This is a genomic window from Achromobacter sp. UMC71 (assembly GCF_014170305.1).
GTDB lineage: Bacteria > Pseudomonadota > Gammaproteobacteria > Burkholderiales > Burkholderiaceae_B > Achromobacter.
Map to the genome: position 1 here is coordinate 340,489 of NZ_LZZT01000018.1, position 55,810 is coordinate 396,298.

The 55,810-nt window shown below is 66.0% G+C and carries 53 protein-coding genes, 3 tRNA genes and 1 pseudogene (1 of these 57 cut by a window edge); 42 read left to right on the forward strand and 15 right to left on the reverse strand.

Features of this window, described 5'->3' with window-relative positions; translation table 11 throughout:
• Positions 1–419 carry the beginning of an L-histidine N(alpha)-methyltransferase gene (gene egtD / locus A9974_RS10835; RefSeq protein ID WP_183004085.1) on the reverse strand. It extends 559 nt beyond the left edge of the window, so the window shows 419 of its 978 coding nt (coding positions 1–419); the start codon lies at positions 417–419; the stop codon falls past the left edge of the window.
• A gap of 370 nt (positions 420–789) precedes the next feature.
• Between egtD and A9974_RS10840 the strand changes: the two genes are divergently transcribed.
• Both A9974_RS10840 and A9974_RS10845 read left to right on the forward strand, forming a co-directional pair.
• Positions 790–1,122, forward strand: coding sequence for a YqjD family protein (locus A9974_RS10840; RefSeq protein ID WP_183004086.1), 333 nt, complete (start codon positions 790–792; stop codon positions 1,120–1,122).
• Between the two features lie 111 nt (positions 1,123–1,233).
• Complete coding sequence (locus tag A9974_RS10845) at positions 1,234–2,595, forward strand: phospholipase D-like domain-containing protein (protein WP_183004147.1); 1,362 nt, start codon at positions 1,234–1,236, stop codon at positions 2,593–2,595.
• A 6-nt stretch (positions 2,596–2,601) separates the two neighbouring features.
• Here A9974_RS10845 and A9974_RS10850 read toward each other — a convergent pair whose 3' ends face one another.
• From A9974_RS10850 to A9974_RS10865, 4 genes are all read right to left on the reverse strand, one after another.
• Positions 2,602–4,272 (reverse strand): FMN-binding glutamate synthase family protein, encoded by a 1,671-nt coding sequence (locus A9974_RS10850; RefSeq protein ID WP_183004087.1) that lies wholly within the window; start codon positions 4,270–4,272, stop codon positions 2,602–2,604.
• A 91-nt stretch (positions 4,273–4,363) separates the two neighbouring features.
• On the reverse strand, positions 4,364–5,587 hold the full coding sequence (locus tag A9974_RS10855; protein ID WP_183004088.1) for a YeeE/YedE family protein: 1,224 nt from the start codon (positions 5,585–5,587) through the stop codon (positions 4,364–4,366).
• Between the two features lie 165 nt (positions 5,588–5,752).
• Complete coding sequence (locus tag A9974_RS10860) at positions 5,753–6,697, reverse strand: AEC family transporter (protein WP_183004089.1); 945 nt, start codon at positions 6,695–6,697, stop codon at positions 5,753–5,755.
• A gap of 31 nt (positions 6,698–6,728) precedes the next feature.
• Positions 6,729–7,637, reverse strand: coding sequence for a DMT family transporter (locus A9974_RS10865; protein ID WP_183004090.1), 909 nt, complete (start codon positions 7,635–7,637; stop codon positions 6,729–6,731).
• Between the two features lie 119 nt (positions 7,638–7,756).
• Here A9974_RS10865 and A9974_RS10870 point away from each other — a divergent pair, with 119 nt between their 5' ends.
• Positions 7,757–8,197 (forward strand): GNAT family N-acetyltransferase, encoded by a 441-nt coding sequence (locus A9974_RS10870; RefSeq protein ID WP_183004091.1) that lies wholly within the window; start codon positions 7,757–7,759, stop codon positions 8,195–8,197.
• A 209-nt stretch (positions 8,198–8,406) separates the two neighbouring features.
• Here the strand turns inward: A9974_RS10870 and A9974_RS10875 are convergent.
• Positions 8,407–8,491: transfer RNA gene (locus tag A9974_RS10875), tRNA-Leu, on the reverse strand.
• 190 nt (positions 8,492–8,681) lie between these two features.
• Between A9974_RS10875 and A9974_RS10880 the strand changes: the two genes are divergently transcribed.
• Complete coding sequence (locus A9974_RS10880; protein WP_183004092.1) at positions 8,682–9,293, forward strand: tRNA-uridine aminocarboxypropyltransferase; 612 nt, start codon at positions 8,682–8,684, stop codon at positions 9,291–9,293.
• Between the two features lie 143 nt (positions 9,294–9,436).
• Here the strand turns inward: A9974_RS10880 and A9974_RS10885 are convergent.
• Positions 9,437–9,521 (reverse strand) — tRNA-Leu (locus A9974_RS10885).
• A gap of 225 nt (positions 9,522–9,746) precedes the next feature.
• Between A9974_RS10885 and rnr the strand changes: the two genes are divergently transcribed.
• From rnr to A9974_RS29460, 7 genes are all read left to right on the forward strand, one after another.
• Complete coding sequence (gene rnr / locus A9974_RS10890) at positions 9,747–12,212, forward strand: ribonuclease R (RefSeq protein WP_183004093.1); 2,466 nt, start codon at positions 9,747–9,749, stop codon at positions 12,210–12,212.
• A gap of 150 nt (positions 12,213–12,362) precedes the next feature.
• Positions 12,363–13,100, forward strand: a complete 738-nt coding sequence (rlmB, locus tag A9974_RS10895; RefSeq protein ID WP_183004094.1) for a 23S rRNA (guanosine(2251)-2'-O)-methyltransferase RlmB — start codon at positions 12,363–12,365, stop codon at positions 13,098–13,100.
• Between the two features lie 51 nt (positions 13,101–13,151).
• On the forward strand, positions 13,152–14,396 hold the full coding sequence (locus A9974_RS10900) for a cystathionine gamma-synthase family protein (RefSeq protein ID WP_183004095.1): 1,245 nt from the start codon (positions 13,152–13,154) through the stop codon (positions 14,394–14,396).
• A 52-nt stretch (positions 14,397–14,448) separates the two neighbouring features.
• Complete coding sequence (locus A9974_RS10905; RefSeq protein ID WP_183004096.1) at positions 14,449–15,129, forward strand: Fe2+-dependent dioxygenase; 681 nt, start codon at positions 14,449–14,451, stop codon at positions 15,127–15,129.
• A gap of 357 nt (positions 15,130–15,486) precedes the next feature.
• Entirely contained in the window at positions 15,487–15,759 is a 273-nt protein-coding gene (locus A9974_RS10910) for an HU family DNA-binding protein (RefSeq protein WP_003812968.1), read from the forward strand.
• A 171-nt stretch (positions 15,760–15,930) separates the two neighbouring features.
• A tRNA-Val gene (locus tag A9974_RS10915) sits at positions 15,931–16,006 on the forward strand.
• Between the two features lie 268 nt (positions 16,007–16,274).
• Entirely contained in the window at positions 16,275–16,865 is a 591-nt protein-coding gene (locus A9974_RS29460) for a site-specific integrase (RefSeq protein WP_370539608.1), read from the forward strand.
• Here A9974_RS29460 and A9974_RS29650 read toward each other — a convergent pair.
• On the reverse strand, positions 16,786–17,094 hold the full coding sequence (locus A9974_RS29650; protein WP_183004097.1) for a helix-turn-helix domain-containing protein: 309 nt from the start codon (positions 17,092–17,094) through the stop codon (positions 16,786–16,788). The genes A9974_RS29460 and A9974_RS29650 overlap by 80 nt on opposite strands.
• A 103-nt stretch (positions 17,095–17,197) precedes the next feature.
• On the opposite strand from A9974_RS29650, the pseudogene A9974_RS10930 reads away from it, so the two are divergent.
• From A9974_RS10930 to A9974_RS10940, 3 genes and pseudogenes are all read left to right on the forward strand, one after another.
• Positions 17,198–17,688 (forward strand): annotated as a pseudogene (locus A9974_RS10930) (hypothetical protein).
• Complete coding sequence (locus A9974_RS10935; protein WP_183004098.1) at positions 17,685–18,086, forward strand: hypothetical protein; 402 nt, start codon at positions 17,685–17,687, stop codon at positions 18,084–18,086. The pseudogene A9974_RS10930 and the gene A9974_RS10935 overlap by 4 nt, the downstream one beginning before the upstream one ends.
• Before the next feature lie 145 nt (positions 18,087–18,231).
• Positions 18,232–18,924 carry a hypothetical protein gene (locus A9974_RS10940; RefSeq protein WP_183004099.1) on the forward strand — a complete coding sequence of 231 codons (693 nt, stop codon included), beginning with the start codon at positions 18,232–18,234 and terminating at the stop codon, positions 18,922–18,924.
• Between the two features lie 5 nt (positions 18,925–18,929).
• Here the strand turns inward: A9974_RS10940 and A9974_RS10945 are convergent, their stop codons facing one another.
• Positions 18,930–19,142: a hypothetical protein gene (locus A9974_RS10945; RefSeq protein ID WP_255468116.1), complete on the reverse strand. Its 213-nt coding sequence runs from the start codon at positions 19,140–19,142 to the stop codon at positions 18,930–18,932.
• Positions 19,143–19,335: 193 nt separating this feature from the next.
• Here A9974_RS10945 and A9974_RS10950 point away from each other — a divergent pair, with 193 nt between their 5' ends.
• The gene (locus A9974_RS10950; protein ID WP_183004101.1) at positions 19,336–19,530 is read left to right on the forward strand and encodes a hypothetical protein; all 195 of its coding nucleotides are present in this window, start codon (positions 19,336–19,338) and stop codon (positions 19,528–19,530) included.
• Here A9974_RS10950 and A9974_RS10955 read toward each other — a convergent pair.
• Complete coding sequence (locus A9974_RS10955; RefSeq protein ID WP_183004102.1) at positions 19,514–20,206, reverse strand: SOS response-associated peptidase; 693 nt, start codon at positions 20,204–20,206, stop codon at positions 19,514–19,516. The two genes, A9974_RS10950 and A9974_RS10955, sit on opposite strands and share 17 nt — an antisense overlap.
• Before the next feature lie 331 nt (positions 20,207–20,537).
• Between A9974_RS10955 and A9974_RS10960 the strand changes: the two genes are divergently transcribed.
• The 8 genes from A9974_RS10960 to A9974_RS10995 all read left to right on the forward strand — a co-directional run bounded on the left by A9974_RS10960 (position 20,538) and on the right by A9974_RS10995 (position 28,316).
• A complete protein-coding gene (locus A9974_RS10960; RefSeq protein ID WP_183004103.1) occupies positions 20,538–20,729 on the forward strand; it encodes a hypothetical protein in 192 nt (63 codons plus the stop codon).
• A 44-nt stretch (positions 20,730–20,773) separates the two neighbouring features.
• Positions 20,774–21,703, forward strand: a complete 930-nt coding sequence (locus A9974_RS10965) for a hypothetical protein (RefSeq protein ID WP_183004104.1) — start codon at positions 20,774–20,776, stop codon at positions 21,701–21,703.
• A 508-nt stretch (positions 21,704–22,211) separates the two neighbouring features.
• Entirely contained in the window at positions 22,212–23,006 is a 795-nt protein-coding gene (locus A9974_RS10970) for an energy transducer TonB (protein ID WP_183004105.1), read from the forward strand.
• Between the two features lies 1 nt (position 23,007).
• Positions 23,008–23,973: a MotA/TolQ/ExbB proton channel family protein gene (locus tag A9974_RS10975; RefSeq protein WP_183004106.1), complete on the forward strand. Its 966-nt coding sequence runs from the start codon at positions 23,008–23,010 to the stop codon at positions 23,971–23,973.
• On the forward strand, positions 23,973–24,452 hold the full coding sequence (locus A9974_RS10980) for a biopolymer transporter ExbD (protein WP_183004107.1): 480 nt from the start codon (positions 23,973–23,975) through the stop codon (positions 24,450–24,452). The genes A9974_RS10975 and A9974_RS10980 overlap by 1 nt, the downstream gene beginning before the upstream one ends.
• Positions 24,453–24,517: 65 nt before the next feature.
• A complete protein-coding gene (locus A9974_RS10985; RefSeq protein WP_057285123.1) occupies positions 24,518–25,189 on the forward strand; it encodes a response regulator transcription factor in 672 nt (223 codons plus the stop codon).
• An 86-nt stretch (positions 25,190–25,275) separates the two neighbouring features.
• A complete protein-coding gene (locus tag A9974_RS10990; RefSeq protein ID WP_255468117.1) occupies positions 25,276–26,391 on the forward strand; it encodes a HAMP domain-containing sensor histidine kinase in 1,116 nt (371 codons plus the stop codon).
• Positions 26,388–28,316, forward strand: coding sequence for a potassium transporter Kup (locus A9974_RS10995; protein WP_183004108.1), 1,929 nt, complete (start codon positions 26,388–26,390; stop codon positions 28,314–28,316). Before A9974_RS10990 ends, A9974_RS10995 begins: the two co-directional genes overlap by 4 nt.
• A 143-nt stretch (positions 28,317–28,459) precedes the next feature.
• On the opposite strand, the gene argG is transcribed toward A9974_RS10995, so the two are convergent.
• Positions 28,460–29,800 carry an argininosuccinate synthase gene (argG, locus tag A9974_RS11000; RefSeq protein ID WP_183004109.1) on the reverse strand — a complete coding sequence of 447 codons (1,341 nt, stop codon included), beginning with the start codon at positions 29,798–29,800 and terminating at the stop codon, positions 28,460–28,462.
• 257 nt (positions 29,801–30,057) lie between these two features.
• On the opposite strand from argG, the gene A9974_RS11005 reads away from it, so the two are divergent.
• The 5 genes from A9974_RS11005 to A9974_RS11025 are packed head-to-tail and all read left to right on the forward strand — an operon-like array spanning position 30,058 to position 38,034.
• On the forward strand, positions 30,058–31,593 hold the full coding sequence (locus A9974_RS11005) for an efflux transporter outer membrane subunit (protein WP_370539609.1): 1,536 nt from the start codon (positions 30,058–30,060) through the stop codon (positions 31,591–31,593).
• Between the two features lie 4 nt (positions 31,594–31,597).
• Positions 31,598–32,764 carry an efflux RND transporter periplasmic adaptor subunit gene (locus A9974_RS11010; RefSeq protein WP_183004110.1) on the forward strand — a complete coding sequence of 389 codons (1,167 nt, stop codon included), beginning with the start codon at positions 31,598–31,600 and terminating at the stop codon, positions 32,762–32,764.
• Entirely contained in the window at positions 32,761–35,928 is a 3,168-nt protein-coding gene (locus A9974_RS11015; protein WP_183004111.1) for an efflux RND transporter permease subunit, read from the forward strand. The genes A9974_RS11010 and A9974_RS11015 overlap by 4 nt, the downstream gene beginning before the upstream one ends.
• 37 nt (positions 35,929–35,965) lie before the next feature.
• Complete coding sequence (locus A9974_RS11020) at positions 35,966–36,652, forward strand: heavy metal response regulator transcription factor (RefSeq protein ID WP_183004112.1); 687 nt, start codon at positions 35,966–35,968, stop codon at positions 36,650–36,652.
• Complete coding sequence (locus tag A9974_RS11025; protein WP_183004113.1) at positions 36,649–38,034, forward strand: heavy metal sensor histidine kinase; 1,386 nt, start codon at positions 36,649–36,651, stop codon at positions 38,032–38,034. Before A9974_RS11020 ends, A9974_RS11025 begins: the two co-directional genes overlap by 4 nt.
• 38 nt (positions 38,035–38,072) lie before the next feature.
• Here the strand turns inward: A9974_RS11025 and A9974_RS11030 are convergent, their stop codons facing one another.
• On the reverse strand, positions 38,073–38,975 hold the full coding sequence (locus A9974_RS11030) for a LysR substrate-binding domain-containing protein (protein ID WP_183004114.1): 903 nt from the start codon (positions 38,973–38,975) through the stop codon (positions 38,073–38,075).
• Positions 38,976–39,086: 111 nt separating this feature from the next.
• Here A9974_RS11030 and A9974_RS11035 point away from each other — a divergent pair, with 111 nt between their 5' ends.
• Genes A9974_RS11035 through A9974_RS11055 form a run of 5 tightly spaced genes read left to right on the forward strand, consistent with a single transcriptional unit; the run spans position 39,087 to position 42,993 of the window.
• Complete coding sequence (locus A9974_RS11035; RefSeq protein ID WP_183004115.1) at positions 39,087–39,953, forward strand: amidohydrolase family protein; 867 nt, start codon at positions 39,087–39,089, stop codon at positions 39,951–39,953.
• A gap of 59 nt (positions 39,954–40,012) precedes the next feature.
• Positions 40,013–40,966, forward strand: a complete 954-nt coding sequence (locus tag A9974_RS11040) for a tripartite tricarboxylate transporter substrate binding protein (RefSeq protein WP_183004116.1) — start codon at positions 40,013–40,015, stop codon at positions 40,964–40,966.
• Positions 40,967–40,969: 3 nt separating this feature from the next.
• Positions 40,970–41,500, forward strand: coding sequence for a carboxymuconolactone decarboxylase family protein (locus A9974_RS11045; RefSeq protein WP_183004117.1), 531 nt, complete (start codon positions 40,970–40,972; stop codon positions 41,498–41,500).
• A 12-nt stretch (positions 41,501–41,512) separates the two neighbouring features.
• A complete protein-coding gene (locus A9974_RS11050) occupies positions 41,513–42,091 on the forward strand; it encodes a DUF4286 family protein (RefSeq protein ID WP_183004118.1) in 579 nt (192 codons plus the stop codon).
• Between the two features lie 23 nt (positions 42,092–42,114).
• A complete protein-coding gene (locus A9974_RS11055; protein ID WP_183004119.1) occupies positions 42,115–42,993 on the forward strand; it encodes an alpha/beta fold hydrolase in 879 nt (292 codons plus the stop codon).
• Positions 42,994–43,088: 95 nt separating this feature from the next.
• Here A9974_RS11055 and argF read toward each other — a convergent pair whose 3' ends face one another.
• Together argF and A9974_RS11065 are read right to left on the reverse strand one after the other, a co-directional pair.
• Complete coding sequence (argF, locus tag A9974_RS11060) at positions 43,089–44,030, reverse strand: ornithine carbamoyltransferase (protein WP_183004120.1); 942 nt, start codon at positions 44,028–44,030, stop codon at positions 43,089–43,091.
• A 56-nt stretch (positions 44,031–44,086) separates the two neighbouring features.
• The gene (locus A9974_RS11065) at positions 44,087–45,268 is read right to left on the reverse strand and encodes an aspartate aminotransferase family protein (RefSeq protein WP_183004121.1); all 1,182 of its coding nucleotides are present in this window, start codon (positions 45,266–45,268) and stop codon (positions 44,087–44,089) included.
• 137 nt (positions 45,269–45,405) lie between these two features.
• Here A9974_RS11065 and A9974_RS11070 point away from each other — a divergent pair, with 137 nt between their 5' ends.
• The gene (locus tag A9974_RS11070; protein WP_035360135.1) at positions 45,406–45,696 is read left to right on the forward strand and encodes a DUF3579 domain-containing protein; all 291 of its coding nucleotides are present in this window, start codon (positions 45,406–45,408) and stop codon (positions 45,694–45,696) included.
• 88 nt (positions 45,697–45,784) lie between these two features.
• On the opposite strand, the gene A9974_RS11075 is transcribed toward A9974_RS11070, so the two are convergent.
• Positions 45,785–46,504: a GntR family transcriptional regulator gene (locus A9974_RS11075; protein WP_183004122.1), complete on the reverse strand. Its 720-nt coding sequence runs from the start codon at positions 46,502–46,504 to the stop codon at positions 45,785–45,787.
• Positions 46,505–46,751: 247 nt separating this feature from the next.
• Here A9974_RS11075 and A9974_RS11080 point away from each other — a divergent pair, with 247 nt between their 5' ends.
• The 8 genes from A9974_RS11080 to A9974_RS11115 all read left to right on the forward strand — a co-directional run bounded on the left by A9974_RS11080 (position 46,752) and on the right by A9974_RS11115 (position 55,808).
• Positions 46,752–47,498 carry an aspartate/glutamate racemase family protein gene (locus A9974_RS11080; protein WP_183004123.1) on the forward strand — a complete coding sequence of 249 codons (747 nt, stop codon included), beginning with the start codon at positions 46,752–46,754 and terminating at the stop codon, positions 47,496–47,498.
• Between the two features lie 78 nt (positions 47,499–47,576).
• Positions 47,577–49,154: an ABC transporter substrate-binding protein gene (locus A9974_RS11085; protein ID WP_183004124.1), complete on the forward strand. Its 1,578-nt coding sequence runs from the start codon at positions 47,577–47,579 to the stop codon at positions 49,152–49,154.
• A 55-nt stretch (positions 49,155–49,209) separates the two neighbouring features.
• Entirely contained in the window at positions 49,210–50,202 is a 993-nt protein-coding gene (locus tag A9974_RS11090) for an ABC transporter permease (protein WP_183004125.1), read from the forward strand.
• Positions 50,192–51,133, forward strand: coding sequence for an ABC transporter permease (locus A9974_RS11095; RefSeq protein WP_183004126.1), 942 nt, complete (start codon positions 50,192–50,194; stop codon positions 51,131–51,133). Before A9974_RS11090 ends, A9974_RS11095 begins: the two co-directional genes overlap by 11 nt.
• A gap of 29 nt (positions 51,134–51,162) precedes the next feature.
• On the forward strand, positions 51,163–52,356 hold the full coding sequence (locus tag A9974_RS11100) for an amidohydrolase family protein (protein ID WP_183004127.1): 1,194 nt from the start codon (positions 51,163–51,165) through the stop codon (positions 52,354–52,356).
• Complete coding sequence (locus A9974_RS11105; RefSeq protein WP_183004128.1) at positions 52,356–53,843, forward strand: amidohydrolase family protein; 1,488 nt, start codon at positions 52,356–52,358, stop codon at positions 53,841–53,843. Before A9974_RS11100 ends, A9974_RS11105 begins: the two co-directional genes overlap by 1 nt.
• Positions 53,840–54,847, forward strand: a complete 1,008-nt coding sequence (locus tag A9974_RS11110) for an ABC transporter ATP-binding protein (protein WP_183004129.1) — start codon at positions 53,840–53,842, stop codon at positions 54,845–54,847. Before A9974_RS11105 ends, A9974_RS11110 begins: the two co-directional genes overlap by 4 nt.
• On the forward strand, positions 54,837–55,808 hold the full coding sequence (locus A9974_RS11115; RefSeq protein WP_183004130.1) for an ABC transporter ATP-binding protein: 972 nt from the start codon (positions 54,837–54,839) through the stop codon (positions 55,806–55,808). The genes A9974_RS11110 and A9974_RS11115 overlap by 11 nt, the downstream gene beginning before the upstream one ends.
• The last annotated feature ends 2 nt before the right edge of the window (positions 55,809–55,810 follow it).

Below are 55,810 nucleotides of genomic sequence, written 5' to 3' on the forward strand. Positions count from 1 at the left end.
ATGCGCAGTTCGGGGTAGGACAGGCGTAGCCTGCGCACGGCCGCCTGCAGATAGTCGGCGGAAATGTCGATGGGGACGTAGTGGCGGGGGCGCAGGCTGGAGAACAGCCGCTCCGCCTTGACGCAATCGCCGGCACCCAGGTCGATCAGCGATTGCACCGGGCCGATACGGCGGGCGATATCCGCCCCATGGCGCTCAAAGATTTCGGCTTCGCAGCGGGTCGGGTAATACTCGGGCAGCAAGGTAATGGCGGTGAATAGCGACGAGCCCAGCGCATCGTAGAGAAACTTGGGGTCGATATGGGCGGGGCGGTCCAGCAGCCCGTCGCACAGTTCGCGTTGTTCGGCGCTGGCGGGTTGCGGTTGGGGCGCCAGGAAGTGCGGGGCGGCGCCGGCGAGCAGTGCGGAAGGGGAGACCATGCGTTCAGTTCCTTTTTTGAGGCTGATGAAGCGCATTGCAAAGGCTTATTGTGGCGGCCAGAGGGGTTCTGGTGTCAAGTCTAAGCTCCTGAAATGCAATGGACTTTTACGAAATTGGGGCCGCCTGGCGGCATACTGCGCCCCGGTTCCCCAGGGGCGGTCGCCGTGGGGGGCTGGAAGCCCTCAGCAAGTTCCGCGCCACTGAAATATCAGTTAACGGCTGGTTGCCAAAGCTCGGGCGGGGCCGTCTTGGGCCGGTCACAATGAGCCCATGGCCTGGCGGGGTCCGTTTGCCCCGCGACGGGTTGCCGTTAGCCGATTGGGCGGCGGCCCGGGGCGGCCCAATCCGCATTACGCATTAGGAGCGACTATGAATCGAAAGAACCAGCGCGCTGAAATGGCCCTGCATCGTGACCGGGTGAGCGACAGCTTCCAGGAGCTGCTTGCCGGCACCGAAGACCTGTTGCGTTCGACGGCCTCGTATACCGGCTCCGAAATCGAAGCGGCCCGCTCGCGTCTGAAGCGTCAACTGGCCGAGGCGCGCGATTCCGCCGGCGACTGGGAAGACCAGGCGTTGGACCGGGCGCGCCGCGCCAAGGCCTATGCCGACGAATACGTCCACGAAAACGCCTGGAAGTCGGTCGGCGTGGCGACGCTGGTGGGCGTGTTGCTGGGTTGCTGCCTGCTGGCCAACCGGCGCTAAACCGACGCCATGAGGCCGTCACCGGTCCCTGCGCAGGCCGCCTTCGGCCTGCCGCCATGGCGGGCGGGGTGGCGGTGGATGCGCGCGGCGGCGCTGGGCTGTATCGCCGCCATGCTGGCCGCCTGCGCCAGCGTGCCTGATGCGCAGGAGCGCGCCGCCCGCAAGGCGCAAGCCGGCCTGTCGGCCGATGCGGCGCAGGATAGCTACCGCCGCGGCCGCGACTTGGCCGCGGACCCGCGCACCCCCAAAGACGATTTCCTGGCCCGCCACCTGGCGGTCGAAGAAGCCGTCAGCGGCGCGCCGCTGGTGGCGGGCAATCGCGTGCGCCTGCTGGCGGACGGCCCCAGCACGTACCAGGCCATGCTGCGTTCGATCGCGCAGGCCCGTCGCTATGTGCACATGGAAACCTATATTTTCGACGATGACGAAGAGGGCTCCCGCTTTGCCGAGGCCCTGATCGCGGCGCACAACCGGGGCGCGGACGTGGCGCTGATGGTGGACGCCGTGGGCACGATCAAGACGCCGGACGCGTTGTTCCAGCGTTTGCGCGACGCGGGCGTGCAGGTCGCCGTGTTCAACCCCGTGAGCCCGGTGAACGGCAGCCGCGCCGGCTGGTCGCCCAATCAGCGCAATCATCGCAAGATCCTGGTGGTCGACGGCAAGGTCGGCTACCTGGGCGGCATCAACGTCAGCGGCGTCTATGCCTCGTCGCCCTCTGGCGGCGGCAGCGGCTCGGGCGGCGTGGGCAGCGGCCCCGACGCCAAGAATACCGATGCCCGCGCCGCGCCGTGGCGCGACACGCACCTGCGCATCGAGGGGCCTGCCGTCGCCCAGTTGGACGCTGTGGTCCGCGCCGGCTGGGAAACCCAGGCCAAGGACCCGCTCAAGGGCGCAGGCGAGACGATCGCGCCGCCGCAGGGGCCGACACGGGTGCGGATCCTGGCCAACCAGCCCGACCGCAGCGACGGTTATACGGTGTACCTGACGCTGATGTCCGCGTTCGAGAGCGCGCAGAAATCCATCCACATCACCATGGCGTACTTCGTGCCCGACCCGGCTTTTATCGATGTGCTGGCCGACGCGGCCACGCGTGGCGTGGATGTCGTGCTGGTGCTGCCGGGCTTCAGCGATTCGTCATTGGTGTTCAACGCGGGCCGCTCGCACTACGGCAAGTTGCTGAAGGCTGGCGTGAAGATCTACGAACGGCGCGACGCGCTGCTGCACGCCAAGACGGCGGTGGTGGATGGCGTCTGGTCCACGGTGGGCTCCAGCAACATGGATTGGCGCAGCTTCGCCTTGAACTACGAGGTCAATGCCGTGGTGCTGGGGCCGGATTTCGCCGCCGACATGGAGGCCCTGTTCCAGCGCGACGTGGCCGACTCGGTACGCATCACGCCCGAGGCCTGGCGGGGCCGGGGCGTGGATGACCGGTTCATGGAGTTCTTTTCGCGGATGTTCGAGCGCTGGCTGTAGCGCCGTTTACGCCGGCGCGGCCTGGGGCGGATGCGCCAGCGCGTGTTCCTGCGCCAGCGCGGTGCTGATGTCGTGGGTCGGCTGGAACGAGTCGGCCTGCGCCATCGCCCAGCCTGCGCGGAACACCTGGTGGCGGAATTCGCCCCGCAGCAGTTCGCCCGGCGCCAGCTCGGGGAACAGTGCCGACAGCAGCCGGATTTCACTGGACGAGATGCGGCGCGCGATGTGATGCGGCCGCAATTGGCTGGGGTGCGTCAGGCCGGCGGCGGCCAGCAGCTCGGCCAGCGCGTGCAGGGTGTTTTTGTGGAAATTGGCTACGCGCTGGGCTTTGTCCGGCACAACCAGGGCGCGTTGGCGCAGCGGATCCTGGGTGGTGACGCCCGTGGGGCATTTGCCGGTGTGGCAAGCCTGGGCCTGGATGCAGCCGATGGCGAACATGAAGCCGCGCGCGGCGTTGCACCAGTCGGCGCCCATGGCCATGACGCGGGCCATGTCGAAGGCGGTGATGATCTTGCCTGAGGCGCCCAGCTTGATGCGGTCGCGCAGGTTCACGCCGATCAGGGTGTTGTGCACCAGGCGCAGCGCTTCGCGCAGCGGCGTGCCGACATGGTCGACGAATTCCACTGGCGCGGCGCCCGTGCCGCCCTCGGCGCCGTCCACCACGATGAAGTCGGGCGTGATGCCGGTTTCCAGCATGGCCTTGACGATGGCGAACCATTCCCAAGGATGGCCCACGCAGAACTTGAAACCCACCGGCTTGCCGCCGGACAGTTCGCGCAGCCGAGCTACGAATTTCATCAGGCCGATGGGGGTGTCGAAGGCCGAGTGGCTGGCGGGCGAATTGCAGTCCTGCCAGGCGACCACGCCGCGCGCTTCGGCGATTTCGGGCGTGACTTTTCCGGCGGGCAAAATGCCGCCGTGGCCAGGCTTGGCGCCTTGCGACAGCTTGATTTCGATCATCTTCACCTGCGGCGTACAGGCGTTCTTGATGAAGGCTTCTTCGGAGAACGCGCCTTGCTCGTCACGGCAGCCGAAGTAGCCCGAGCCGATATTCCACACCAGGCTGCCGCCCGGTTGGCGGTGGTAGCGGCTGATGCCGCCTTCGCCCGTGTCGTGGGCGAAGTTGCCTTGGCGCGCGCCTTCGTTCAGCGCCAGCACGGCGTTGGCGGACAGGGCGCCGAAGCTCATGGCCGACACGTTGAAGGCCGACATCGAATACGGCTGGGTACAGTCCGGGCCGCCGACGCTCACGCGGAAATCGGTATCGCCGATGTGGGTGGGCGACATGGAATGGTTGATCCATTCGTAGCGGTCGCCGTAGACATCTTCCTGCGTGCCGAAGGGGCGCTTGTCGATCTCGCGCTTGGCGCGCTGGTACACGATCGAGCGCTGCGCGCGCGAGAACGGCGAGGCCTGGGTGTCGTCTTCCAGGAAGTACTGGCGGATCTCGGGGCGGATGAATTCGAACAGGAAGCGCAGGTTGCCCAGGACTGGGTAATTGCGCCGGATGGCGTGGCGGGTCTGGATCAGGTCATAGACGCCCAGCATGCCCAGCATCGTCAGTGGCACCGCTGCCCATAGCCACCAGAGCGAGCCGGTGAACGCCAGCACCATGGTCACGGCGGCGCCCGCCAGGGTCAAGATAAAGGCCGTGAAGCGGCCGGCAATCCATTGCATGTCCATCTCCGTGTTTCGGAATGGAGCAACCTTACACCACGGCGGACGTAAAAATGCCCCCTTGCAGGGGGCATGGCTGGAACAGTGTTTTTCAGCAGCTGGACGCCGCGGGCGTTTTCTCGACCGCCAGGCCGAACAGGGGGCGCAGGCGCACGCCCAGGGCGCTGCCCGCGAACGCGGCCGGCAGCCACAGCCAGGCGTGCAGGCTGCCCGACAGGATGCCGCTGAAATAGGCGCCGATATTGCAGCCGAAGGCCAGGCGCGCGCCGTAGCCCAGCAGCAAGCCGCCGATGACCGCGCCGGCCAGCGAGCGGGCCGGCACCTTCCAGACAGGGGCGAACTTGCCGGCGGCGCTGGCCGCGGCCAGCGCGCCGAGCATCAGGCCGATGTCCATGACGGTCGTGACGTCCTGGCGCAGCGGCGCGCCCAGCGCGGCCTGCTTGCTCCAGTAGGCCCAAGCGGCCACGTCGCTGCCCATGGCATCCAGCGCCTTGGCGCCCCACAGGGCAAAGGCCGAGGTAATGCCCCAAGGCCGGCCGGCCAGCGCCAGCGTGGCGAAGTTCAGCACCACCAGCGCCACGCCGCCCCAGATCAGCGGCCAGGGGCCTTGCAGCAGGGAGGCGGGGCGCGCGGTGCGCGAGGCGAACGACACCACGTGGCCATGGCGGCGTTTTTCCAGCACGGTGGCGATCCAGGCGATCAGGGCGAACACCGCCAGGTTGGCGGCGATGGCGGGCGCCAGGCCCCAGGTCTTGATGAGCGAGGTGGGCGCCAGCGCGGGCAGCGTGGACCACCAGCCGAAATTGGCGGTGGCGATGACCGAACCGATGATGAAGAACAGCAACGTGACCAGCATGCGGGTGTTGCCGCCTCCCACGGCGAACAGCGTGCCCGAGGCGCAACCGCCGCCCAGCTGCATGCCGATGCCGAACAGGAACGCGCCGAGCAGCACCGAAACGCCCGGGGGCGAGACCAGGCCCGTCACGGGCTGGCCGAACAGCGAGCCCTGCGCGAGGAACGGGAAGAACAGCAGCACGCCCACGGCCAGCATGAACATCTGCGCGCGCAAGCCGGCGCCGCGCCGGTCCGACACGAATACGCGCCAGGCCTGGGTGAAGCCGAAGGACGCGTGATACAGCGCCACGCCCAGCAGAGCGCCCACGATCCACAAGGCCCCTTGGCGCCAGCTGACGGTCTGGTTCAGGTACAGGGCGCCGGCCAGCACCAGCAACAGCGCGATCCAGAGTGGCTTGCGGTTGATGTGGATGGGGGGCAGCGCCGAAGGCAGGGGCAGGGTGGAGGCGTTGGTGCTCATGGTCGAGTCCCGGGGGATCGGTAAGGTCAATGCAAACGGGCGCGTTGCCGCACCCGTCGTGATGGCTGAAAGTCTAAGGCCGGGGGAACATTTCTCAAAGCATCTATTCGTGCTTCTTTAATAACTAAAAGTTATATAAAGGCCCGCCGAAGGTATCAGGCCGGGCTAGGAAATCGGATTCGCGCTGATCCAGGCGACCAGCAGGCTGACGGTCAGCACCGACAGCACCGTCGATACCAGGATGGCGCGGGAGGTGACGCGGGCGTCGCGCCCGTACATCTGGGCCAGCATGAAGGGGCCGGTGCCGATCGGCAGGGCGCTCATCAGCACGGCGGTCCAGGCCCACAGCGGCGGCATGGAAAACACCTGGAATGCCAGTAGCGCGGTCACGGCCGGCTGCAGCAGCAGCTTGCTGGCAACCAGCCGCAGCACGCCGGGCCCTGGGCTGGCGGTTTCGGTCTGCGCCAGGAACAAGCCGATGGTCACCAGCGCGCAGGGGCTGGCGGAGGCGCCCAGCAAGGACACGTAGCGGTCCACGCCTTCAGGCAGCGCCAGGCCGGTGCCGGCCCAGGCCAGCCCCAGCACCGGCGCGGCCAGCAGCGGGTTGCGCATCAGCGCGCGGCCGACCTTGAGCAGCGTGGCCGCCAGGTTCGGCGCCTGCTGGCGGTCGAATTCGATCAGGGCGATGGCAAAGCCGAATAGGACGCTGGCCGTCAGCAGTGTCGTGAACGCCGCGGGCGCCAGGCTTTCGGCGCCGAACAGCGCCAGGCACAGCGGGATGCCCATGTAGCCGGCGTTGGCGTAGGCGGCGGCCAGGCCCTCGATACCGCGGTCGGTCAGTCCATGCGGGCCGCGTTTGCGCGGCAGGAACGACAGCAGGAAGGTCACCGCGATGCCGCCGGCGAACGCGCCGACAAAGCCCCAGTGCGCCATGTGCGCCAGGTCCACTTGCGTCATCGCTCGAAATAGCAGCGCGGGCAGGGACAGGTACACCACGTAGCGGTTCAGGGCGTCGGTGGCGCCGGGGCCCAGCACGCGCCAGCGCGCCGCCAGCCATCCGGTCAGGATCAGCGCGAAGACCGGCAGGGCGGCGGTGATGACGGCATTCATGGCGGCAAGAGGCGTGGGTGCGAAAAGGCGCTCATTCTACTGGCCGCGCGGCTTGCGGCGGCCGCGCCGAGCGCGTCACCAGCAGGATGCCCAGCGCGGCCAGCGCCATGCCGGGCCAGGCCAGCGGCGGAATGGGTTCGTGCAGGATGGCCAGCGCGATGACCGCCGTGGCCGGCGGCACCAGGAAGAACAGCGCGGATACGCGCGATGCTTCGCCATGGCGGATCATGGCCAGCAGCAGTGTGATGGCCACCAGCGAATTGCCGATCACCAGGTACGCCAGCGAGCCCAGCAACGGGCCGGTCCATTCGATGCGCATCGGTTCCAGCGAAAAGGCCAGCGGCGCCGTGACCAGCAGGCCCACCGCATATTGCACGGTGTTCGACGTGACCGGATGGGTCTGCACGCCGAAGCGTTTCTCGTACAGCGTGCCGCTGGTGATGCACAGCAGCGCGGCTACGGCGAACACCAGGCCCAGCGGCGAGGCCAGGTCGACCGAAGCCTTGGACACGATGACCAGCGCGGCGCCGCAAACGCCCAGCCCCAGGCCCGCCCAGCGGCGCGCGTCGACGCGCTCGTGCGCGATCGCCGGCGCCAGCAGCCCGATCAGGATGGGTTGCAGCGAGGTGATCAGCGCCACGCCGCCGGCCGACATGCCGTGCTTGAGCGACAGATAGGTAAAACAGAAGTAGCCCGCCTGCAGCAGCAGGCCCACCATGGCCAGGTGTCCCCACGCCCTGGCGCCGCGCGGCAACGGCGGACGCAACGCCAGCAACAGCGGCGTCAGCAGCGCCACCACACAGGCGTAGCGTAGCGCCAGGAACGTCAGCGGATCAGCGTAGGCCAGCCCGACCTTGAGCACCACGAAGCCGCTGGACCACAGCAGCAAGAAAAGCGCGGGGGCGAATTTCAACCAGGCGGGCGTCGCAGCTTGCGGCATGGCGGGCGGTGGGCGGAAAGTGGGCCAGCCGCGATCGTACGCCTGTTTCGCCGGCGCGCCATCCCTGCGAAAATGGCGGCAACGGATTCATCTATAGCGGCAGCGCGAAGGAAAAGAAAATGGCGAACGAAAAACCGGCGGTACGGATCTCCCTGGGAACCTGGGACCGCCTGCGCGACGATGCCTCATCGGTGCGCTATGAAGTCTTCGTGGTCGAGCAGAACGTGCCGCCCGAGGTCGAGATGGACGATGACGATGCGGTGTCGGTGCACGCGGTGGCCTATGCCCCCGACGGCACGCCGCTGGGCACGGGGCGCCTGCTGCCCGACGGCCACATCGGCCGCATGGCCGTGCACAAGCGGGCGCGCGGCCTGGGCGTGGGCGGATTGCTGCTCGACGCCTTGATCGGGCAGGGCCATGGCGATGGCCACCGCATGCTGGTGTTGCATGCGCAGACCCACGCCAAGGGCTTTTACGAGGCCCATGGCTTCAGCGTGGAAGGCGACGAATTCATGGAGGCAGGCATCGCGCATGTCGTCATGACGCGGGTGCTGGGCTGACGCGATGAACCGGCCCGCTTGCCGCGGGCCGCTATGTGAACCAGGTCGGCCTGGCGCGGGCCGCTGCGTTTTGCCGCAGCGGATTGTCGCGGCAGGGCGGTCTTGCAGGCAGGGTCCGGAACTTGGGCCGGAAAAGAAAAAACCCCGGTCGCTTTCGCGAACGGGGTTTTTCTTGGCGCATCACGACAGGTACCTCGTGATGTAATAATTGGTGCCCAGGAGAGGACTCGAACCTCCACACCTTGCGGCACACGGACCTGAACCGTGCGCGTCTACCAATTCCGCCACCTGGGCGCTGGTGCTTCACCTTCCGCGTCGCGCTTCCGTGTTGGCTTTTCAGCTAACCGCTTGCGTTTCGTTTCGTGTTCAGCAGCAGAGGAACGAGATTATGCATACTTTTTTTGAAGTGTGCAAGTCATGCGGCTTTTTTTTCACTTTTTTTTGGATTTTTTTGGGAAGGCCGCTTTCGCTATAGTGTCGCCCCATGTCACGTACCGTCTGCCTGCGCTGCAAGCGCCCTGAATCCCATTGCCTGTGCGCCTTGATTCCCGCGTTGGCGCCGCGGACCCGCGTGGTGGTCCTGCAGCATCCCAGCGAAGCGCGTCATGCCTTGAACACGGCGCGCTTGGCGGTGCTGGGCCTGGCGGGGGCGCGGCGGCTGGTGGGGGAATGCTTCCGGCATGAGCAGTGGGCCGAGCCTGGCTGGACGCCGCACGTGCTGTTCCCGGGCGAGGGCGCCCAGGTGCTGACGCCGGACTGCGCGGCGGCTGTGGGCGGGCCGATACAGCTGATCGTGCCGGACGGCACGTGGACGCATGCGCGCAAGCTGCTGCACATCAATCCCGAGCTGGCCGCGCTGCCGCGCGTGATGCTGCCTGCCGGGCTGATGACGCGCTACCGGGTCAGGCATGCCGACATTGCGGGCGCCCTGTCCACCATCGAAGCCGTGACGCATGCGCTCAATGCCATCGAGGCGCCGCAGAGCTTCGATGCTTTGCTGCGGCCATTCGAGGCGCTGATCGACGGCCAGATCGAAGGCATGGGCGCGGACCTGTATGCGCGCCACCATCTGAATCGGAAGGTGCCTTGGCGTTGAGCGTTTCGGTGCTTGGTGCTAATTGCCTTGGCGTCAACCGACGAATAAAGCAAAAGCCCCGGTAATCTTTCGATTACCGGGGCTTTCAACTTTTTAATCAACGCCGCCTGCATTTGATGCCAGCCGCCTTGATCGGAATTCCGTGGTGCCCAGGAGAGGACTCGAACCTCCACACCTTGCGGCACACGGACCTGAACCGTGCGCGTCTACCAATTCCGCCACCTGGGCACTGAGAGATTTTGGTAAAGACTTTGTGATACGCTGCCGCTCAGTTGCATGGGTTTTGCTGTTTGCGCATTGCTGTTTGCATTACCGGTGCTGCTGGTGCGGTCAGAAATCACAAAACAGTATGTAGTTAAAAATCAATCTACAATCCGTCTCGACCACTTCTGCTTCAGTGTTCAGCCTTGGGCGAACCACAGAAGCTGCGCATTATATACGGAAAATTTAGCTTTGGCAAAACGATCGAATAACGAATCGAACAACAACAGATCCACTCCGTTGCCGGAAGCGCCGCCTGACTTCGACCCCGATGTTCCGTCCCGTGAAGCCATCCTGAAAGCGTTGCGATCCGCGGGGGCGCCGTTGTCTCCGGTGGAGTTGGCCGAACGCATGGGCGTGGAGCGTCCGGCGACGCTGGTGGGGTTCGAGCGCCGCTTGGGCGCCATGGAACGCGATGGCCAATTGATGCCCAATCGCAAGGGCGTCCTGCTGCTGGCCACCAAACTGGATTTCGTTGCTGGCAAGGTGCTGGGCCACCGTGATGGCTTCGGCTTTCTCTTGCGCGACGACGGCGGGCCGGACCTGTTCCTGTCGCCGCGCGAAATGCTCAAGGTGCTGCATGGCGATCGCGTCCTGGTCAAGCCGTCGGGCGAATACCGGGGCAAGCCGGAAGGCACCATCGTCGAGGTCATCGAGCGCCGCACCAATAAGCTGGTGGGGCGTTTCCTGCATGAGCACGGCCTGTCCATCGTGGTGCCTGAAGACCAGCGCATCAAGCACGACATCCTGATCCCGCCCAGCGACACCAACGGCGCCCAGCATGGGCAGGTGGTGGCGGTCGAGATCATGGCGCAGCCCACCCGCCATACGCAGCCGCTGGGCCGCGTGGCCGAGGTGCTGGGCGAAATCGACGATCCCGGCATGGAAATCGAGATCGCGGTGCGCAAGTTCGACGTGCCCGTGGAATTCTCGGAAGCCGCGCGCAAGCAGGCCGCCCGTCTGCCGGACGTGGTCCGCAAGAGCGATCTGAAAGACCGCGTGGACCTGCGCGATGTGCCGCTCATCACCATCGACGGCGAAGACGCGCGCGATTTCGACGACGCGGTCTACTGTGAGGCCGTGGAACTGGGCACCGGCCAGCGCAAGCGCCCGGGCTGGCGCCTTCTGGTCGCCATTGCCGACGTCAGCAACTACGTGCGTCCCGGCGACGCGCTGGACGACGACGCGCTCGAGCGCGGCACGAGCGTGTACTTCCCGCGCCGCGTCATTCCGATGTTGCCCGAATCGCTGTCCAACGGTCTGTGCTCGTTGAATCCGGACGTCGACCGCCTGGTGCTGGTTTGCGACATGGTGATCCCGGCCTCGGGCGCCAAGGCCGGCACGGTCACCGCCTACCAGTTCTATAACGCGGTCATGCATTCGCATGCCCGCACCACCTATACCAATATCTGGGCGGCGCTGCAGCAGCCCGGCGGTCCGGCTGCCCATGCCATGCGCGCCGTTATGCCGCAGGTGCAGAGCCTGTACGAGCTCTACCATCTGCTGTCGCAAAGCCGCAAGAAGCGCGGCGCCATCGATTTCGACACGGTCGAGACCAAGATCGTCTGCAACGAGCTGGGCCGTATCGAACAGATCGCGCCGTCGGTGCGCAACGATGCCCACAAGCTGATCGAAGAGTGCATGCTGGCGGCCAACACCTGCGCGGCCGACTTCATGACCCGCAGCAAGCATCCCGGCCTGTACCGCATCCACGAAGGCCCGACGCCCGAACGCCTGCAGTCGCTGCGCGAATTCCTGCGCACCATGGGCCTGTCGCTGGGCGGGGGCGAGTCGCCCACGGCCAAGGACTACGGCGAGTTCCTCGATTCGGTGCGGGGACGCCCCGATTACCAGCTGCTGCAGACCATGTGCCTGCGCTCGATGCAGCAGGCCATCTACAGCCCGGACAACCTTGGCCACTTCGGCCTGGCCTATCCTGGCTACAGCCACTTCACTTCGCCGATCCGCCGCTACCCCGACCTGCTCACGCACCGCGTGATCAAGGCCTTGCTGGCCGGCCAGCGCTACGTGCCCAGCCTGGACGACCAGCCGGTCGTCATCGGCCGCACCCAGCGCGAGCACGAGCACGCCATCTGGGAAAAGATGGGCCTGGTGCTGTCGGCCAGCGAACGCCGTGCCGACGAAGCCTCGCGCGACGTCGAAGCCTGGCTCAAGTGCTGGTTCGTCAAGGAGCGCGTGGGCGAGGACTTCAGCGGCACCGTCACGGGCGTGGCCAGCTTCGGCATCTTCGTCACGCTGGATACCCTGCACGTCGAAGGCCTGGTGCACGTGTCCGAGCTGGGCGGCGAATACTTCCAGTTCAACGACGCGCTGCACGAGCTGCGCGGCGAACGCACGGGCATGCGCTACCGCCTGACCGACAAGGTCCAGGTGCAGGTATCGCGCGTCGACCTGGAAGCGCGCCGCATCGAGTTCCGCCTGGTGCAGGGCACCAGCTTCGACGCCTTGCGCAAGGCGGCGGCCCGCGGTCCCGACGAGGGGCCGCGCCGCGTGAAGAAGGCGGCGGCGCCCAAGCCCGCCGCGCTGAAGGGACAAACCGCCAAGGAACGCCGCGCCGAGGCCAAGAAGGCCGGCAAGCCGGCCAAGCCGCCCCAGCGCGCCGCACCGGCCAAGAAGGCCGTCCGCAAGCGTCACTGACGGAACTGCGTCCGGTCTTGCTGCGTGAGCGCGGGCCGGACGTGGGGCAAGCGCCCCATAAGGGGTAACATTGCGCTTATTGCCGGATGCGTCCGGTGGCCCGCTCCGCTCTGGAGCGGGTATTCGTTTATCTAAAGGTATTGCATAGTTATGGCGTCGACCCAAGTCCTTGCCGGGTTTCACGCGGTTGTCGCGCGGCTGCGCCACGCGCCCGAGTCAATCAAGGAAATCTACGTAGAAGCGTCGCGTCGCGACAAGCGCATGCAGACGCTGATCGAGCAGGCCGAAAAGGCGGGCCGCCGCCTGCATCCGGTTCCCATGGAGCGCCTGGACGGCCTGGCGCGCGGCACCCGCCACCAGGGCGTCGTGGCGTTGGCCGACGAACGCCAGCTGGCGGTCGATGTGGACGAAGTGCTCGACGTGATCGAAGGTCCGCCGTTGCTGCTGATCCTGGATGGCGTGACCGATCCGCACAACCTGGGCGCTTGCCTGCGCACCGCGGACGCCGCTGGCGTGCACGCCGTGATCGCGCCGCGCGACCGCGCGGTGGGGCTGAACAGCACGGTGCAGCGCGTGGCCTGCGGCGCGGCCGATACCGTGCCCTACATCATGGTCACCAACTTGGCGCGCGCCATGCGCAGCCTGAAGGACCGCGGTGTGTGGCTGGTGGGTACCGACGACCAGGCCACCGACAGCATGCACAAGATCGACGCGCGTCAGCCGATGGCCTGGGTCATGGGCGCCGAAGGCGAGGGCATGCGCCGCCTGACGCGCGAAACCTGCGACCAGCTGGTCAACATTCCCATGCTGGGTTCGGTCGAAAGCCTGAACGTCAGCGTGGCCAGCGCCGTCTGCCTGTACGAAACCGTGCGTCAGCGCCAGGACTGACCCGGCGCTGCCTTTCTTTTCCGTAGATATTTCTTTTCCGCGTAGCCCATCATGCACCAGAACGGCTTTACCACCACGATTCTCCATTCCGACCGCCAGCAATCCGTCGAGCACGGAGCGGTGCACAAGCCGATGCATCCCTCGTCGGAGTTCGCCTACGACGACGCGCGCGAACTGGCGGCGGTGTTCCAGGGCAAGGCAGGGTTCACCTACGCGCGGCAGGGCACACCTACGACCACGGCGCTGGAAGCCAAGATCAACCACATGGAAGGCGGCAAGGGCACGGTCAGTTTCGCGACCGGCATGGCCGCGCTGGCGGCCATTTTCACCACGCTGCTGCGCCGTGGCGACCACCTGGTGTCCAGCCAGTACGTCTTTGGCAACACCAACAGCCTGCTGGGCACGCTGCTGGAATTGGGCGTCGAGATCACCTTCGTGGATGCGACCGACTCCGCGCAGGTGCGTGCGGCGATCCAGCCCAACACCCGCATGGTGTTCACGGAAACGATCGCCAACCCCGGCACCCAGGTCGCGGACCTGGCCGTCATTGGCGAGATCTGCCGCGAAAAAGGCTTGGTCTACGTGGTGGACAACACGCTGACGTCGCCGTGGATGTTCCGTCCGTCGGTGGTGGGGGCGTCGCTGGTCATGAATTCGCTGTCCAAGTACATCGGCGGCCACGGCAATGCGCTGGGCGGCGCCGTGACCGACACGGGCCTGTATGACTGGTCCGGCTATTCCAATATCTTCGACGCATACCGCAAGGGCGCGCCCACCAGCTGGGGCCTGACCCAGATCAAGAAGAAGGGCCTGCGCGACATGGGCGGCACGCTGGCCGCCGAGCCCGCGCACCGCATCGCGGTCGGCGCCGAGACGCTGGCGCTGCGCATGGCCAAGCACTGCGCCAACGCGCTGGCGCTGGCGCGTTTCCTGGAAGAGCACCGCGGCGTGGCCAAGGTGCATTACCCCGGGCTGGCCAGCCACCCGCAGCACGCGCGTGCGGCTGCGCTGTTCGGTTCGCGCTTTGGCGGCCTGCTGGGCGTGGAGCTGGCCGATGGCGTGGATTGTTTCGACTTCCTGAACCGCCTGCGCATCGTGCTGATGGCCACGCACCTGGGCGACACCCGCAGCCTGGCGCTGCCCGCCGCGCATACCATCTACTATGAGATGGGCGCCGAACGCCGCAAGCAGATGGGTATCGCCGACAGCCTGATCCGCGTGTCGGTCGGCATCGAAGATGAGGCCGATCTGCTGTTTGATTTCGATCAGGCGCTCAACGGCTGCCTGCAGGGATAATTCACGCGGGTGCCGGCGCGGCCTCGCGTCGGCCGCAACAAGGCAAGAATCCATGCTGATACAGATCGCCGAAGTCTTCACTCCCGCCGAGGCGGCCGAGATCCGCAGCCGCCTGGACGCCGCCGATTGGGTCGACGGCAAGGTCACGGCGGGCTACCAGTCTGCCGAGGTCAAGCGCAACCGCCAGTTGCCCGAGCAGCATCCGCTGGCGCAAGAATTGGGCAACCTGATCCTGCAGCGGCTGGCGGGCAACAACCTGTTCATGTCGGCCGCGCTGCCACGCAAGATCTTTCCGCCGCTGTTCAACCGCTACGAAGGTGGCGAGGCCTTTGGCTACCACGTCGACAACGCGGTGCGCGGCGTTACTGGCACCGCCGAGCGCGTGCGCACGGACCTGTCCGCCACGCTGTTTTTCTCGGACCCCGATTCCTACGACGGCGGCGAGCTGGTCATCGACGATACCTACGGCCCGCGCGCGGTGAAGTTGCCGGCGGGGCACATGGTGCTGTATCCGGGCACCAGCCTGCACAAGGTCAACCCTGTGACGCGCGGGGCGCGGGTCAGTTCGTTTTTCTGGATGCAGAGCCTGGTGCGCGAAGACAGCCAGCGCGCCTTGCTGCTCGATATGGACGTGGCCATACAGCGCTTGAACCAGGACGCATCGGGCCATCCGTCGATCGTCCAGCTCACCGGTATCTATCACAATCTGCTGCGCCGTTGGGCCGACGTGTGAGGCTGCTGCAAAGTGGTGCGCGGCGGTGTCGCGCAAACCCCTAAATGCGCGTTTTTGTTTATTGCGAAAAGGCCTAAAAGCTAGTATTGGTGCGGGTTGTGGTGAGGTTTTCGCTTGACAGCCGCTCTACGCCAAGGCCTAATACATGTCTGCGTCGCTGACGGTTTGAGGGTCTTCAACCCCTTGAAACCCAAGCGGCGCAGCAGTTTAAAAGTTGTGCTTTGCAGCGCAAGAAAAAGTTTATCCACTAGTCTGTTCGTCGTTTGTCGGGTCTTCGCGTCATCTGGTCGTGGCCTTCCCATGACAGCATGAACTGCACTCCCGGCAGACTCCATACCTTGTGAGGGGTACACCTGAATGAACAAAACCGAACTCATCGATCACATCGCCAGCAAGGCCGATATCTCCAAGGCTGCCGCCGGTCGCTCGCTCGACGCCCTGATCGGTGCCGTCAAGACCACCCTGAAGAAGGGCGGCACGGTCACCCTGGTGGGCTTTGGCACGTTTGCCGTGTCGGCTCGCGCTGCTCGTACCGGCCGCAACCCGCGCACGGGCGAGACCATCAAGATCAAGAAGGCCAAAGTGCCGAAGTTCCGTCCGGGCAAGGCCCTGAAGGACGCCGTCAACTAATCGACGGCCAGGCGAATCTCCGCGGCCACGTCGCCCGGTGATTTGCCGACAGGTACGCGGTCCGGTATACTCCGGCCCGCGTATTGCTTTTGAGTACCCCGGCAAGTGTTTTTCGAGATGCCGCCATTGATGTGCATGCATCGGTTGCAAAGCGAGATTCACAACCAAGACGGGTGCTTAGCTCAGTTGGTAGAGCGGCGCCCTTACAAGGCGTAGGTCACAGGTTCGACCCCTGTAGCACCCACCACTCAAAAGCGCTATAAATCAGGCACTTAGGCTCAGCCAAGTGCCTTTTTTATTGCCTTTTTGCCACCCGAATAGGGAGCCTAAGGGAGCCTTAACCACCCAAAGAGCGGCTTGCGCCGGCGTCGATCAGGGCCCGCGTGGGGGCGTTGGCCAGGTGTACCGATTGGGGAATGAGCTAAGGGTATCTGACCCTTCGGGGTCATCCGTTTCGCTCGTTGCCCAATGGCTACGCACAGTACACGGAAGAGGATCGAGTCAAGGCCGGAGGAGTGAAGCGCGTTGATCAAGAACGCGACCGCCGGCTGGAGCGGGGCGAGGATGAGGCGGTTCTAGCCGTGATAGACGGCGGAGAGCTTACAAGAAAGCATAAACCCTATGCGTTCCTGACAAGGTGGTTCTGCGTCCTCCTGTACTTGCTTGCGCTGGAATCGGCGATGCGACTGCGGGAGATGTACACACTGCGCGTGCATCAGGCGGACTTGCCGAAGCGAACTATCTTTCTGGATAAGACGAAGAATGGCGATAAGCGCCAGGTTCCCACGTCGAGCGTTGCGCGGGGCTTGCTGGAGGCCTACGTAGCGGAACGTAAGTTGGCGCCCGATGCTTTGCTGTTTCCATGGTGGAGTGGCGAGGACGCTGCACTGTCGGCGACAAGCGACTTTCTGTCTAAAAGTTGTTCGCCAACGTGTTCGAGCAGGCGGGCTCTCCACGACTTACAACGCGAGGCTCCAAGCCGCCTCTTTGAACGCACGCAGCTTTCGGAAACGCAGATCATGAAGATCACCGGCCATAACAGCCAGCGGATGATGATGCGTTACGCGAACCTGCGCGGCTCTGACCTTGCCGCTGGGCTTTGGTAGGTGCGCGCATTCGTGCGCTGGTCTGGGCGACGATCATCTTTTCCAGGTAGCCAAGCATATCTTTTACGAGCATGGCATAGGCGCGCCCGACCTTGGCGGCCGGGATAGCGCCGTCATCGATTAGACCAAGGACAGTTTTTGGATGAACCTTAAGCAGTTCGGCGGCGCCCAGCACATCGATTGTCGTCCTGGGTTGAGGGGCGAGCGGTTTCTTGGGTGCTGGGCGCATACATGCGCTGGATGGCGACGATGCGCCAGAAAGGGCTTTTGGAATGGGTGGCCGAGGCGCAGGTCAACTTGTTCGGCGTGCGGTTTGGCGGGGAGGGGTAGTCATAGATCTGAAGACCATCAACGACGCCGCGATCAGTCCGGCACTGGCGCTGCTGCCGCCACGCATGGACACGCCGACGGCGCGCGTCATGCTGCTGGCCATCGGCCTGCAGGAAAGCCGCTTTGTGCACCGGCGCCAGATTGGTGGTCTGGCTCGTGGCTTTTGGCAGTTCGAGAAGGGCGTGCGCGCGAGCCGCGATGGTGTGGGGCGTGTTCCTGCACGCGACGAGTAGGGATCACCTGGCGGCGTTGTGCAAGGCCCGCAGCGTGCCCTGCGACCCGGACAGGATCTACGCCACGCTGGAATACGACGATGTGCTGGCGGCGGGTGTCGCGCGGCTGATGCTGTGGACCGACCCAAATGCGCTACCGGCCGTCGGCGACGTTGACGGGGCCGCTTGCGCTGTACCTGCGCACCTGGCGGCCTGGGCGCCCGCATCCGCAGACCTGGCCGGACCTGTACCGCCAAGCCGTCGCACAGGTGCAGCCGTGAACCCGGTCCTTCGCATGTCGCTGCCCTGGATCGGCGGCGCGGCGGTGCTGATGGCGATCGGTGCGGGCGGCATCCTGTACGGCTCCAAGCGCTACGACGAGGGCGCGGTCAAGGCCAACGCCGACCACGCCATGGCCGAGCTCAACGAGTTCAAGACCCAAACCGGCCGTCTGGCTGGCATCGCGGCGACATTCGAGACCAGCGCCGCCGCCCTGCGAGAGGCACAGCCGAAGATCATCGAGAGGTATACCCGTGTCGAAGTCCAAAGCCCTTTACCTGCTGGCTGCCGTATTGACGCTGGCCGGCCGCAGCACATCAACGAAGCCGGCCGCCTGGCCAATTCTGCCGGCCAACTTGGCCCAGCCGTGCCCGCCGGTACCCGAGGTGACCAGCGATAGCTGGGACGACTTCGCGCGTAGCTATATAGCGCTGGCAGTCCAGTATGGGGAATGCTCAAGCAAGCTTCGCGCAATTATAAGTGCTTGGCCCAGGTAATCAGATATCATGCGTCGCAGCTCCTACTAGCTGGATCAAGGGTGATGCATGGCTACAGACAACGAAGAAAAGTTGTTTTCGCTTAAGTGGTACGTGGACTGCAAGGACCGAGTCCTGATGGACATTCTGGCCGGATTCTTCCCTCCGGCTAACGGTGACGAAATGAGGCTCACATATGGCCTCTACTTCATGCATCTAATGTCTCTCGCCGAGGCGGTGAGGGAGTATTGCCCTAAATCGCCGCAAGACAGGATGACTCACGCTCTTGATGGATTAGGGGGGAATAGCGGTGAAAACAACTATCGATACCTCCGTGAGACAAGAAATGCGGTTGTTCATCGAGGGTGGAATATTGCAGAAACGGGCAGGGTTGATGACGCTGGGAGGGTACGGTTGCTTGCTCCCCCTGGAGATAGGGTGGGGCGAGGAGTCAACCCACCAGTGGCCTTTGCCGAATATTTGGACTCGGTCATTATGGAAGTCGAAGCTAGGCTAGGTCCGAGCATTGAGCTGGCCTTAACAGATGCTGGTTTTTGGGATGAAACCAGGACCTCGAAAGATCTTCAGGAAGAGGCGTGGCGCTTCGTCTTTGAGCATCCGCAATTGCCGGACCATGTGAAGAAGGCTCGGATGCTATTGATCGATGGAGAGTCGATTCTTAGAGGCCGGGAAAAGTTTAGAAGCGACTTGCGAGCTAGTCTTGAGCCTAAAGATATAGCGGGGCAACTCGGTATGGCGTAGACGCCTTAACTGTTGAACCACTGCATCCACCACCCCTGGTAGTACCTACAGCCGGCGATTTCTTCGAAGCCTACGACCATCATGCCGCGCTCAGAATTGAAGGTGAGTAATTGCGGCTCCAGCAGATCGGGGATGGCGCTGGGCACGGTGGCGCCGAACTTGGCCAACGCGTCTAGGGTCATGCGCTCGACGTGGCGGTTGAGGCCTTGATGGAGCATGGAGTACATCCTGCCCGTGCCAATCCCGGTCTGGCCTGGGTCGTTGCCGCGGCGACGTTCGCCTAGGGGATGTGTCCGCAGGACGCTGCACTGGAAGTTTACGGAACTATACAAAATACTGTATTAATATCCAGTTCAATCGAGCCTGGAATTCGCGCAATTTGGCCCCGATTTCAGCCGATTGGGGCGGAACATGGCGGATGCGGCAGACTGGCAGCAGCGGGATGATTACTATTGGGCGGGGCCTCGCGGTTGGACCATCCGCAAGGTGTTCGTGCAGAACCGCTGGCAGTTCGAGGTCTGGGCGGCGAACGGTACGCGGCACGGCATAGAGCCGTCCCTTGCCGCGGCGATCACCCTCTACGAGAAGGTCAAGCCGGCGCCGTAGGCGCGACGGGTGCGATTGCGTCTGGCAACTGGTATTTGGAGTTGCCCACCTCCTGGCGCACCGGGTGCCAGGTGAAAGCTGATTCGGGCAGTCCGTGCTCGAGCAGCGCTACCGCATGCTCAGTGGGAAAGTCTGGATCCATCCAGTGGATTGCCAGATCAGCCGGCAGCGCCACCGGCCGGCGGTCGTGAATGTCGACCATGCCGCCCAGGGAGTCGTCCGTGACGATTGCAGAGCCGTGGGCCTCGTCCTTGTCCGCGCCGGGGCGCCAGTTGCTCAGGGCCGCGAAGTAGAGGGGCGCGCTGTCGGCCGCGTGGATGAAATACGGTTGCTTTGGCGGCTTGGGTTCATCGTTCAGCGCCTTCCATTCATACCAGCCATCGGCCGGCACCGGAATCTGGCCGTGCCCTGTCAGCATCTTCCAAGGCCACCTGTTGCCGAGGATTTTGTCGAGCCTGGCATAGTTCATGGCGTACTTCGAACCGTTCGGGGGCCAGATCCACCATCGCCGATCGACTTCGGAGTTGCCGGCCAGGCGATGCAAGGTCAGCGGTCGCGTGCCGGGCGGGATGTTGTAGCGCGGGCCGGCTGGGTCATCAAAGACGCGGCGAGGGTTGGGAAAGATGCGCTCGACGTAATCGAGCGGCCCGGACTTCTGGACGATGCGACCACACATGCCACGCTCCTGGTGTCAGAAGCCTTCCAACGTGCAAGGTTGGCAAGCTTCGTTAACGAAGCAAATTTCCTAACCTAGCTGGCCTCGGAACTTAAGCGAAATTTGCTGTCCAACTTAACGTCGCAATCTAGGGTGGAAAAAAATTAGCAATTTGCTATAGTTTCCTAAAGCGCTTACTTGGCAAAAAACGCCCCTAGTTGACAAGTAGTGAAAGCGTAACCGCTCTCGAAGCGGGGCCGATGAGGCAACAAACCCGCCAGACTTGGTTAAGAGGCCCACGCAGGAGAGTGCGTCGGTGCGGCCAGCCAGACGGCGTCTCACGGAGGATGTTATGAAAGCCCACAAAAGCGACCTTGCAAAGCAGCTTCTGAAGAACCCCAGCACTGCACGTGCCCTACGGCTGGCGGTCGAGCAAGCCGTTAGCGCGCAGACCGGCAGCGACCGGCCCCGTTCTAGCTTCATGCTCAACGATGACGGCAAGCGTCAAAAAGTCAGTGTTGAAGTGGTTCCCGTTGCAGCTTAATCCTGTCTGGCCCGCCCGGGCTACTATGAGGTTCGCCTGACCAGATGAATTTCGCACTCCCGGCAGCTGTCATCCTGTTGTTGGTGTTGCCGGGCTTTGCGTTTCGGTCTGGCCTGGAAATGCGCGAAGGAACCAAGATTGACTACTCGCCATTCGGCGACGTAGTCATTCGGTCGATTTTCTGGGCTGGCGTGCTGCATGCGATCGTTCTCGCAGTGACGTACTGCTTCTTGGACCGAAGTGTTCGATTCGACATCCTGATTCGGCTCATGTCGAAGGGGACGGAACCCGACGATCAGGCAGTGATGGTTCGCTACTGGCTATGGATCGCCCAGTATTTCTGCGCGCTGTACGTACTTGCGTTTATCTTCCCCTATTTCTGGAAGTTGGCTATTACTAAATGCGGCTTGGATCGGTCGGACAGCCCGTTCAGCAAGCTCTTTCGTTTTCGACGTGCCCCCTGGTACTACCTTCTCTCAGGAGCGGACTTTGCTGAGGGCGACCGGCCGGACCTCATACAAGTGGCTGCATTGGTTGAGGTTGGCAAGGGGTGCTATCTATATCAGGGATTTCTTGAGCACTACTTTGTAGATGAACACGGGCAATTGGACCGCTTGGTCATAAGCCAAGCTTCCCGAAGGCCGTTGTCTGCGGATGCGGTGTTCCTTCCCGGTGGCATGGGTTGGGCAAGAGACAGTAAAAAAATGGGGCCGGAAGTGCCTTCTCGTAGGCGGCGCAAAGGTGTCTTTGTTGGGCGGCGTTCCAAGCAGAGGAAGCCGCATAACCCGAATCGCTTTTACCCCATCGTTGGCGACTACTTTGTCCTTCACTACGATGAGGTGGTCACCCTGAATGTGCAGTACATCAAGTTGAACAAGGAGGGCGGCGCGGTGTCGCCGAATGCAGTGGCCGAGCCCCCCATCGCTGCTCCAGCGCCGACCGGGCAGGATTCCGAGCGCGCAGTGCCAGCATGACGTGGAACAATAGAGAGTTCTATGTGGTTGGTTTTTTCAGCGGGTTGGATTTGTAAATTATTGATTTTTATGGATTTTTAATCCATTGCAAGGCGTAGGTCACAGGTTCGACCCCTGTAGCACCCACCATCAGCAATACAAAAAGCGCGCACGCAAAACGCGCGACGCAAGAAGCAAGTCCATCAAGAACCCGCACACCTCGCCGTGGCGGGTTTTTTGTTTTGCGCGGCGCGATTGTTATGGCTGGGGGCTGTGCGGTGGACGGGGCCGTGCCGTCGAATGCGGGGGCACGCGCGGGCGGCCGGGGTGGATGGGGTGGCACCAAAAGCGGATGTGGTCCTGCTTTGATGTCACGCAAGGAGTGTTACTCTATTCCATCTGAAATATGACGTGCGAATCATTCGCATTTAAGATATGATGTTCGGCTTGTACCGGTCAGCCGTCGGCGCCTTGCGGCGCGCGTCTTTTTTCTGGCTGGCCAGATAAGTTAATGCACCCTGGCTGATTCATGCCTAGCTTTCAACGTGGTTTGAACTCTTCATCGACGTCGTCATTTGGTATACGCGCAGGCGCTGGCCTGGCGGTCGTGGCGCTACACGCCGCAGTGGTCTACGCCATTTACATGGCTCCCGCGAGTCGTCCTGAACTGGAGGAACCCGAGGCCATCATGGTGAGTGTGGTCGACGCACCCATTCCCCAGATCGCCAAAGCCGAACCCACGCCGGAAGTGCCGCAGCCCGTGGTGGAAACGCCGCCGCCGCAGCCCGAGGTCGAACCCGAGCCTGATCCCGAACCGGAACTCAAGCCCGAGCCTGAACCCGAGCCCGAGCCGGTCGTCGAGAAGCCGCCGATGCCGGCGCCCAAGCCCAAACCGAAGCCCAAACCCAAGCCCCAGCCCAAGCAGGAAGCCAAGCCCGAGCCCAAGACGGAAACGCCGCCGGTGCAGACGCCGCCGTCCGGTGCCCCCGAAGGCACGCAGGCGCCGCAAGGGCCGCAGCAAGGTCCGCCGCCGGACCAGCCCGTGCTGGTGTCCAGCATCGAGTTCCAGGGCGCGCGGCCCATGCCCAACTACCCGATGGCGTCGCGCCGCATGCGGGAAGAGGGCCGGGTGGTGGTGCTGGTGGAAATCAATACCCAGGGGCTGGTCGAGCGGGCAACCATCGACGCGTCTTCGGGCTTCCCGAGGCTGGACGAGTCGGCACTGGCCGCCGCCCGCAAGGGCCGCTTCAAACCCTATACCCGCAATGGCGTGGCCTATCCCGCCAAAGCCAAAATTCCGTTCGATTTCGTAATGAGGAACTGAGATGTCCAACGCAATGCATAGCGCCACCCTGGTGGCGCAGGCGACCACCAGTCCGGCAGCAGCGCCGGCTGCCGCTGCCGTCGCGCCCGCTGCCCAGCAGGCTGCCGCCACGGCCGGCGGTGTTGCCCAGCAGGCTGCCGGCACCGTCCAGCAAACCGCCGACGCGCTGCACGCCGCCGCCGCGATGCCGGCGGCCGTGCCCGCGCCCGCGGCCGTCCCCGACATGGGCTTTCTGCACTTCGTCGCCCAAAGCGACTTCGTGGGCAAGAGCCTGTTCATTATCCTGATCCTGATGTCGCTGGTGACCTGGTACCTGATCCTGGTCAAGGTCGCGAGCAACGTCAGCATGCGCAAGCGTTCGGCTGACTTCCTGAACAAGTTCTGGAATGCCAGCTCGCTGGAGCAGGTCGAAAACGAAATCGTGACGCACGGCGCGCGCGATCCGTTCTCGCACCTGGCCAGTCACGCCATGCACGCCCAGGCGCACCACAGCAAGTTCGGCGCCACCAAGCTGGAAGAAGCGGGCTCGAATACCGATTTCGTCACGCGCACGATGCGCAAGGTGATCGACGAAGAAACCGCCAAGCTGGAAAACGGCCTGACGGTGCTGGCTTCGGTGGGGTCGACCGCGCCGTTCGTCGGCCTGTTCGGCACGGTGTGGGGCGTGTACCACGCGCTGGTCGGCATCGGCCTGTCCGACGGCGTGACCATCAACCGCATCGCCGGTCCGGTGGGCGAAGCCCTGATCATGACCGGCCTGGGCCTGGCGGTTGCCATTCCGGCCGTGCTGGCCTACAACACCTTTGTGCGTAACAACCGCGTGTTCCTGTCGCGCCTGGATGCCTTCGCGCACGATCTGTTCGCCTTCCTGACGACCGGCCAGCAAGTGGCGCTGTCCGACGGCAAGGTGCGTGCCCTGCGCCGCCAGAATGGCCACGGCGCCGCGGCTCAACGCGGGAGCGAATAATGGCTTTTGGCAGCTTCGAGGGTAAAGGATCCGGAAGCAGTACCGTTTCCGAGATCAACATGGTGCCCCTGATCGACGTCATGCTGGTGCTGCTGGTGATCTTCATCATCACGGCGCCGCTCCTGGCGCACTCGATCAAGATCAACATGCCCCAGGTGGCCGCCGAGCAGATCGAGGAAGAACCCAAGACCGTGGACCTGGCCATCGATGCCAGCGGCGCGCTGTTCTGGGACGAAAAGCCGGTCAATATCGATGACCTGCCCAACCGCTTCAAGTCGATCGCCGGCACCAAGCCGCAGCCGGAAATCCGCATCCGCGCCGACCAGAACACCCGCTATGAGGTCCTGGCCAAGGTCATGGCCTCGGCCCGCCGTTCGGGCATGACGCGCATCGGTTTCGTCACCACGCCGCCCTCGGGCGGCGCCCCGTCGGCCGACGCACCGGCGGGCGCCCCGGCCCCCGCGCCGGCCGCCAAGTGAACGTTTCCTGGGAAAAGGGGCGCATTTCGCGCCCCTTTTTTTTGGGATCGCGCTAGAATCGCGGCATGCGAGTTCTGGTAATCGAAGACGACACCACCCTGGGCCATGCGCTCCAGGAATTTCTGGCCGACCAGGGTTATGCGGTCGACTGGCTGACCGAGGGCGACCGGGTTCTGGGCGCGCTGGCTGGCCAACCGTATGACCTGATGCTGCTCGACCTCAACCTGCCCGGTATGAGCGGCCTGGACGTTCTGCGCCAGTTGCGCCAGGACGGCAATCAGGTGCCGGTCCTGATCCTGACGGCCCGCGACGGCATCGAAGACCGCGTCGCCGGTCTGGACGCCGGCGCCGACGACTACGTCACCAAGCCCTTTGAACTGCCCGAGCTGGCCGCTCGCGTGCGTGCCTTCGGCCGCCGCAGGGCAGGGCAGGCGCAGCCTCTGATCGAAGTCGGCCCCCTGGTGTTCGACACCGTCGGCCGCGAGGTCCGGGCCAACGGCCAGCGCCTGTCGCTGTCGGTGCGCGAATTGTCCGTCCTGGAAATGCTGATGGCCCGCGTGGGCCGCGTCGTCACCAAGCGCCAGATCGTGAATTCGCTGTCCGCCTGGGACGCCGATTTCAGCGAAAACGCAGTGGAAGTCTATGTCTACCGCCTGCGCAAGCGCCTGGAGGGCACGGGCGCCAGCATCCAGACGGTGCGCGGCTTCGGCTACATGCTGGATGTGGAAGCGGCCTGACGGCCCGCCTGGCCGTCCCGCGCCGGCCGGCCCAGGCCGCCCGCGGCGGCCGGACGCCACTGCCGCCTAAACGAGGGCACCGCGTCATGACGCACGAACGCACTCCTCCCTCTTCCCCGGCCTCGCGCCCCTTGCTCCCCTCCCGTTCGCTTGCGCGGCATCTGGTCATCCGGCTGATGCCGCCGATCCTGTTGCTGGTGCTGCTGGACCTGGCCGCGACCTGGGTCATCACCCATAAGATCGACATGTCGATCTGGATGCTGGAAGACTTCTTCTGGTTGATGGTGGTGGGGCAGGTGGCGCTGATCGGTCTGTTCACCTGGGTGGTGGTGCAGGGCGTGCGCTCCGGCCTGCGCTCGGTCAATCATCTGTCCGAGGAAATCCGGCAGCGTTCCATCGATGACATGCAGCCGCTGGAAGTGGCCGGCGTGCCTGTCGAGATCGAACCCCTGGTGACCCATACCAACGACCTGTTGCTGCGCCTGGACGCCTCGCTGGCGGCGCAGCGGCGCTTTATCGGCCATGCTGCCCACCAGCTGCGCACGCCGCTGTCGGGCCTGCGGCTGGAGTCCGAACTGATGCTGGCGCGGCCCTTGCCCGACGACGTGCGGGCGCGCGCCGAACGCATCAAGGCGGTCAGCGACCGCATGATCCGCCTGGGCCAGCAGCTGCTGGTGCTGGCGCGCGCCGATCCCAACGCCCGGCCCCAGGACAGTTTCGTGCGCATCGACCTGTGCGAGTGGGTGCGGGCGCATGGCGCCGAATGGTTTCCGCGGGTGCGCGAGGCGCGCTATGAACTGGACCTGGTGGCGCCGGACGCCCCGATCTGGATCGATGCCGATCCACTGCTGCTGGCGGAACTGCTGGGCAACCTGATCGACAACGCGCTGCGCTACGGCAATGCCACCGGCAAGATCACCCTGATCGTTGGCGCCAACCCGCCATCGCTCACGGTCGAGGATGACGGCCCCGGCATTCCGCCCGAAGAGCGCGACCGCGTGTTCGAGGCGTTTTACCGGTCGCCCACGGTCACGGCCGGCGGCTCGGGCCTGGGCCTGGCCATCGTGCGCGAGATCGCGCATGCGCATGGCGCCTGGTGGAAGCTCACCAGCCGCCCGGATTTTTCCGGAACACGGCTTTCCGTCGTGTTCCCCGGCCCCCGCAAAGGGGCCCAACTCACTCGGCAAGAACCCACATCATGAGCCAAGGGTCGGCTAGCGTTCCTTCCTCGTCCACCGGCCATGCTCCGGCTGGCCACGCGCCGTCGTCGCGCGCGGCGCTGATCATGGGGGCGCTGGGAGTGGTGTACGGCGACATCGGCACCAGCCCGCTGTACACGCTGCGGGCCTGCCTGACCGGGCTGAGCGTGCACACGGACCTGGAGCCCGCCCATCTGCTGGGTGTGCTATCCATTCTGTTCTGGATGCTGATGGTGGTGGTGTCGTTCAAGTACGTGACACTGATCCTGCGCGCCGATAACCGGGGCGAGGGCGGCACGCTGGCGCTGCTGGAACTGGCGGTGCGCAGCCGCGAGGGCAAGCTGCGGTGGGTGCTGATCGTGCTGGGCATCTTCGGCGCCGCGCTGTTCTATGGCGACAGTATGATCACGCCGGCGATTTCGGTGCTGTCGGCGCTGGAAGGGATCAGCATCGTGTCCCATACGCTCGATGCGTGGGTGGTGCCGCTGGCGCTGGTGGTGCTGGTGGCGCTGTTCGCGATCCAGTCGCACGGCACGGGGGCGATGGGCAAGCTGTTCGGGCCGGTGATGCTGCTGTGGTTCGGCACGCTGGCGGCACTGGGCGGCTGGCAGATCTGGCAGACGCCCGAGGTTCTGGCCGCGCTGAATCCGATGTGGGGCCTGCGCTTCATCATCGAGTTCCCGTGGATCAGTTTCGTGCTGCTGGGCGCGGTGGTGCTGGCGCTGACCGGCGCTGAAGCGCTGTATGCCGACATGGGCCACTTTGGCCGCCCGGCGATCCGCAGCGCGTGGTTCAGCATGGTGCTGCCGGCGTTGACGCTGTGCTACTTCGGCCAGGGCGCGCTGCTGCTGCGCGACCCGAGCGCGATCCGCAATCCGTTCTTCATGATGGCCCCCGAATGGGGCCTGGCGCCGCTGGTGGCGCTGGCGACGGTGGCCACGATCGTGGCGTCGCAGGCGGTGATTTCGGGCGCGTATTCGGTGACGCGCCAGGCGGTGCAGCTGGGTTTCTGGCCGCGCATGCAGATCCTGCATACGTCGGCCGTGGAAAAGGGCCAGATCTATCTGCCGCAGGTCAATGCGCTGCTGCTGTGCGCAGTGCTGGTGCTGGTGCTGCTGTTCCGCAATTCGGATAATCTGGCGGCGGCCTACGGGTTCGCGGTGACGGGCACGATGCTGACGACGTCGGTGCTGGCGTTCGCGGTGCTGCCGCGCGGCACGACGGGGGCCAAGCGGATGCTGTGGTTCGTGGTGCTGGGCCTGCTGCTGCTGTTCGATGTGCTGCTGTTTTCGGCCAATGTGTTCAAGATCCACGAAGGCGGCTGGCTGCCGCTGGTGGTGGCGATCGTGGTGTTCACGCTGATGATGACGTGGCGGCGCGGGCGCCGGCTGCTGTCGGAGATGCAGCAGCGCGACCGCCAGCCACTGAAGGAATTCATGGAGCAGCTCGAGGAATATCCGCCATCGCGGGTGCCGGGCACGGCAATATTCATGACGATGAATTCGGGCAATGTGCCGCCTGCGCTGCTGCATAACCTGAAGCACAATAAGGTGCTGCATGATCATGTGCTGTTCCTGACGATTCTGGTGGCGGATGTGCCTTACATTTCGCCGGAAGAGCGCTTCACGGTGCACAAGATGAGCGCGTCGAGCTGGGCGGCGACGATCAATTACGGGTTCAAGGAAGATCCGGACGTGCCGGAGGCGCTGCGATTGGTGGCGGAGGCTTATCCCGAGCTGGATCTGGAGCCTATGCGGACGTCTTATTTCCTGTCGCGGCAGACGGTGGTGGCGGCTCGCAAGCCGGCGTTGTGGCGGTGGCGGCGGGCGGTGTTTTCGTTCATGGCTCGGAACTCTACGCGTAGTACCAAGTTTTTTAAGATTCCTGCTAATCGGGTGGTTGAGATGGGGATGCAGGTTGAGCTTTAGGGGTGGGTGTTTGCTTGCGGCGGGCGTAGGTTCTTAAGACGCCCGGCGCGTTGGCGGCTTGGGTGTGCGGGGCGTTGATGTGCCCGGAATAAAAAAAGCCCCTCGGTAGTGATGCCGAGGGGCTTTTTGTCGGGCGGGAAGAATTACTTCTTCTTGGCCTCGTCCTTCAGTTGCGGCAGCGAGGTGCCGGAGGAGGAGAGCAGGCCGGTTTGCGCATAGGTGAACAGCTTGGCGCGGGTGTCGACGATGTCGAGGTTGCGCATGGTGAGCTGGCCGATGCGGTCGGCGGGGGTGAAGGGGGCGTTTTCGACCTTTTCCATGGACAGGCGCTCGGGGGCGTACGTCAGGTTGGGCGATACGGTGTTGAGCAGCGAGTAGTCGTTGCCGCGGCGCAGTTCGAGGGTGACTTCGCCGGTAATGGCGCGGGCGACCCAGCGTTGGGCGGTTTCGCGCAGCATGATGGCTTGCGGGTCGAACCAACGGCCCTGGTACAGCAGGCGGCCGAGCTTACGGCCGCTTTCGCGGTACTGCTCGATGGTGTCTTCGTTGTGGATGCCGGTGACCAGGCGCTCGTAGGCGATGAACAGCAGGGCCAGGCCGGGGGCCTCGTAGATGCCGCGGCTCTTGGCTTCGATGATGCGGTTTTCGATCTGGTCGCTCATGCCCAAGCCGTGGCGGCCGCCGATGCGGTTGGCTTCGAGCATCAATTCGACGGGGTCGCTGTACTCGACGCCGTTCAGGGCGACGGGCTGGCCTTCTTCGAAGCGCACGGTGACTTCTTCGGCTTTGACGGCGACGTCGTCGCGCCAGAAGGCCACGCCCATGATGGGCTTGACGATCTTGATGCCGGAGTTCAGGTGCTCGAGGTCCTTGGCTTCGTGGGTGGCGCCCAGCAGGTTCGAGTCGGTGGAGTAGGCCTTTTCAGCCGACATCTTGTAGTCGAAGCCGGCTTGGCGCATGTATTCGGACATTTCCGAACGGCCGCCGAGCTGGTCGATGAACTGCTGGTCGAGCCAGGGCTTGTAGATCTTCAGGTCGGGGTTGGTGAGCAGGCCGTAGCGGTAGAAACGCTCGATGTCGTTGCCCTTGAAGGTGCTGCCGTCGCCCCAGATGTTGACGTTGTCTTCCTTCATGGCGGCCACGAGCATGGTGCCGGTGACGGCGCGGCCGATGGGCGTGGTGTTGAAGTAGGTGATGCCGCCGGTCGAGATGTGGAAGGCGCCGGCCTGCAGGGCGGCGATGCCTTCGGCCACGAGCTGCGCGCGGCAGTCGATCAGGCGGGCATTTTCGGCGCCGTAGGCCAGGGCCTTGCGGGGGATCTCGTCGTAGTCGGCTTCGTCGGGCTGGCCGAGATTGGCGGTGTAGGCGTACGGGATGGCGCCGTTGTTGCGCATCCAGAGCAGCGCTGCGCTGGTGTCGAGGCCGCCGGAAAAGGCGATGCCGACCTTCTGGCCGGTGGGAAGGTTCGGGAGGATAGTGGTCATTGTTTGAGGTGAGACGCCAACGGGACTTTGACAGCAGACTTTGACAGCAACAGGCCGCCAAACAAGAAATCAGACCGCTATTTTAACTCTTTTGAGGGCGCCGGGCCGAGGGGAGGGCGGCAGGGCCCGGGGGGCGGACGGCGCCGAATCGGACGCGAACCTGTCCAAATTGTCAGGGAGCGGACAGCGTGGAGTCCCGCAGGGCTTTCTACAGTGGGGCTGTACTGACTGTCGGCCGCGCGGGCGGCCCCAAGAAAATGAACACAGGCAAGCGGATGGCGTCGCATCGGACGGCGGCGGCGGGGCTGGCGGCCCTGCTGGCCCTGGCCGGCTGTGCGGCGGGGCCGGACTACCAGCGTCCGGCCATGGACCTGCCGTCCGGTTACAAAGAAACGGGGCCATGGAAGACGGCCCAGCCGGGCGTGGTGGACGGCGCGCAGCCCTGGTGGGAGGCCTATGGCGATCCGACCTTGAACGGGCTGATCGTGGCGGCCAATGCCGCCAACCAGACGATCCAGCAGGCCCAGGCGCAATACCGCCAGGCGCGGGCGGCGGCGGACGCAGCCCGGGCGGGCTTCTGGCCCACGGTGGGCGCCAATGTGTCGGCGCAGCGCGCGCGAGCCAAGAGCAACGGCGTGGTGGGGGTGTCCAACAGCTATGCGGCGGCGATCGATGTGTCCTGGGAACCGGATCTGTGGGGCGCGGTGCGCCGGCAGGTCGAGGCCAGCGACGCGTCGACCCAGGCCAGCGAGGCGAACCTGGCGGCCGCCCGCTTGAGCATTCAGGCCGCGCTGGCGCAGGATTACCTGCAGCTGCGGGCGGTGGACCAGGAAAAGGATCTGTACGCCCGCACGCTGCAAGCCTATGAGCGCACGCTCAAGCTGACGCGCAGCCAGTACGACGCGGGCGTGGCCCTGCGCTCGGACGTGGCGCAGGCCGAGGCGCAGTTGCGCACCGCGCAGGCGCAGGCCATCGACCTGGACACCTCGCGCAATCAGCTGGAGCACGCCATCGCGATTCTGACGGGGCGGGCGCCGGCCCAGTTCAGCCTGGCGCCGTTGCCGGCCGGGCAGCCGTGGATGGTCCAGGTGCCGGCGGTGCCTACCGGCTTGCCGTCGGACCTGCTGGAGCGCCGTCCGGACATCGCGGCGGCGGAACGCCAGGTGGCGGCGGCCAATGCTGATGTCGGCGTGGCGCGGGCCGCCTATTTTCCTTCCTTGATGCTGTCGGCCAGCGGCGGCTTCGGCGCGGCCAGTTTCGCGCAGTGGTTCAACGCGCCGGGACGGGTCTGGTCGCTGGGGGCGGCGCTGGCCGAGACGATTTTCGACGGCGGCCTGCGCCGCGCGCGTGATGCCCAGGCGGTGGCGGTGTTCGATGCCAGCGCGGCGCAATACAAGCAGACGGTGCTGGGGGCGTTCCAGGAGGTGGAGGACAACCTGTCCACGCTGCGGGTGCTGGACGACGAGGCCAAGGCGCAGGACCAGGCGGTGGTTGCCTCGCGCCTAAGCGAGCAGCTGGCGCTGGCGCAGTACCGGGCCGGCACCAGCACTTTCCTGGCCGTGGCCACGGCCCAGGCCCTGACGCTGTCCAACGAACGCACGGCGGTGCAGTTGCGCGGGCGCCAGATGGTGGCCAGCGTGGCGCTGGTCAAGGCCGTGGGCGGCGGCTGGAACGCGTCCGCCCTGAATGCGCCGGATGCACAGGCGCTGGCACCGGCCGCCGCGGCATCGGCCGCCGCGGCATCGCGTACCGCAACACCGGCTGCCGACAAACCTACTACCCGGAATGAGTAAGTCCATGGACAACGCGGTGAGTTTTTCCCATCGGAGCGCGGGCGGCAAGAAGGCCGCGGCGCTGGTGTTGGCGCTGGCGGCCTGTGGGCTGGCGGCCTGGTTGTTGCTGCGAGGGCGCGGCGAAACGGCGCCCGCGCCGGCGCCCGTGGTGCCGGTGGCCACCGTGCTGGCGCAGCGCCAGGACGTGCAGCGCTACCTGACCGGCGTGGGCACGGTGACGTCGGCGGCCAGCGTGACGGTCAAGGCGCGCATCGACGGCCAGCTCGATAGCGTGGGGTTCGTCGAGGGGCAGGACGTGAAGGCCGGCCAGGTGCTGGCCAATATCGATCCCCGTGCGCTGCAGGCGCAGTTGGCCCAGGCCCAGGCGCAGCGCGCCAAGGATCAGGCCACGCTGGTCAACGCGCGGCTGGATCTGCAGCGCTATACCCGGTTGCAACGCGAGGACGCGGCGACCCAGCAGACGCTGGACACGCAGCGCGCCCTGGTGGCGCAGCTGGAGGCGGCCACGCAGACGGACGATGCGCAGATCAGCTACGCCAAGGTGCAGCTGGACTACACCCGCATCGTGGCGCCGATTTCGGGCCGGGTGGGCGCGCGGCTGGTGGACCCGGGCAACATCGTGCACGCGGCCGACGTCAACGGCTTGGTGGTGATCAATCAGATCGATCCGATCACCGTGCTGTTTTCGTTGCCGGAAGAGGCCGTGCCGGGCATCACCGCGGCCATGGACAAAGGGCAGGCCCTGACCGTGGTGGCCTATGCCCGCGGCAGCAACGAGCCGCTGGGAGAGGGGCAACTGGTGCTGCTGAACAACCAGATCGACACCACCACCGGCACCGTGCAGTTGAAGGGGCGCTTCGACAACCCGCAGCATCGCCTGTGGCCGGGCCAGTACGTCAATGCGCGGCTGGTGCTGGACCCGCACGAAAGCGCCGTGACGCTGCCGGCGGCCGCGATCCAGCGCAGCCAGGCAGGCACGTTCGTGTATGCGGTGGACGGCGCCGGCGTGGCCCAGGCGCAGCCGGTGAAGGTGGAACGCATGCAGGATGGCCTGGCGGTGATCCAGGAAGGGGTGACGGCCGGCCAACGCGTGGTGGTGGACGGCCAATACAAGCTCAAGCCCGGCAGCAAGGTGCGTGAGCTGGCCCCGGCGGCGGGAGAAGGCCAGTGAGCATTTCAGCGAACTTCATCAAGCGGCCCATTGGCACGTCGCTGCTGGCGCTGGCGATATTGCTGGTCGGCATCGCGGCCTGGCCGCTGCTGCCGGTGGCGCCCTTGCCGCAGGTGGACTTTCCCACCATCCAGGTTCAGGCCAACCTGCCGGGCGGCAGTCCGGAGACCATGGCGTCGAACGTGGCGCAGCCGCTGGAGCGTCAGTTTTCGCTGATCGCGGGCCTGTCGCAGATGACCTCGGCCAGCGCCATCGGCACGACCCAGATCACGCTGCAGTTCGACCTGAACCGCAGCATCGATTCGGCGGCGGTGGACGTTCAGGCCGCCATCAACGCGGCTACTGGCCAGTTGCCCGCCAACCTGCCCAACCCGCCGACCTTCCGCAAGGTCAACCCGGCGGATGCGCCGATCATGGTGATGGCGGTGCAGTCGGACACGCTGCCGCTGATCCAGGTGAATGACTACGCCGACAATATCCTGGCGCAGCAGATTTCGCAGATATCGGGCGTGGGCCTGGTCAATATCGGCGGCCAGCAGAAGCCGGCGGTGCGCATCCAGGTAGACCCCGGCAAGCTGTCGGCGCTGGGCCTGAGCCTGGAAGACATCCGCGGCGTTATCGCGACGACCACCGTCAACCAGCCCAAGGGCACCATCGACGGGCCGCGCCAGAGCTTCACCACCTACACCAACGACCAGCTGCTGTCGGCGGCGCCGTGGAACGACATGGTGTTGGCCTATCGCAATGGCGCGCCGATCCGGGTGCGCGATGTAGGCGTGGCGGTGGACGGACCCGAAAACACCAAGCTGGCCGGCTGGGCCTACGCCGGCCCGGCGGCGCCGGCGGACAACACCATCACCAATGGCCGTTCGATCGTGCTGCAGATCAGCAAGCAGCCGGGCGCCAACGTGATCGACACCGTGGACCGCATCCGCGCGGCGCTGCCCAAGCTGGAGGCGTCGATTCCGCCGTCGGTGCACGTGAACACGATCATCGACCGCACCCAGACCATCCGCGCCTCGGTCGCGGACGTGGAGTTCACGCTGACGCTGACCATCATCCTGGTGGTGCTGGTGATCTTCCTGTTCCTGCGCAATGTGGCGGCCACGCTGATCCCTTGCGTGACGGTGCCGCTGGCGCTGATGGGCACGGCCGCGATCATGTACGTGGTGGGATTCAGCCTGGACAACCTGTCGCTGATGGCGTTGACGATCGCGGTGGGGTTCGTCGTGGACGACGCCATCGTGATGCTGGAGAACGTGTACCGCCACGTCGAGGCGGGCATGTCGCCGATGGAGGCGGCCTACAAGGGGGCGGGTGAAATCGGCTTCACGATCGTGTCGATCTCGGTGTCGCTGGTGGCCGTGTTCATTCCGCTGCTGCTGATGGGCGGCATTGTCGGCCGGCTGTTCCGCGAGTTCGCGGTGACGGTGACGCTGACCATTGTGGTGTCGGTGCTGGTGTCGCTGACCCTGACGCCGATGCTGTGCTCGCGCTACCTGAAGAATCACCACGGCGACCGTCACGGCCGCCTGTACCTGCTGTTCGAACGCGGCTTCGACGCGATGCTGCACGGCTACGAGCGTGGGCTCAAGCTGGTGCTGCGGCATCAGTTCGCCACGCTGTGCGTGTTCCTGGCCACGGTGGGCTGCACGGTGGCGCTGTTCCTGGTGATCCCCAAGGGTTTTTTCCCGCAGCAGGACACCGGCTTCATTTTCGGCTTTGCCGAATCGGCCCAGGATTCCTCGTTTTCGCTGATGAACCAGCGGATGATCCAGATGGCCGACGTGATCCGGCAGGATCCGGACATCGCCAGCTTTGGCTTCAACGGCAGCCAGAGCACCTACAACACGGGCAACTTCTATATCGGCCTGAAGCCCAAGGACGAAGGCCGCACGGCGTCCGCCGACGAGGTCATCGCCCGGCTGCGGCCGCAACTGGCCAAGCTGGAGGGTGTGACGCTGTTCATGCAGGCGGGGCAGGACATCAATGTCGGCGGGCGGCTGTCGCGCACCCAGTACCAGTACACGCTGACGGATTCCAACCTGGACGAACTGAACGTGTGGGCGCCGCGCCTCTTGGCCAAATTCCGCGAGCTGCCGGTGCTGACGGACCTGGCGTCCGACCAGCAGAATGCGGCGGCGACGGCGTCCATCACCATCGACCGCGCCCGCGCCTCGTCGTTCGGCATTTCGCCGGCTTTGATCGACGCGACCATCTACGACGCCATCGGCCAGCGCCAGGTAGCCCAGTATTTCACCCAGATCAACAGCTACCACGTGGTGCTGGAAGTCACGCCCAAGCTGCAGCAAGATCCGGACCTGTTCTCCAAGCTGTACCTGACCTCGCCCCTGACGGGCCAGCAGGTGCCGCTGTCCACCTTCATCAAGCTGGACACCAACAAGACGGCGTACCTGTCGATCAGCCACCAGGGCCAGTTTCCGGCGGTGACGATTTCGTTCAACCTGGCGCCGGGCGCGTCGCTGGGCGACGCGGTGCAGGCGATCCAGCAGGCGCAGGCCCAGATGGGCGTGCCGGCCAGCCTGACGGGCGCGTTCCAGGGCACGGCCAAGGCCTTTGGCGATTCGCTGTCGAGCCAGCCGTACCTGATCGCCGCCGCGTTGATCGCGGTGTACATCGTGCTGGGGCTGCTGTACGAAAGCTATATCCACCCGCTGACGATCCTGTCGACCCTGCCGTCGGCGGGGGTGGGGGCGCTGGCGATCCTGATGCTGGGCGGCTACGACCTGAGCGTGATCGCGCTGATCGGCATCATTTTGCTGATCGGCATCGTCAAGAAGAATGGCATCATGATGATCGACTTCGCCCTGACGGCCGAGCGCGAGCACGGCATGGCGCCGGCCGAGGCGATCTACCAGGCTTGCGTGCTGCGGTTCCGCCCGATCATGATGACGACCATGTGCGCGCTGCTCAGCGGCCTGCCGTTGATGCTGAGCCACGGCCAGGGGTCGGAATTGCGCCGGCCACTGGGCTATGCGATGGTGGGCGGGCTGATCGTGTCGCAGGCATTGACGCTGTTCACGACGCCGGTGGTGTACCTGTACCTGGACCGGGCGCACTTCTGGTACATGCGCAAGAAGCAGGAGCGGGCCACGCGCCGGGCCGCCCTGGCGCAGCCTGGGCCCGGAGTTGAGTCAAAATAAGCGCCTTGGACGGTCGATACACCCTAGCGGGGCCGCGATGAAAATCCTGATAGTCGAAGATGAACTGAAGACGGCGGATTACCTGCGCAAAGGCCTGGGCGAGCAGGGCTGCGCGGTCGATGTGGCGCACAACGGCATCGACGGCCAGCACCTGGCGCTGGAGCACGACTACGACGTGATCGTGCTGGACGCGATGCTGCCGGGCATGGACGGCTTTGCGGTGCTGCGTTCGCTGCGCAGCGTGCGCCAGACCCCGGTCATCATGCTGACCGCCCGCGACGGCGTCGAAGACCGCATCCGCGGCCTGCACGACGGCGCCGACGATTACCTGGTCAAGCCGTTTTCCTTTCTGGAATTGCTGGCCCGCCTGCAGGCCCTGACGCGCCGCGGCCGCGCCCAGGAACCGGTGCAACTGCGCATCGGCGACCTGCAGATCGACCTGATCAGCCGCAAGGCCTGGCGCGCCGGCACCCGGCTGGACCTGACCGCCAAGGAATTCGCGTTGCTGGCGGTGCTGGCGCGGCGCCAGGGCGAGATTCTGTCCAAGACGGCGATCGCCGAACTGGTCTGGGACATGAACTTCGACAGCAACGTCAACGTGGTCGAGGTGGCGATCAAGCGGCTGCGCGGCAAGGTCGACGCGCCGTTCGACCGCAAGCTGCTCCACACCATCCGCGGCATGGGCTACGTGCTGGAGCTGCGGGACGACGAGTCCGCCGAATGAAATCGTCCCTGAAATCCCGGCTGGTGGTGATGTTCGCGGTGGCGGCGGCGGCGACCTTCGCGCTGACCGGCGTCGCGCTGTACGGCGTGCTGGACCGCCAGCTGGACCGCATCCAGCAGGACGCGCTGCGCACCACGGCGCACGAGGTCAGCTATTCCCTGACCCGCAGCGGCGACCCCGAACGCTGGGGGCGCTTCAAGGCCAAGCTGGACACGCTGACGCCGGCCGACGGCAGCCTGCGCTTCTGGGTGCTGTCCGACGACCCGGCCTACGAATACGGCAAGGGGCTGGCCGACGTCGACCGGCTGGAACGCCGCGCGGACGGCTTCGGCAGCATCACGCTGCCGGACCGCGAGAATGCGCTGCTGACCATCACCGTCACGGTCGAGCCGTTCCAGCAGCGGCCCCGGGTGCGCCTGATCGTGGGCATGGATTCGGCGCCTTATGCGCACACTTTGCGCTATTTCCTGTGGGCCATGGCCGCCTTGTCGCTGACCGCCATCCTGTTGGTGGGGCTGCTGGGGTTCTGGGTGGCGCGGCTGGGCCTGCGGCCACTGAACCGGCTGTCGGCCGAGGCCCGGGCGTTGCGCCCCAGCGCCTTGTCGCAACGGCTGAGCATGGCCGCGTTGCCGGTCGAGCTGGAAGATCTGGCCACGTCCTTCAACGGCGCGCTGGCGCGGCTGGAGGGCGCTTACAACCAGCTCGAGGCCTTCAATGCCGACGTGGCGCACGAGCTGCGCACGCCCCTGACCAACCTGATCGGCCAGACGCAGGTGGCCTTGTCGCGGCCGCGCAGTTCGGGCGACTTGCAGGAGGTGCTGCAGTCGAACCTGGAAGAACTGGACCGCCTGCGCGCCATGGTCAACGACATGCTGTTCCTGGCGCGCGCCGACCAGGGCGAGGCCGCCACGGGCCGCATCCACGCGGTGCTGGCCGACGAGGTCGGCAAGACCGTCGAGTTCTTCGAGTTCCTGCTGGACGAGGCGGGCATGCGGGTGCGCATCCAGGGGGCGCGGGACGGCGTGGCGCTGATCGACACGGCGCTGTTCCGGCGCGCGGTGACCAATCTGCTGCAGAACGCCATCCAGTATTCGTCGGCGGGCGCCGAGATCACGGTCGATATCGAGCGGCAGGGCGGCAAGCTGGAGGTGGCTGTCAGCAACCCCGGCCCGCCGATCGCGCCCGAGCATCTGCCGCATCTGTTCCAGCGCTTTTACCGGGTGGACGCGGCCCGGCGGGGCGACGGTGTGGAGCACAGCCATGGGCTGGGCCTGGCCATCGTCAAGGCCGTGGCGTTGATGCACGGCGGCTCGGTGTCGGCGGCCAGCGGCGGGGGAGTGACGCGGGTGGCGTTCAGCGTCGAGGCCGAGCCGAAAGGCTGAGGCTGACCGCAGCAGGGCAAGGCGCCATTGCCATTCCCTCAAGGCGCGAACAGCGCGGCCAGATTCAATTGGCGGATCAGCTCGCTGGTGGCGGACGCCAGCCGGGTGGCCGGCCGATGCCGGGCGCTGGCCAGCACCAGGTTGTTGGTGATCCGCGGCGACACGATTTCGCTGAGCGATAGCGCGTGTTCGGCCGCCGGCCCGCGCGCGGCTGAGCGCGGCAGGATGGCGTAGGCGTCGCCCTGCGCCGCCAGTTCCACGATGGTCTGCACCGCGTCCACTTCGGCCGCGACCTTCAGGCGCACGCCCTGGGCGCGGCAGACGCTTTCGACCAGGGTGCGGATGGCGTTGGGCAGGCTGGGCAGCACCAGCGGATAGGCGCCCAGCCCGGCCACCGCGATGCGGGCGGGCAGGGGCGGCTGATGGTCGGCCGCCGCCACCAGCACCAGGTTTTCTCGGAACAGCGACTCGTAGGCCAGTTGCGGCGACGGCGCCGGGTCGTACAGCAACGCCAGATCGACCCGGCCCGCCAGCAGCCATTCGCGCATTTGCGCGCTCAGGCCTTCGGCCACCGCGATGGAGGCATCGGGGAACCGGCGGCGGAACGCCTGCACCAGCGGGGGCGTCAACACCCGGGCGATACGGGGCGGCAGCCCGACCACGACCTTGCCGGTGGGCGTTTCGCGCAGGGTCTGCAGGTCTTGCTTGGCGCGGTCGGCCAGGGCCAGCAGGGCGCGGGCGTGTTCCAGAAAGCGCAATCCGGCCTCGGTGGGCTCCGCGCCGCGGCCGTTGCGATACAGCAGGTGCTGGCCCAGCTCCAGTTCCAGCAGGCGCACCTGGCGGCTGAGAGTGGGCTGGGCGACGTCCAGCATTTCGGCCGCGCGCGAAAAGCTGCGCCGTTCGGCGACGCGCACGAAGTATTCGATCTGCTTGAGGTCCATGGGGGGGCGGGGTGATTTGATATTTATATTTTCTATATCTGAAATCAAAGATATAGCATTGTTACTCGGACCGCAATCAGGGAGGATGGCGTTTTCCCCGCAGGAACCACCGTGCCCGATTGCCGTCCTCCGCTAGCGTCGCCCTCCCGTCCCCGCCACCCGCTGCCGGCCGGGGCCTGTGACACGCACTGCCACGTGTTCGGCCCGGCCGACGTGTTTCCCTATGCCGAGGGGCGTTCCTACACGCCGCCCGACGCCCCGTACGCCAAGATGGCGGCGCTGCACGCGCACCTGGGGGTGCAGCGCGCGGTGGTGGTGCAGGCCAATTGCCATGGCGGCGACCATGCGGCCTTGCTGGATGCGCTGGCGCAAAGCCAGGGCCGTTATCGCGGCGTGGCCCTGCTGGGCGCGGACGCCACGGCGGCCAGCGTGCGGCAATTGCACGATGGCGGTGTGCGCGGCGCGCGCTTCAATTTTGTGCCTCACCTGGGCGGTGCGCCCGACCCGGCGGTATTCGATCACGTCATCGACCTGATCGCGCCGTTGGGCTGGCATCTGTGCCTGCACCTGGACGGCGCCATGCTGCCCGATCTGCTGCCGCGCCTGCGAGCGCTGCCAGTGCCTTTCGTGGTGGACCACATGGGCCGCGTCAAGGCGTCGGACGGCGTGGACGCGCCGGCGTTTCGCGCGTTGCTGGACCTGGCGCGCGAACCGCGCGCCTGGGTCAAGGTGTCCGGCATCGATCGCATCGCCTCGGGCCGGCGCCCCTTCGCCGAAGGCATCCCGTTCGTGCGCGCCCTGGTGGACGCGCTGCCCGAGCGCACGCTGTGGGGCACCGACTGGCCGCATCCGAACGTGGCGGGCGACATGCCCGACGACGGTGAACTGGCCGACGCTTTTTTCCTGGCTTGCCCGGACGCCGCATCGCGCCAGCAGGTCCTGGTGGACAACCCGGCGCGCCTGTACGGATTTCCGTAGCGCGCGCTTCGCCTGATCCCAGGCAATAACAAGACACGACAATCCCGAGGAGACACCCCATGTTCAAGAAACTCGTATTCGCAGGCCTGCTGGGCCTGGCCAGCCTGAGCCCGGCGCACGCCGACGGCCCGGTGCGCCTGATCATCGCCTTCCCGCCCGGCGGGCCGGTGGACCTGGTGGGCCGCGTGCTGGCCGAGCAGCTGGGCAAGGAGCTCAAGCAGCAGGTCATCGTGGAAAACAAGGCCGGCGCCAACGGCAACATCGCCGCCGCCTACGTGGCCAAGGCCCCGGCCGACGGCTCGGTGCTGTTCCTGACCAGCGTGGGCGCGGTGTCCATCAGCCCGGCGCTGTACAAGGACCTGCCGTACGACCCGGTGCGCGACTTCGCGCCCGTGTCGCGGGTGGTCAACAACGCCACGGTGTTCGTGGTGAACCCGGCCAACCCGGCTACCGACGCCGCCGACTTCGTCAAGCGCTCGCAAGCCGACAAGCAGTCGGTCGCGATCGGCTCGTCGGGCATCGGCAGCATTCCGCACCTGACGCTGGAAATGTTCGCCGACGCCAGCCGCGCCAACGTGCTGCACGTGCCGTACAAGGGTGCGGCGCCGGTCATCAATGATGTCATGGGCAACCAGGTGGCGGGCTTCTTCGGCGACGTGCCGGGCCTGATCGGCCATATCCAGGGCGGCAAGCTCAAGCCGCTGGGCATCGCCGCGCCGACGCGCCATCCCCTGCTGCCGGACGTGAAGACGCTGGCCGAGCAGGGCATCACCGGCGTCGAGTCCAATAATTGGTACGGCATCGTGGCGCCCGCCGCCACGCCGGCCGCCACGGTGGACAAGCTGAACCAGGCCCTGCGCGCCACGCTGGACAACGCCGCCGTGCGCGCCAAATTGGAGAAGTTCGGCGCCCAGGCCGCGCCCAGCTCGCCGCAGGAACTGGCCGCACTGATCGCCGCCGACCGCGAGAAGTGGACCGCGCTGATCCAGCGCAAGAACATCCGTCCGGAGTAAGCCATGGATGCCTGCCGAGTCACACCGGTGGTGCCGGGCACGCGCCCGGCCGTGGCCGACATCGAGTCGCGCATCGCGGCCGCGCGCGGCCGCGTCTCGCCCCTGTACCAGGTGCTGCTGAACAGCCCTGCCGTGGTGCAGGGCTGGGAAGCGATGCTGACCGCCATCCGCCTGAACACATCGCTGTCGCCGCGGGTGCGCGAGCTGATCATCCTGCGCGTGGCGACCCTGAACAACGCGCCGTATGAATTCGACGCCCACGTGCCGCATGCGCGGGCCGCGGGCACGCCGGATGCGGTGATCGAGCAACTGCGCGCCGGTCCCGCCGTGTCGGCGGTGCAGGGACTGGCGGCGGGCGAGGCCGATGTGCTGGCCCTGACCGACGCCATGACCCGTGACATCGAGGTGCCGGACGCGCTGTTCGCGCCGCTGCGGGCGCGGTACAACGACCAGGAACTGGTCGAACTGACCGCGACGGTGGCGGCCTACAACATGGTGTCGCGCTTTCTGGTGGCGTTGCGCGTCGGGCACTGAAAGGAGCAGGAAATGGACAAGACGGTATTGCTGGTGTCGCTGGGAGAGCGTTTCGACACGGCGCGCGCGGCCGATATGGCCGAGCGCTTGACCGAAGGGCTGGACGGCCTGCGCGTGCGGGCCTTTGCCGCCATCGACGAAGACGACACCTATGTGTACGTGGACGGCGACGATGGGGAGGGCGAAGGGCATGGCCTGCCGCAAGTGCAGGCCCGTCTGGTGGAGCTGTTTCCGGGGGCGCACGCCCGCGTGCTGCATGCGACGCTGGACCTGGCCGGCGCATCGGCGGGGGCGGACGCGCCCTGGCACTACATCGTCGAAACCGACGTGACGCCCGAAGCCGAGGCCGACCTGAACGCCTGGTACGACCAGGAGCATCTGCCTGGCCTGGCATCGGTGCCGGGTACCGTGCGCGCGCAACGCTTCGAGTGCCGCGACGAAGGGCCGCGCTACCTGGCCTGCTACGACCTGCAGACCCGCGAGACCTTCGGCAGCCCTCCGTGGCTGGCGGTGCGGGCCACCGACTGGAGCAGCCGGGTGCGGCCGTCGTTCCGCAACACGCGCCGCACGATGTTCCAGAAGATTCTTTGACGCAAAAGAACGGGGAGACAACGATGAACAAGCGATGGGCAAGTCTGGTGCTGTGGGGCGCCGCGGGCGTCTTGGGCGTGTCAACGGCTGCCGCCGCGGCCGATGCCGCGGCGGCCGTTGCCGCGGTGCAACGCGTCACGGTGCTGCCCGGCAACGGCGCCAGTATCGAGGTCCTGGTCCAGGGCCAGGGGCCGGCGCTGGTGCTGCTGCCGTCGCGCGGGCGCGGCGCCGAGGACTTCGATGACCTGGCGGCGCGCCTGGCGCAGGCCGGCTACCGGGTCCTGCGCCCCGAGCCGCGAGGCATCGGCGGCAGCACGGGGCCGATGAAAGGCATCACGCTGCACGATCTGGGCAACGACATGGCCGCCGTGATCCGCAACGTCGCCAGGCAGCCGGCCGTGATGGTGGGACACGCGTTCGGCAACTGGGTGGCGCGCACGACCGGGGTGGATCATCCCGAGCTGGTGCGCGGCGTCGTCATCGTGGCGGCCGCGGCCAAGCAGTATCCGGCAGGGCTGAGCGAGCATGTGGATCGCAGTGCCGACCTGTCGCTGCCCGACGCCGAGCGCCTGAAGTCCATCCAATACGCCTTCTTCGCGCCCGGCCACGATGCCAGGGTATGGCTGGGCGGCTGGTATCCCGAGGTCAGCGAAAGCCAGCGCCTGGCCGGCAAGGCCACGCGCCAGTCCGACTGGTGGTCGGGCGGCAGCAAGCCGCTGCTGGATCTGCAAGCGGGCGCGGACAAGTTCAAGCCGGAATCGACCCGCAACGAGATCCGCGACGAATTCGGCGAACGCGTGTCGGTGGTGGTGATTCCAGGCGCGGGACACGCGTTGGTACCCGAGGAACCGCAGGCGGTGGCGGACGCGATCGTGCGCTGGGAGAAGGGCCTGAAGCCTTGATCGGCGCGGGTTTTGGTTGAACCCGTTGCTGGCCACGCCCTGGCCAGGACGAAAAAAAGCAGCCGGCCAGGCTGCTTTTTTTGTGGGCGCGTCGCTTACTTGATCTGGCCCAGCAGCAGGAATTCCATCAGCGCCTTCTGCACGTGCAGACGGTTTTCGGCTTCGTCCCAGACTACGCTTTGCGGACCGTCGATGACTTCGCCGGTGACTTCCTCGCCGCGGTGGGCCGGCAGGCAGTGCATGAACACCGCCTGGGGATCGGCGGCGGCCATCATTTCGGCGTCGACGCACCAGTCGGCGAAGGCGGCGCGGCGCTCTTCGTTTTCGGCCTCGTAGCCCATGCTGGTCCAGACGTCGGTGGTGACCAGGTGCGCGCCCTGGCACGCCTGCATCGGGTCCTTGAACTGGCGCAGCACCTTGTCGGACGGCGTGCCGATGCGGGCGGCTTCGAGCTCGTAGCCGGCCGGGGTGGACACATGCAGCGTGAAGCCCAGCATTTCGGCCGCGTGCAGCCAGGTGTAGGCCATGTTGTTGGCATCGCCCACCCAGGCGACCGTCTTGCCGGCGATGGGGCCGCGGTGCTCGATATAGGTGAAGATGTCGGCCAGGATCTGGCAGGGGTGGAATTCGTTGGTCAGGCCGTTGATGACCGGCACGCGCGAATGCGACGCGAAGCGCTCGATGCGGGTCTGCTCGAACGTGCGGATCATGACGATGTCGACCATGCGCGAGATGACGCGCGCGGTGTCTTCGATGGGCTCGGAGCGGCCCAGCTGGGAGTCGTTGGAGGTCAGGTTGATGACCGATCCGCCCATCTGGTACATGCCTGCCTCGAACGACACGCGGGTGCGGGTGCTGGCTTTTTCGAACACCATCGCCAGCGTGCGGTCGTGCAGCGGCATATGGGGTTCATAGCGTTTGAACTTTTCCTTGATCAGGCGCGCGCGGTCCAGCACGTAGGCGATCTCGGCGGACGAGAAGTCCTTGAACTGCAGAAAGTGCCGCAACGGGCCGTTTTGAGTCGTGGGTGGAGTCATGGTGATGTCGCTAGTCTGAGGACCCGGACGGGCTCGTGGCCCGGGCGGGAGGTTGATTATGGATGTTCGGCCACGAACTGTCGAATCAGCGGAACCAGGATCTGCACGATCTGGTCGGCTTCCTGGCGGGACAGGATCAGGGGCGGCAGCAGGCGCACCACCCGGTCGCGCGTGACATTGATGAGCAGACCGGCCTGCAGGGCGCGGCTGACCAGCACGCCGCAGGGGCGCGCCAGCTCGATGCCCAGCATCAGGCCGCGGCCGCGGACTTCGGTTACGCCCGGGGTGTTGGCCAGCTCGGCGGTCAGCCGGTCTTTCAGGTGGCTGCCGACCTGGTGGGCGTTGTCCAGCAGGTGTTCGGATTCCAGCGCGGCCAGTACCGCCAGCCCGGCCGCGCAGACCAGGGGACCGCCGCCAAAGGTAGTGCCGTGGCTGCCGGGCGTGAAGACGCCGGCGGCCGGGCCCGCGGCCAGCATCGCGCCGATGGGCACGCCGCCCGCCAGGCCCTTGGCCAGGGTCATGACGTCAGGCACGATGTCCGCCCATTGGTGGGCGAACCATTTGCCGGTGCGGCCGATGCCGGACTGGACTTCGTCGATCATCAGCAGCCAGCCGCGCTCGGTGCACAGGCGCCGCACGTCCTGCAGGAAGGCAATGTCGGACGGCCGGATGCCGCCTTCGCCCTGCAGGACCTCGAGCAGCACCGCCGCGACGCGGGGTTCGGCCTCGCCGGCGGCGCGGATCGCGTCGGCATTGTTGTAGGGCACCTGGATGAAGCCCGAGGGCAGGGGCTCGAAGCCCTTGCGCGCCTTGTCGCTGCCGGTGGCTGCCAGGGTGGCCAGGGTGCGCCCGTGCCAGGACGAATCCATGGTGATGATGTGGGCGTGCTGGTTGCCGCGCTGGTAGGCGTAGTAGCGCGCCAGCTTGATGGCGGCCTCGTTGGCCTCGGAGCCGCTGTTGTTGAACGCCACTTCCTGCATGCCGGAAAGCGCGGTCAGGCGGGCGGCCAGGGCGGCCTGCTGGGGCACTTCGTAGATATTCGAGGTATGAATGACGCGGGCGGCCTGCTCGCTGATGGCGGCGACCAGCTTGGGATGGGCGTGGCCGAGACAGGAAACGCCGATGCCGGCCAGCGCGTCGAGGTATTTGCGGCCCTGCGCGTCCCAGAGCCAGACGCCCTGGCCGTGCGTGAACGACACCGGCAGCCGGGCGTAGATATTGGCCAGAGGCGAGGTCATGGGGGGTGTCCTCCTGGGCATTTTCCCTGGGCAAATCGCCCCAAAGGATCAATCATATACAATTCGCGGCGCGGGGCGCATGTTTGATCACGCCGAAGATCCGGCTTTCGTGAAGGGCGTCCCGTAGTGAAGAATCCATGGCAACTCGCGTCAGACAATTCGTAATTCATGGCGTTACCGAAAGCGGTAGCCGCTTTCGCCCCAGCGATTGGGCGGAACGGCTCGCCGGCGTAATGGCACAGTTCCGGCCCGCTGGCTGTGCTGGTAACCACCTCACCTATTCGCCTTACGTGCTGCCCGTCGTCATCGACGGCGTGCGCGGCATCGTGGTCGACCTGCGCTTGCGCGACCTCGAGCCGCTGGCGTACAAGTTCGTGGTGGATTTCGCCCGCGACAACCACCTCAAGACGGAAGAGCGCGAAATCTAGCGCACTGAACCCAAAAGCGCCCCGACAGGGCGCTTTTCTTATTCAGGTGCCGCCCATATACGCCCCTATGCAAGGGGCGGGCTGCCCCCTACGTGCCGTAACGGTCCAGGATCTTGCGGATGTCCCGCACGGCGGAGCCATCCGGGCTGAGCAGCGCGCGGGCGGTGACGGATTCCAGGTGGTGCTCAAGCAGATGCAGCACGTGCGGCTCGTCGCGCGCCCGCAGGCCGGCGACGATTTCGCGGTGCTCGCTGACCGCGCATTCGCTCGAATGCGGCCGGCCATAAAGCGCCAGGATCAATGAACAGCGCGACACGATTTCATTGACGTAGCGGGCATAGACCGCGTTGCCGGACAGTTCGGCCATCAGGATGTGGAATTCGCCGGACAGGCGGATCGATTCGTTGACGCTGTTACGCGAGCGGGCGGCCTCTTCCTGGGCCACGTGCTGTTCCAGGCGCGCCAGCCCGGCGTCGGTGACATGCAGCACCAGCCGGCGGGCCACGTCGCGTTCCAGGCAGCGGCGCGCCTCGAAGATATCGTGCGCTTCTTCCAGGCTGGGACGGGCCACCGCGGCGCCGCGGTTCGGGCGCAGGTCGACCAGGCCTTCGCTGAACAGGCGCGTCAGTACGCCGCGGACGATGGTGCGGCTAACGCCGAAGCGCTCGCCGATGACGTCTTCGGGCAGCTTGTCTCCCGGCAGCAGGGCCTGTTCGATGATCGCCTGCCGCAAGTTTTTGTATACGATTTCAGTACGGTTTACGTCTTTCCGGGCAGGTCCGGTTGCCGGCGGCAAGGGGGACGTCATCGTGGTGTGATCTCCGAGGCATGCGCGTTCCGGCGGTGGAAAGGCTGCGGCAAGCCGCGCCGGCACGCATTTTCTAAGTGTGAAACAGCATACTACACCGGGCGATAAGGGTTAGCGATAGCTTGAAGCACCGAGTCAATGGCGTACATTGTCGGCATAAATCGTATACAAATATTTATACAAAATCAGACTGATAATGGGCTGATGAAATAACAGTTTGTATACAAAACTGCTAGGGGTTTGATTCATGTCCGCAGCACCCGCCGCCGCGCTTCCCGAAAGCCTTGCCGCCACGCCTTGCCGCCTGCTGGTGGTCAACGGCAACACCACCGACGCACTGACCGACAGCCTGGCTGGACAGGCGCGCGCCTTTTTTGGCAACGCGGCCGTGGTGCATGCCGTGACGGCGCCGTTCGGGCCCGCCTATATCGCCAGCCGGGCGCAGGCCGCGGTGGCCGCGCACGCCGTGCTGGATACGGTGGAGCGCGAAGCCGCCCTGGCCGAGGCCGCGGGCACGCCGTACGACGCCTGTCTGCTGGCCTGTTTCGGCGAACCGGGCATCGGCGCGGTGCGCGAGCGTCTGGGCGTGCCCGTGGCGGGCATGGCCGAAGCCGCCATCATGACCGCCATGCAGCGCGGCGACCGCTACGCCATTGTCACCGTGGGTCGCTTGTGGCCCGGCATGCTGCGCGAGCAGATCCGCCAGCTGGGCGTTGAATCCCGTTGCGCGGGCGTGCTGGCGTTGCCCGGCAACGCGCTCGATTACGTGACGCGCTCGCCGGACACCATCGCCGCTGTGGGCCAGGCCCTGGACGACGCCGCTGCCCTGGGCGCCGACGTGGTGATCGTGGCCGGCGCCGCGCTGGCGGGCTTTCTGCCCAGCCTGCCGCGTCTGCCGCCCGTACCCGTCATCGACTCCTACCGCGCCGCCCTGGCGCAGGTGCTGGCGCTGGCCACGCTTGACCGCGCCCAGCGCCAGGCCGCCGGCCGCTGAGCCGCCGCCACGACTCATTCGCAAGCCTAGAAGTCCCGCAGAAGTACCCAACCCCATATGCAAGGGAGAATTTCCGCCATGAAGACGCTGCTGAAGTGGACCGCCGGGGCCGTGATCGCGCTATCGGCCATCACGGGCGCATCCGCCGCCAACACCTTGAAGTGGGGCGCCGCCCGCGACCTGGATTCGCTGGATCCGTATTCCTACGGCAGCACCTTCAACCTGGCTTTCCTGAACCACGTTTACGAGGCGCTGATCCGCTACGACGACAAGTTCAACATCACGCCCGCGCTGGCCGAATCCTGGGAGTCGCCGTCGCCCACCGTGCTGCGCTTTCATCTGCGCCGCGGCGTCAAGTTTCACAATGGCGCGCCATTCTCGGCCGACGACGTGGTGGCGTCCATGACCCGGGTGTCCGACGACGCCTCGCCGCTCAAGGGCAACCTGCCGGCGTTCAAGGCCGTGCGCAAGGTCGACGACTACACCGTCGACATCGAAATGACGCATCCGTACCCGCTGATGCTGAACGACCTGACCAACATCTTCATCTTCAACCGCCAGTGGCTGGTGGACAACAACAGCCTGAAACCCACGGACGCCGCCAAGAAGATCGAAGGCTACGCCACCCACAACGCCAACGGCACCGGTCCGTTCAAGGTCGAGTCGTACCGGCCCGACACCCGCACCGTGCTGGTGGTCAACCCCGAGTGGTGGGACAAGCCGCGCCACAACCTGGACCGCATCGAATTCACGCCGATCGCCTCGGCGCCGACTCGCGTGGCGGCGCTGCTGTCGGGCGACATCAACTTCACGGAAAACGCGCCGCTGCAGGATCTGGACCGCCTGCGTGCCGCGCCCAACGTCAAGGTGCTGGCCGCTACCGAGCTGCGCACGCTGTATTTCGGCTTCAACCTGGGCGACAAGCTGGTGGGGTCCAACATTGCCGACAAGAACCCGCTGAAAGACCTGCGGGTGCGCCAGGCGCTGTACATGGCGCTGTCGCCCGACCTGCTGCAAAAGCGCGTGATGCGCGGTTTGTCGCGCACCACTGGCGCCCTGGTGGCGCCGTCGATCCCCGGCTACGAGGCCAAGCAGGAAGAACGCCTGCCGTTCGACGCCGCCCGCGCCAAGAAGTTCTTGGCCGATGCCGGCTACCCCGACGGCTTCTCCCTGTCGCTGCTGTGCTCGAACGACATGTTCGTCAACGAAGAAGAACTCTGCCAGGCCGCTGCCTCGATGTGGGCGCGGATCGGCGTGAAGGCCACGCTGGCCAGCGGGCCGCGGTCGTTGCAGAACCCCAAGCGCTCGCGCGGCGAGTTCGACATCACCATCCACGGCTGGGCCAACGAGCCGCAGATCGACGCCCTGTCGATCCTGCTGCAAGTGATCCACAGCCGCACCGGCCCCAACGGCGTCTTCAACTGGGGGCAGTGGGGTGATGCGGCGCTGGACGCGCGCATCGAGGCGGCGGCCGCCGAAATGGACCGGCCCAAGCGCGTGCAGATGATGGCCGACATCCTGCAGACCCTGCATGACGACGTGCGTTTCCTGCCGCTACACCAGCAGCCCATGGCCTGGGCGGTGGGCGCCAACGTCGGCGACGTGCTGCAGATGCCCGACAACAAGGCGCGCCTGTGGACCGTGCGCATGAAATAAGGGCGGCCCGGCCGCAGCCGCGGCCGGCTCTGGGGCTGACAGGAAGGGGGCGCACATGCTGGCGTTCATAGTTAGACGGGTCTTCAACGCGGTCGGCGTGATGCTGGCGGTGGCGTTGCTGGCGTTCGTGATTTTCCGTTTCGTCGGCGACCCCGTCGACATGATGCTCAACGAGCAGGCCTCGCAGACGCAGCGCGACGAGCTGCGCGAGCGCCTGGGCCTGAATGCGTCCGTGGGCATGCAATTCGTGCATTTCGTGGCCAACGCCGCGCATGGCGAGTTCGGCATTTCGTACCGCAACCAGCAGGACGTGTTCGCGCTGGTCGCCGAGCGCTTTCCGGCCACGTTCGAGCTGGTCATGATGGCTACCTTGCTGTCGCTGGTGGTGGGGGTGCCGCTGGGTGTGCTGACCGCCATCTACCGCAAGTCGCGGGTGGCGCAGGCGCTGCAGTTCGTGTCCATCCTGGGCATTTCGTTGCCCAGCTTCGTGGTGGGCATCATGCTGATCCTGATCTTCTCGGTGCAGCTGGGCTGGCTGCCGGGCTTTGGCCGCGGCGACACGGTCCGGATCGGCGGCTGGACGACGGGCCTGTTGACGCCGTCGGGCCGCGCCGCGCTGGTGCTGCCGTCCATCACGCTGGCGCTGTTTCAGATCACGCTGATCATGCGGCTGGTGCGGGCCGAGATGCTGGAAACGCTGCGCACCGAGTTCATCAAGTTCGCCCGCGCCCGCGGCCTGCCCGACCGGGTGGTGCATTTCCGGCTGGCGCTGCGCAACTGCCTGATGCCGGTCATTACCGTGACCGGCATGCAAATCGGCAACCTGATCGCATTCGCGCTGATCACCGAGACCGTGTTCCAGTGGCCCGGCATGGGCCTGCTATTCATCCAATCGGTCATGTTCGTGGATATTCCCGTCATGGCCGCCTACCTGGTGATCGTGTCCTTCATCTTCGTGGCGCTGAACACGCTGGTGGACATGATGTACGGCGTGGTCGATCCGCGCCTGCGCAGCCAGCACGTCAAAGGAGGCGCCAATGCTCACTAAACCGTTTTCCGGCCAGGGCCGCGGCCGGCTCGCGCGGATGCTGCAAAGCGACCTGTGGTGGAGCCTGCGGCAGGACTACGTGGCGATGGGCGCGGGCCTCGTGCTGCTGGCGGTGGTGCTGCTGGCCGTGTTCGCGCCGCTGATCGCGCCGCAGAATCCGTACGACCTGGCGCAACTGGACCTGTTGAACGCCGAATTGCCGCCGCGCTGGGTCGCCGGGGGCGAGGCCCAGTTCCTGCTGGGCACCGACACCCAGGGGCGCGATGTCTGGTCGGCAATCCTGTATGGCTCGCGCATGTCGCTGGTGATCGGGCTGGCCACCGTGGTGCTGTCGTTGGCAATCGGTCTGTTGGTCGGGCTGGCGGCGGGGTATTTCGGCGGCTGGGTCGACAACGCGCTGATGCGGGTCGGCGACACGCTGCTCAGCATCCCCACCATCCTGGTCGCGATCCTGGTGACCGCAGTGTTCCGGCAACTGCTGCCGCCCGGCATGCGCGAAACGCTGTCGTCCGTGATCCTGATCCTGGCGATCTCCATGACCAACTGGGTGCAGTACGCCCGCACCGTGCGCGCCTCGGCGCTGGTCGAGCGCGGCAAGGAATACGTACAGGCTGCCCGACTGATCCGCGTCAGTTCGCTGCGCATCATGCTGACGCACATCCTGCCCAATACGCTGACCCCGGTCATGGTGACCGCCACCCTCAACCTGGGCCTGGCAATCCTGATTGAGGCGACGCTGAGTTTTCTGGGCGTGGGCATGCCGCCGACCGAACCGTCGTTGGGCACCCTGATCCGGCTGGGCAACCAGTTCCTGTTCTCGGGCCAATGGTGGGTGGTGGTCTTTCCCGCCCTGTACCTGAGCTTGATCGTGCTGGTGGTGAACCTGCTGGGCGACTGGCTGCGCGATGCCTTGAATCCCCGCCTGCGCTGAGCGCGGCAACCGACACAGACACACGAACCATGCAAAACGCAACCTTGTATACCCATGTCCGCCCGGCAGGCGGCGAGACCGCCTCGGTGCTGGTGCGCGACGGGCGCTTCGCGGCCGTCGACGGGCCGGTGCCCGACAGCGTGCCGCGGGTGGACGGCGGCGGCGCCATCCTGCTGCCCGGCCTGATCGACGCGCACGCCCATCTGGACAAGACGATGTACGGCATGCCCTGGTACCGCAACGAAGTGGGCCCGCGCCTGATCGACAAGATCGACAACGAACGCCTGGAAAAGCGGCGCCTGGGCATCGACCCGTATCGCCAATCGGCCCGCCAGATTGTGATGTCGGTGGCCGATGGCACCAGCCATATCCGCAGCCACGTCGATGTGGATACCGATATCGGCGTGGCCGCCATCGAAGGCGTGATGCGCGCCCGCGATCAGTACCGCGACCAGATCGACGTGCAGATCGTGGCCTTTCCGCAAAGCGGACTGCTGATCCGTCCGGGCACGTTGGAATTGCTGGAACAGGCTCTGCGCATGGGCGCGGACGTGGTCGGCGGGCTGGACCCTGCGGGCATGGACCGCGACCCCAAGGGCCACCTGGACGCCATCTTCGGCCTGGCCGACAAGCACGGCAAGCCCATCGACATCCACCTGCACGAAGCCGGCGAGCTGGGCGCGTTCTCGATGCAGATGACCATTGACCGCGTGCTGGCGCTGGGCATGCAGGGCAAGGTGACGCTATCGCATTCGTTCTGCCTGGGCATGCCTGATGCGCAGGCGGTGCAGGGGCTGGTCGACGGCCTGCTGGAAGCCGGCGTGCACATCATGACCACCGGCTCGGCCTCGCGGCCGGTGCCGAACGTGGCGCGGCTGCATGCGGCCGGCGTGGTCGTCTGTACCGGCAACGACGGCATGCGCGACACCTGGGGTCCCTACGGCAAGCCCGACATGCTGGAACGCACCATGCTGGTGGGCCTGCGCAACAATTTCCGCCGCGACGACGAGCTGGCCCTGGCCCTGCACGTGGCCACCTACGGCAATGCCCGCGTGATGGACCTGGCCGACTACGGCCTGGCGCCAGGCTGCCACGCCGACTTCGTGCTGGTCGATGCCGAAACGGTGGCCGAGGCCATCGTCTCGCGCCCGCTACGCAAGCTGGTGGTCAAGCGCGGCCAAGTGGTGGCGCGCGATGGCCGGGCGCTGGTGGAGGCGCCATAATGGCCGCCCGCGATGACCTGACGCTGTTGACCGCGCGCTGGGTGGTGGGCCACGAGAACGGCCGCCATTGCCTGTACGAGAATGGCGAAGTCGTGTTCCAGGGCGACCGCATTGTCTATGTGGGCCATCGCTATCCAGGCCCGGTCGCGCGCCGCCACGATTACGGCCGGGCGTTGATCGGACCGGGTTTCGTCGATCTGGATGCGTTGTCGGACCTGGACACCACCATCCTGGGTTTCGATAATTCGCCTGCCTGGCGCAAGGGCCGCATCTGGCCCGACACCTATATGAAGCGGGGGCCGTACGAGATGTACACCCCGGGCGAGCTGGCCTTCCAGAAGCGCTATGCCTTTGCCCAGCTGATCTGCAACGGCATCACCACGGCGCTGCCGATCGCATCGCTGTTCTACCGGGTGTGGGGCGAAACCCGCGAGGAATTCCTGTCGGCGGCCCAGGCGGCCGGCGAACTGGGCCTGCGCGTCTACCTGGGCCCGGCCTACCGTAGCGGCCATACCTACGTGGACGGACAGGGCAATATCCGCTGCCACTACGACGAGGCGCGCGGCCAGGCGGGGCTGGCGCAGGCGGTGGCATTCTGCGACGACATCGACGGCCTGCACGACGGCCGGGTGCGCGCCATGCTGTCGCCGGACCGCATCGAAACCTGCACGCCCGACCTGCTGCGCGCGTCCGCGGCGATCGCGCGCGATCGTGACTTGCCCATCCGGCTGCATTGCTGCCAGTCGCGCCTGGAATACGACCTGGTGCTCGAGCAGCACGGCATGAGCCCGCCCGAATGGCTGCAAAGCCTGGGCTTCCTGTCCGAACGGGCGCTGTTGCCGCATGGCACCTACGTGTCCGGCTCGCGCCAGATCGACCGGCCCGGCCGCGACCTGGAAATCATCCGCGACGCGGGCGCCGCCATCGTGCATTGCCCGTTGGTCTCGGCGCGCCATGGCGCCACGCTGGAATCCTTCGCCCGCTACCGCAAGCTGGGCGTGAAGATCGGCATGGGCACCGATACCTGGCCGCCGGACATGGTGCTGAACATGCAGGTGGGCCTGATGCTGTGCCGCGTGATGGACCAGTCCACCGAGGCGGTGCGCTCGGAAGACTATTACGACGCCGCCACGGTCGGCGGGGCCGATGCCCTGGGCCGGCCCGACCTGGGCCGCCTGGCGGCGGGCGCCAAGGCCGATATCGTGGTGTTCGATTTTTCCCACGACCGCAATGGCCAGCTGATCGATCCCATCCAGACGCTGATGGTGGGGGGCAGTGGCCGCGATGTGTCGCAGGTGGTCATCGACGGCCGCTTCGTCATGGTCGACGGCCACATTCCCGGCTTTGACGCGCGCCTGGCGCAAGCCCAGGCCCAGGACCAGTTCGACGGCCTGGTGGCCCGCTATCCCGACCGCACCTGGGGCCACCCCGCGGTCGGCGAGATTTTCTCTTCCAGTTATCCGCGGCCCCCAAGGAGCCCGTCATGACGACCGTTCCCAGCCCCGCTGCCCCGACGCTGTCGGTGCGCGGCCTGTCGGTGGAATTTCCCACCCGCCACGGCACCCTGGTCGCCACGCGCGACATCTCGTTCGACATCGCGCCCGGTGAAATCCTGGGCATGGTGGGCGAATCGGGCGCCGGTAAATCGCTGACCGGCATGGCGGTCATTGGTCTGCTGGAGCCGCCCGGCCGCCTGGGCGGCGGCGAGATCCTCCTGGCCGGCAAGCGCATCGACAACCTGCCGCCCAAGGCCCGCCAGCGGTTGCGCGGCAAGGAGATCGGCGCGATCTTCCAGGACCCGCTGACCAGCCTGCACCCGCTCTTCACGGTGGGCGATCAATTGATCGAAACGATCCGCCATCACGACCGGAGCTCGCCCGCCGCGGCCCGGCAGCGGGCGCTGGAACTGCTGCTGGCGGTGGGCATCCCGGCGGCGGACCGCCGCATCGACCACTATCCGCACCAGTTTTCCGGCGGCATGCGCCAACGGGTGGTGATTGCGCTGGCGCTGGCGGCCCGGCCGCGCCTGATCATCGCGGACGAGCCGACGACGGCGCTGGACGTGTCGGTGCAGGCGCAGATCACGGCGCTGCTGCGTCGCCTGTGCCGCGAACAGGGCACGTCGGTGTTGCTGGTAACGCACGACATGGGCGTGATCGCGGAGACCGCGGACCGGGTGGCGGTGATGTACGCGGGCCGCATCGTGGAGATCGGCCCGGTGCTGGAGGTGCTGCGGCGCCCCGGCCATCCGTACACGCAGGGCCTGATGAATGCCATTCCGGGCCTGCGCCACCGCGCCGCCCGGCTGAACCAGATCGACGGCGCGATGCCGCGGCTGCACGCGATGCCGGACGGCTGCGCGTTCCATCCGCGCTGCGCCCTGGCCGGCCCGCGTTGCGGCCAGGCCCGTCCCGCGCTGGCGGCCTCGCCGTCCGGCGCCACGGTCAGCGCCTGCTGGCTGCACCAAGGAGGCGTCGCTCATGCCGCATGACCAGGATTATCTATTGCGGGCCGACGACCTGGCCTGCTGGTTCGACGTATCGCCCCCCTGGCTGGAACGCACGCTGTCGCGCCAGCCGACGCAGACGCTGAAGGCGGTGGACGGCGTGTCGCTGGCGGTGCCGCGCGGCAGCACGCTGAGCATCGTGGGCGAGTCGGGCTGCGGCAAGTCGACGCTGGCCAAGTTGTTGGTGGGCCTGGTGGCCCCGACACGCGGCACGCTGCGCTATGGCCGTAACCGCAAGGGCGGCACGCTGCACCCGCAGATGATTTTCCAGGACCCGTACGCAAGCCTGAACCCGCGCTGGCGGGTGGGCAATATCGTGGCGGAACCGATTATCACGCTGGGCCTGCGCGCCAGCCCGGCGGACACGCGCCGCCGCGTGGACGAGCTGCTGGAACTGGTCGGTCTGTCGGCCAGCGACGCCAGCCGCTTTCCGCACGAGTTCTCGGGCGGCCAACGCCAACGTATTTCGATTGCGCGGGCGCTGGCGACCGAAGCCGAGTTCCTGGTCTGCGACGAGCCGACCTCGGCGCTGGATGTGTCGGTGCAGGCGCAGATCCTGAACCTGATGGGCGACCTGCAGAAAGAGTTCGGCCTGACCTACGTCTTCATCAGCCACAACCTGTCAGTGGTACGCCACGTGTCGGACCGGGTGGCGGTGATGTACCTGGGGCGGATCGTGGAGCAGGCGGCGGCCGACGAACTGTTCGAGTCGCCCAAGCATCCGTATACGAAGATGCTGCTGGATACGATTCCGGATCTGGACGATCCGCGGCGGGATCGGGAGCCGATGGCAGGTGAGGTACCTAATCCGATCATGCCGCCGGCGGGGTGCACGTTTCATACGCGGTGCGGGATGGTGCAGGAGCGGTGTCGGAGTGTGGTGCCGGAGGTGGCTGTCGTTGGGGGGCGGGAGGTGCGGTGTCATTTGGTTGCGGCGGGGGTTTGAGG

Bases quoted from the DNA above. Each gene is read 5' to 3' on its own strand.
- A9974_RS10840 (WP_183004086.1), top strand. From the start codon at position 790: ATGAATCGAAAGAACCAGCGCGCTGAAATGGCCCTGCATCGTGACCGG.
- A9974_RS10845 (WP_183004147.1), top strand. From the start codon at position 1,234: ATGCTGGCCGCCTGCGCCAGCGTGCCTGATGCGCAGGAGCGCGCCGCC.
- A9974_RS10850 (WP_183004087.1), bottom strand. From the start codon at position 4,272: ATGCAATGGATTGCCGGCCGCTTCACGGCCTTTATCTTGACCCTGGCG.
- A9974_RS10855 (WP_183004088.1), bottom strand. From the start codon at position 5,587: ATGAGCACCAACGCCTCCACCCTGCCCCTGCCTTCGGCGCTGCCCCCC.
- A9974_RS10860 (WP_183004089.1), bottom strand. From the start codon at position 6,697: ATGAATGCCGTCATCACCGCCGCCCTGCCGGTCTTCGCGCTGATCCTG.
- A9974_RS10865 (WP_183004090.1), bottom strand. From the start codon at position 7,637: ATGCCGCAAGCTGCGACGCCCGCCTGGTTGAAATTCGCCCCCGCGCTT.
- A9974_RS10870 (WP_183004091.1), top strand. From the start codon at position 7,757: ATGGCGAACGAAAAACCGGCGGTACGGATCTCCCTGGGAACCTGGGAC.
- A9974_RS10880 (WP_183004092.1), top strand. From the start codon at position 8,682: ATGTCACGTACCGTCTGCCTGCGCTGCAAGCGCCCTGAATCCCATTGC.
- rlmB (WP_183004094.1), top strand. From the start codon at position 12,363: ATGGCGTCGACCCAAGTCCTTGCCGGGTTTCACGCGGTTGTCGCGCGG.
- A9974_RS10900 (WP_183004095.1), top strand. From the start codon at position 13,152: ATGCACCAGAACGGCTTTACCACCACGATTCTCCATTCCGACCGCCAG.
- A9974_RS10905 (WP_183004096.1), top strand. From the start codon at position 14,449: ATGCTGATACAGATCGCCGAAGTCTTCACTCCCGCCGAGGCGGCCGAG.
- A9974_RS10910 (WP_003812968.1), top strand. From the start codon at position 15,487: ATGAACAAAACCGAACTCATCGATCACATCGCCAGCAAGGCCGATATC.
- A9974_RS29650 (WP_183004097.1), bottom strand. From the start codon at position 17,094: ATGCGCCCAGCACCCAAGAAACCGCTCGCCCCTCAACCCAGGACGACA.
- A9974_RS10940 (WP_183004099.1), top strand. From the start codon at position 18,232: ATGGCTACAGACAACGAAGAAAAGTTGTTTTCGCTTAAGTGGTACGTG.
- A9974_RS10945 (WP_255468116.1), bottom strand. From the start codon at position 19,142: ATGCTCCATCAAGGCCTCAACCGCCACGTCGAGCGCATGACCCTAGAC.
- A9974_RS10950 (WP_183004101.1), top strand. From the start codon at position 19,336: ATGGCGGATGCGGCAGACTGGCAGCAGCGGGATGATTACTATTGGGCG.
- A9974_RS10955 (WP_183004102.1), bottom strand. From the start codon at position 20,206: ATGTGTGGTCGCATCGTCCAGAAGTCCGGGCCGCTCGATTACGTCGAG.
- A9974_RS10960 (WP_183004103.1), top strand. From the start codon at position 20,538: ATGAAAGCCCACAAAAGCGACCTTGCAAAGCAGCTTCTGAAGAACCCC.
- A9974_RS10965 (WP_183004104.1), top strand. From the start codon at position 20,774: ATGAATTTCGCACTCCCGGCAGCTGTCATCCTGTTGTTGGTGTTGCCG.
- A9974_RS10970 (WP_183004105.1), top strand. From the start codon at position 22,212: ATGCCTAGCTTTCAACGTGGTTTGAACTCTTCATCGACGTCGTCATTT.
- A9974_RS10975 (WP_183004106.1), top strand. From the start codon at position 23,008: ATGTCCAACGCAATGCATAGCGCCACCCTGGTGGCGCAGGCGACCACC.
- A9974_RS10980 (WP_183004107.1), top strand. From the start codon at position 23,973: ATGGCTTTTGGCAGCTTCGAGGGTAAAGGATCCGGAAGCAGTACCGTT.
- A9974_RS10985 (WP_057285123.1), top strand. From the start codon at position 24,518: ATGCGAGTTCTGGTAATCGAAGACGACACCACCCTGGGCCATGCGCTC.
- A9974_RS10990 (WP_255468117.1), top strand. From the start codon at position 25,276: ATGACGCACGAACGCACTCCTCCCTCTTCCCCGGCCTCGCGCCCCTTG.
- A9974_RS10995 (WP_183004108.1), top strand. From the start codon at position 26,388: ATGAGCCAAGGGTCGGCTAGCGTTCCTTCCTCGTCCACCGGCCATGCT.
- argG (WP_183004109.1), bottom strand. From the start codon at position 29,800: ATGACCACTATCCTCCCGAACCTTCCCACCGGCCAGAAGGTCGGCATC.
- A9974_RS11005 (WP_370539609.1), top strand. From the start codon at position 30,058: ATGAACACAGGCAAGCGGATGGCGTCGCATCGGACGGCGGCGGCGGGG.
- A9974_RS11010 (WP_183004110.1), top strand. From the start codon at position 31,598: ATGGACAACGCGGTGAGTTTTTCCCATCGGAGCGCGGGCGGCAAGAAG.
- A9974_RS11020 (WP_183004112.1), top strand. From the start codon at position 35,966: ATGAAAATCCTGATAGTCGAAGATGAACTGAAGACGGCGGATTACCTG.
- A9974_RS11025 (WP_183004113.1), top strand. From the start codon at position 36,649: ATGAAATCGTCCCTGAAATCCCGGCTGGTGGTGATGTTCGCGGTGGCG.
- A9974_RS11030 (WP_183004114.1), bottom strand. From the start codon at position 38,975: ATGGACCTCAAGCAGATCGAATACTTCGTGCGCGTCGCCGAACGGCGC.
- A9974_RS11040 (WP_183004116.1), top strand. From the start codon at position 40,013: ATGTTCAAGAAACTCGTATTCGCAGGCCTGCTGGGCCTGGCCAGCCTG.
- A9974_RS11045 (WP_183004117.1), top strand. From the start codon at position 40,970: ATGGATGCCTGCCGAGTCACACCGGTGGTGCCGGGCACGCGCCCGGCC.
- A9974_RS11050 (WP_183004118.1), top strand. From the start codon at position 41,513: ATGGACAAGACGGTATTGCTGGTGTCGCTGGGAGAGCGTTTCGACACG.
- A9974_RS11055 (WP_183004119.1), top strand. From the start codon at position 42,115: ATGAACAAGCGATGGGCAAGTCTGGTGCTGTGGGGCGCCGCGGGCGTC.
- argF (WP_183004120.1), bottom strand. From the start codon at position 44,030: ATGACTCCACCCACGACTCAAAACGGCCCGTTGCGGCACTTTCTGCAG.
- A9974_RS11065 (WP_183004121.1), bottom strand. From the start codon at position 45,268: ATGACCTCGCCTCTGGCCAATATCTACGCCCGGCTGCCGGTGTCGTTC.
- A9974_RS11070 (WP_035360135.1), top strand. From the start codon at position 45,406: ATGGCAACTCGCGTCAGACAATTCGTAATTCATGGCGTTACCGAAAGC.
- A9974_RS11075 (WP_183004122.1), bottom strand. From the start codon at position 46,504: ATGACGTCCCCCTTGCCGCCGGCAACCGGACCTGCCCGGAAAGACGTA.
- A9974_RS11080 (WP_183004123.1), top strand. From the start codon at position 46,752: ATGTCCGCAGCACCCGCCGCCGCGCTTCCCGAAAGCCTTGCCGCCACG.
- A9974_RS11085 (WP_183004124.1), top strand. From the start codon at position 47,577: ATGAAGACGCTGCTGAAGTGGACCGCCGGGGCCGTGATCGCGCTATCG.
- A9974_RS11090 (WP_183004125.1), top strand. From the start codon at position 49,210: ATGCTGGCGTTCATAGTTAGACGGGTCTTCAACGCGGTCGGCGTGATG.
- A9974_RS11095 (WP_183004126.1), top strand. From the start codon at position 50,192: ATGCTCACTAAACCGTTTTCCGGCCAGGGCCGCGGCCGGCTCGCGCGG.
- A9974_RS11100 (WP_183004127.1), top strand. From the start codon at position 51,163: ATGCAAAACGCAACCTTGTATACCCATGTCCGCCCGGCAGGCGGCGAG.
- A9974_RS11105 (WP_183004128.1), top strand. From the start codon at position 52,356: ATGGCCGCCCGCGATGACCTGACGCTGTTGACCGCGCGCTGGGTGGTG.
- A9974_RS11110 (WP_183004129.1), top strand. From the start codon at position 53,840: ATGACGACCGTTCCCAGCCCCGCTGCCCCGACGCTGTCGGTGCGCGGC.
- A9974_RS11115 (WP_183004130.1), top strand. From the start codon at position 54,837: ATGCCGCATGACCAGGATTATCTATTGCGGGCCGACGACCTGGCCTGC.